Source organism: Acidimicrobiia bacterium, from assembly GCA_040880805.1.
Taxonomy (GTDB): Bacteria; Actinomycetota; Acidimicrobiia; order IMCC26256; family DASPTH01; genus DASPTH01.
This window is the reverse complement of sequence record JBBDHW010000022.1, coordinates 54,280-110,748: the sequence shown is the minus strand read 5'-3', so window position 1 is coordinate 110,748 and position 56,469 is coordinate 54,280. Positions and strand designations below refer to the sequence as shown.

At 68.4% G+C, this 56,469-nt stretch carries 57 protein-coding genes and 1 tRNA gene (1 of these 58 only partly in view); 26 read left to right on the top strand and 32 right to left on the bottom strand.

The genetic code is table 11. The annotated features are described in order from the left end of the window. A protein-coding gene (locus WD271_05050) for an alpha/beta hydrolase domain-containing protein (GenBank protein MEX1007194.1) crosses the window boundary here: on the bottom strand, positions 1–104 show its start. Its footprint begins 1,261 nt before the window's first position; only the first 104 of its 1,365 coding nucleotides appear in the window; its start codon is at positions 102–104; its stop codon lies off the left edge, out of view. 24 nt (positions 105–128) lie between these two features. On the opposite strand from WD271_05050, the gene WD271_05045 reads away from it, so the two are divergent. The 3 genes from WD271_05045 to WD271_05035 are packed head-to-tail and all read left to right on the top strand — an operon-like array spanning position 129 to position 4,132. Next, the gene (locus tag WD271_05045; GenBank protein MEX1007193.1) at positions 129–2,483 is read left to right on the top strand and encodes a xanthine dehydrogenase family protein molybdopterin-binding subunit; all 2,355 of its coding nucleotides are present in this window, start codon (positions 129–131) and stop codon (positions 2,481–2,483) included. A gap of 10 nt (positions 2,484–2,493) precedes the next feature. Continuing rightward, on the top strand, positions 2,494–3,723 hold the full coding sequence (locus WD271_05040; protein ID MEX1007192.1) for a cytochrome P450: 1,230 nt from the start codon (positions 2,494–2,496) through the stop codon (positions 3,721–3,723). Positions 3,724–3,730: 7 nt separating this feature from the next. Beyond that, on the top strand, positions 3,731–4,132 hold the full coding sequence (locus tag WD271_05035; GenBank protein MEX1007191.1) for a nitroreductase/quinone reductase family protein: 402 nt from the start codon (positions 3,731–3,733) through the stop codon (positions 4,130–4,132). 2 nt (positions 4,133–4,134) lie between these two features. Here WD271_05035 and WD271_05030 read toward each other — a convergent pair whose 3' ends face one another. Beyond that, the gene (locus WD271_05030; protein ID MEX1007190.1) at positions 4,135–4,293 is read right to left on the bottom strand and encodes a hypothetical protein; all 159 of its coding nucleotides are present in this window, start codon (positions 4,291–4,293) and stop codon (positions 4,135–4,137) included. Positions 4,294–4,387: 94 nt separating this feature from the next. Here WD271_05030 and WD271_05025 point away from each other — a divergent pair, with 94 nt between their 5' ends. Both WD271_05025 and WD271_05020 read left to right on the top strand, forming a co-directional pair. Beyond that, positions 4,388–5,647: a CoA transferase gene (locus WD271_05025; protein MEX1007189.1), complete on the top strand. Its 1,260-nt coding sequence runs from the start codon at positions 4,388–4,390 to the stop codon at positions 5,645–5,647. Continuing rightward, positions 5,644–6,870: a CoA transferase gene (locus tag WD271_05020; GenBank protein MEX1007188.1), complete on the top strand. Its 1,227-nt coding sequence runs from the start codon at positions 5,644–5,646 to the stop codon at positions 6,868–6,870. The genes WD271_05025 and WD271_05020 overlap by 4 nt, the downstream gene beginning before the upstream one ends. Before the next feature lie 115 nt (positions 6,871–6,985). On the opposite strand, the gene WD271_05015 is transcribed toward WD271_05020, so the two are convergent. Together WD271_05015 and WD271_05010 are read right to left on the bottom strand one after the other, a co-directional pair. Then, the gene (locus tag WD271_05015; GenBank protein ID MEX1007187.1) at positions 6,986–8,149 is read right to left on the bottom strand and encodes a trypsin-like peptidase domain-containing protein; all 1,164 of its coding nucleotides are present in this window, start codon (positions 8,147–8,149) and stop codon (positions 6,986–6,988) included. Positions 8,150–8,376: 227 nt separating this feature from the next. After that, complete coding sequence (locus tag WD271_05010; protein ID MEX1007186.1) at positions 8,377–8,781, bottom strand: nuclear transport factor 2 family protein; 405 nt, start codon at positions 8,779–8,781, stop codon at positions 8,377–8,379. 235 nt (positions 8,782–9,016) lie between these two features. Here WD271_05010 and WD271_05005 point away from each other — a divergent pair, with 235 nt between their 5' ends. Further along, positions 9,017–9,394 (top strand): RNHCP domain-containing protein, encoded by a 378-nt coding sequence (locus tag WD271_05005; GenBank protein MEX1007185.1) that lies wholly within the window; start codon positions 9,017–9,019, stop codon positions 9,392–9,394. 16 nt (positions 9,395–9,410) lie between these two features. Here WD271_05005 and WD271_05000 read toward each other — a convergent pair whose 3' ends face one another. From WD271_05000 to WD271_04990, 3 genes are read right to left on the bottom strand one after another with little or no spacing between them, the layout of a single operon-like run. After that, a complete protein-coding gene (locus WD271_05000) occupies positions 9,411–10,235 on the bottom strand; it encodes an ABC transporter permease (protein MEX1007184.1) in 825 nt (274 codons plus the stop codon). Continuing rightward, positions 10,232–11,239, bottom strand: a complete 1,008-nt coding sequence (locus WD271_04995; protein MEX1007183.1) for an ATP-binding cassette domain-containing protein — start codon at positions 11,237–11,239, stop codon at positions 10,232–10,234. The genes WD271_05000 and WD271_04995 overlap by 4 nt, the downstream gene beginning before the upstream one ends. Next, positions 11,236–12,036 carry an SDR family NAD(P)-dependent oxidoreductase gene (locus WD271_04990; protein ID MEX1007182.1) on the bottom strand — a complete coding sequence of 267 codons (801 nt, stop codon included), beginning with the start codon at positions 12,034–12,036 and terminating at the stop codon, positions 11,236–11,238. Before WD271_04990 ends, WD271_04995 begins: the two co-directional genes overlap by 4 nt. A 97-nt stretch (positions 12,037–12,133) precedes the next feature. Here WD271_04990 and WD271_04985 point away from each other — a divergent pair, with 97 nt between their 5' ends. After that, positions 12,134–12,628, top strand: coding sequence for a MarR family transcriptional regulator (locus WD271_04985; protein ID MEX1007181.1), 495 nt, complete (start codon positions 12,134–12,136; stop codon positions 12,626–12,628). Here WD271_04985 and WD271_04980 read toward each other — a convergent pair. The 3 genes from WD271_04980 to WD271_04970 form a co-directional block, all read right to left on the bottom strand. Continuing rightward, entirely contained in the window at positions 12,618–13,235 is a 618-nt protein-coding gene (locus WD271_04980) for an EthD domain-containing protein (GenBank protein MEX1007180.1), read from the bottom strand. The two genes, WD271_04985 and WD271_04980, sit on opposite strands and share 11 nt — an antisense overlap. A 59-nt stretch (positions 13,236–13,294) precedes the next feature. Further along, positions 13,295–14,551, bottom strand: coding sequence for an amidohydrolase family protein (locus WD271_04975; GenBank protein MEX1007179.1), 1,257 nt, complete (start codon positions 14,549–14,551; stop codon positions 13,295–13,297). A gap of 100 nt (positions 14,552–14,651) precedes the next feature. After that, entirely contained in the window at positions 14,652–15,200 is a 549-nt protein-coding gene (locus WD271_04970; protein MEX1007178.1) for a TIGR03086 family metal-binding protein, read from the bottom strand. Between the two features lie 27 nt (positions 15,201–15,227). Between WD271_04970 and WD271_04965 the strand changes: the two genes are divergently transcribed. Continuing rightward, a complete protein-coding gene (locus WD271_04965; protein MEX1007177.1) occupies positions 15,228–15,995 on the top strand; it encodes an SDR family NAD(P)-dependent oxidoreductase in 768 nt (255 codons plus the stop codon). A gap of 22 nt (positions 15,996–16,017) precedes the next feature. Beyond that, on the top strand, positions 16,018–16,218 hold the full coding sequence (locus tag WD271_04960; protein ID MEX1007176.1) for a hypothetical protein: 201 nt from the start codon (positions 16,018–16,020) through the stop codon (positions 16,216–16,218). Between the two features lie 63 nt (positions 16,219–16,281). Here the strand turns inward: WD271_04960 and WD271_04955 are convergent, their stop codons facing one another. Together WD271_04955 and WD271_04950 are read right to left on the bottom strand one after the other, a co-directional pair. Continuing rightward, entirely contained in the window at positions 16,282–17,202 is a 921-nt protein-coding gene (locus WD271_04955) for an aldo/keto reductase (protein ID MEX1007175.1), read from the bottom strand. After that, positions 17,199–17,795 (bottom strand): hypothetical protein, encoded by a 597-nt coding sequence (locus WD271_04950; GenBank protein ID MEX1007174.1) that lies wholly within the window; start codon positions 17,793–17,795, stop codon positions 17,199–17,201. Before WD271_04950 ends, WD271_04955 begins: the two co-directional genes overlap by 4 nt. A 183-nt stretch (positions 17,796–17,978) precedes the next feature. Between WD271_04950 and WD271_04945 the strand changes: the two genes are divergently transcribed. Continuing rightward, a complete protein-coding gene (locus WD271_04945; GenBank protein MEX1007173.1) occupies positions 17,979–19,667 on the top strand; it encodes an ABC transporter substrate-binding protein in 1,689 nt (562 codons plus the stop codon). A gap of 64 nt (positions 19,668–19,731) precedes the next feature. Here the strand turns inward: WD271_04945 and WD271_04940 are convergent, their stop codons facing one another. Next, entirely contained in the window at positions 19,732–20,142 is a 411-nt protein-coding gene (locus tag WD271_04940; protein MEX1007172.1) for a cobalamin-dependent protein, read from the bottom strand. Between the two features lie 39 nt (positions 20,143–20,181). Here WD271_04940 and WD271_04935 point away from each other — a divergent pair, with 39 nt between their 5' ends. Next, positions 20,182–21,309, top strand: coding sequence for an LLM class flavin-dependent oxidoreductase (locus WD271_04935; protein MEX1007171.1), 1,128 nt, complete (start codon positions 20,182–20,184; stop codon positions 21,307–21,309). Positions 21,310–21,326: 17 nt separating this feature from the next. Here WD271_04935 and WD271_04930 read toward each other — a convergent pair whose 3' ends face one another. Genes WD271_04930 through WD271_04905 form a run of 6 tightly spaced genes read right to left on the bottom strand, consistent with a single transcriptional unit; the run spans position 21,327 to position 29,101 of the window. Next, on the bottom strand, positions 21,327–22,223 hold the full coding sequence (locus WD271_04930) for a phosphotransferase (protein ID MEX1007170.1): 897 nt from the start codon (positions 22,221–22,223) through the stop codon (positions 21,327–21,329). A gap of 40 nt (positions 22,224–22,263) precedes the next feature. Then, positions 22,264–23,985 (bottom strand): acyclic terpene utilization AtuA family protein, encoded by a 1,722-nt coding sequence (locus WD271_04925; protein ID MEX1007169.1) that lies wholly within the window; start codon positions 23,983–23,985, stop codon positions 22,264–22,266. Beyond that, positions 23,982–24,785, bottom strand: coding sequence for a TIGR03084 family metal-binding protein (locus WD271_04920; protein ID MEX1007168.1), 804 nt, complete (start codon positions 24,783–24,785; stop codon positions 23,982–23,984). The genes WD271_04925 and WD271_04920 overlap by 4 nt, the downstream gene beginning before the upstream one ends. Positions 24,786–24,790: 5 nt before the next feature. Then, positions 24,791–25,552, bottom strand: coding sequence for an enoyl-CoA hydratase-related protein (locus WD271_04915; GenBank protein MEX1007167.1), 762 nt, complete (start codon positions 25,550–25,552; stop codon positions 24,791–24,793). Continuing rightward, entirely contained in the window at positions 25,549–27,489 is a 1,941-nt protein-coding gene (locus tag WD271_04910) for a biotin carboxylase N-terminal domain-containing protein (GenBank protein ID MEX1007166.1), read from the bottom strand. The genes WD271_04915 and WD271_04910 overlap by 4 nt, the downstream gene beginning before the upstream one ends. A 13-nt stretch (positions 27,490–27,502) precedes the next feature. Next, positions 27,503–29,101, bottom strand: coding sequence for a carboxyl transferase domain-containing protein (locus WD271_04905; protein ID MEX1007165.1), 1,599 nt, complete (start codon positions 29,099–29,101; stop codon positions 27,503–27,505). 75 nt (positions 29,102–29,176) lie between these two features. Between WD271_04905 and WD271_04900 the strand changes: the two genes are divergently transcribed. After that, entirely contained in the window at positions 29,177–30,337 is a 1,161-nt protein-coding gene (locus tag WD271_04900) for an acyl-CoA dehydrogenase family protein (GenBank protein ID MEX1007164.1), read from the top strand. Next, the gene (locus WD271_04895; GenBank protein MEX1007163.1) at positions 30,337–30,987 is read left to right on the top strand and encodes a TetR/AcrR family transcriptional regulator; all 651 of its coding nucleotides are present in this window, start codon (positions 30,337–30,339) and stop codon (positions 30,985–30,987) included. The genes WD271_04900 and WD271_04895 overlap by 1 nt, the downstream gene beginning before the upstream one ends. A 169-nt stretch (positions 30,988–31,156) precedes the next feature. Here the strand turns inward: WD271_04895 and WD271_04890 are convergent, their stop codons facing one another. Genes WD271_04890 through WD271_04875 form a run of 4 tightly spaced genes read right to left on the bottom strand, consistent with a single transcriptional unit; the run spans position 31,157 to position 36,225 of the window. Further along, positions 31,157–33,604: a CoA transferase gene (locus WD271_04890; protein ID MEX1007162.1), complete on the bottom strand. Its 2,448-nt coding sequence runs from the start codon at positions 33,602–33,604 to the stop codon at positions 31,157–31,159. Positions 33,605–33,618: 14 nt separating this feature from the next. Then, positions 33,619–34,755 carry a lipid-transfer protein gene (locus tag WD271_04885; GenBank protein MEX1007161.1) on the bottom strand — a complete coding sequence of 379 codons (1,137 nt, stop codon included), beginning with the start codon at positions 34,753–34,755 and terminating at the stop codon, positions 33,619–33,621. Continuing rightward, a complete protein-coding gene (locus tag WD271_04880; protein ID MEX1007160.1) occupies positions 34,752–35,150 on the bottom strand; it encodes an OB-fold domain-containing protein in 399 nt (132 codons plus the stop codon). Before WD271_04880 ends, WD271_04885 begins: the two co-directional genes overlap by 4 nt. A gap of 4 nt (positions 35,151–35,154) precedes the next feature. Then, positions 35,155–36,225, bottom strand: a complete 1,071-nt coding sequence (locus tag WD271_04875) for an amidohydrolase family protein (GenBank protein ID MEX1007159.1) — start codon at positions 36,223–36,225, stop codon at positions 35,155–35,157. 79 nt (positions 36,226–36,304) lie between these two features. On the opposite strand from WD271_04875, the gene WD271_04870 reads away from it, so the two are divergent. Then, positions 36,305–37,639: a trehalase family glycosidase gene (locus WD271_04870; GenBank protein MEX1007158.1), complete on the top strand. Its 1,335-nt coding sequence runs from the start codon at positions 36,305–36,307 to the stop codon at positions 37,637–37,639. A gap of 5 nt (positions 37,640–37,644) precedes the next feature. Continuing rightward, positions 37,645–38,904: an amidohydrolase family protein gene (locus tag WD271_04865; protein ID MEX1007157.1), complete on the top strand. Its 1,260-nt coding sequence runs from the start codon at positions 37,645–37,647 to the stop codon at positions 38,902–38,904. Here the strand turns inward: WD271_04865 and WD271_04860 are convergent. Continuing rightward, positions 38,890–40,215: an amidohydrolase family protein gene (locus WD271_04860; protein ID MEX1007156.1), complete on the bottom strand. Its 1,326-nt coding sequence runs from the start codon at positions 40,213–40,215 to the stop codon at positions 38,890–38,892. The genes WD271_04865 and WD271_04860 overlap by 15 nt on opposite strands. 166 nt (positions 40,216–40,381) lie before the next feature. On the opposite strand from WD271_04860, the gene WD271_04855 reads away from it, so the two are divergent. Then, entirely contained in the window at positions 40,382–41,443 is a 1,062-nt protein-coding gene (locus WD271_04855) for a potassium channel protein (protein ID MEX1007155.1), read from the top strand. Between the two features lie 29 nt (positions 41,444–41,472). On the opposite strand, the gene WD271_04850 is transcribed toward WD271_04855, so the two are convergent. Next, a tRNA-Cys gene (locus WD271_04850) sits at positions 41,473–41,544 on the bottom strand. Between the two features lie 77 nt (positions 41,545–41,621). Between WD271_04850 and WD271_04845 the strand changes: the two genes are divergently transcribed. The 4 genes from WD271_04845 to WD271_04830 are packed head-to-tail and all read left to right on the top strand — an operon-like array spanning position 41,622 to position 46,026. Continuing rightward, on the top strand, positions 41,622–42,587 hold the full coding sequence (locus WD271_04845; protein MEX1007154.1) for an ABC transporter ATP-binding protein: 966 nt from the start codon (positions 41,622–41,624) through the stop codon (positions 42,585–42,587). Then, positions 42,584–43,414, top strand: coding sequence for an ABC transporter permease subunit (locus WD271_04840; protein MEX1007153.1), 831 nt, complete (start codon positions 42,584–42,586; stop codon positions 43,412–43,414). The genes WD271_04845 and WD271_04840 overlap by 4 nt, the downstream gene beginning before the upstream one ends. 36 nt (positions 43,415–43,450) lie before the next feature. Continuing rightward, entirely contained in the window at positions 43,451–44,368 is a 918-nt protein-coding gene (locus tag WD271_04835; protein MEX1007152.1) for an alpha/beta hydrolase, read from the top strand. 17 nt (positions 44,369–44,385) lie between these two features. Next, complete coding sequence (locus WD271_04830; GenBank protein ID MEX1007151.1) at positions 44,386–46,026, top strand: AMP-binding protein; 1,641 nt, start codon at positions 44,386–44,388, stop codon at positions 46,024–46,026. A 223-nt stretch (positions 46,027–46,249) separates the two neighbouring features. Here the strand turns inward: WD271_04830 and WD271_04825 are convergent, their stop codons facing one another. After that, entirely contained in the window at positions 46,250–47,119 is an 870-nt protein-coding gene (locus tag WD271_04825; GenBank protein ID MEX1007150.1) for an alpha/beta hydrolase, read from the bottom strand. Between the two features lie 53 nt (positions 47,120–47,172). Here WD271_04825 and WD271_04820 point away from each other — a divergent pair, with 53 nt between their 5' ends. The 4 genes from WD271_04820 to WD271_04805 all read left to right on the top strand — a co-directional run bounded on the left by WD271_04820 (position 47,173) and on the right by WD271_04805 (position 49,936). Beyond that, positions 47,173–48,123: a polymer-forming cytoskeletal protein gene (locus WD271_04820; protein ID MEX1007149.1), complete on the top strand. Its 951-nt coding sequence runs from the start codon at positions 47,173–47,175 to the stop codon at positions 48,121–48,123. Positions 48,124–48,185: 62 nt separating this feature from the next. Next, positions 48,186–48,308: a hypothetical protein gene (locus WD271_04815; protein ID MEX1007148.1), complete on the top strand. Its 123-nt coding sequence runs from the start codon at positions 48,186–48,188 to the stop codon at positions 48,306–48,308. 13 nt (positions 48,309–48,321) lie between these two features. Continuing rightward, the gene (locus tag WD271_04810; protein MEX1007147.1) at positions 48,322–48,465 is read left to right on the top strand and encodes a hypothetical protein; all 144 of its coding nucleotides are present in this window, start codon (positions 48,322–48,324) and stop codon (positions 48,463–48,465) included. A 28-nt stretch (positions 48,466–48,493) separates the two neighbouring features. After that, positions 48,494–49,936, top strand: a complete 1,443-nt coding sequence (locus WD271_04805) for a class I adenylate-forming enzyme family protein (protein MEX1007146.1) — start codon at positions 48,494–48,496, stop codon at positions 49,934–49,936. A gap of 20 nt (positions 49,937–49,956) precedes the next feature. On the opposite strand, the gene WD271_04800 is transcribed toward WD271_04805, so the two are convergent. The 4 genes from WD271_04800 to WD271_04785 all read right to left on the bottom strand — a co-directional run bounded on the left by WD271_04800 (position 49,957) and on the right by WD271_04785 (position 53,378). Further along, positions 49,957–51,075, bottom strand: a complete 1,119-nt coding sequence (locus tag WD271_04800; protein MEX1007145.1) for a hypothetical protein — start codon at positions 51,073–51,075, stop codon at positions 49,957–49,959. An 83-nt stretch (positions 51,076–51,158) separates the two neighbouring features. Further along, entirely contained in the window at positions 51,159–51,359 is a 201-nt protein-coding gene (locus WD271_04795) for a ferredoxin (GenBank protein ID MEX1007144.1), read from the bottom strand. Positions 51,360–51,435: 76 nt separating this feature from the next. Then, positions 51,436–51,930: an LPXTG cell wall anchor domain-containing protein gene (locus tag WD271_04790; protein MEX1007143.1), complete on the bottom strand. Its 495-nt coding sequence runs from the start codon at positions 51,928–51,930 to the stop codon at positions 51,436–51,438. Positions 51,931–52,226: 296 nt separating this feature from the next. Continuing rightward, the gene (locus WD271_04785) at positions 52,227–53,378 is read right to left on the bottom strand and encodes an epoxide hydrolase (GenBank protein ID MEX1007142.1); all 1,152 of its coding nucleotides are present in this window, start codon (positions 53,376–53,378) and stop codon (positions 52,227–52,229) included. 50 nt (positions 53,379–53,428) lie between these two features. On the opposite strand from WD271_04785, the gene WD271_04780 reads away from it, so the two are divergent. Next, on the top strand, positions 53,429–53,692 hold the full coding sequence (locus WD271_04780) for a dodecin (protein MEX1007141.1): 264 nt from the start codon (positions 53,429–53,431) through the stop codon (positions 53,690–53,692). 525 nt (positions 53,693–54,217) lie between these two features. Here the strand turns inward: WD271_04780 and WD271_04775 are convergent. Both WD271_04775 and WD271_04770 read right to left on the bottom strand, forming a co-directional pair. Then, positions 54,218–55,444: an ABC transporter substrate-binding protein gene (locus WD271_04775; protein MEX1007140.1), complete on the bottom strand. Its 1,227-nt coding sequence runs from the start codon at positions 55,442–55,444 to the stop codon at positions 54,218–54,220. Beyond that, positions 55,441–55,950, bottom strand: a complete 510-nt coding sequence (locus tag WD271_04770) for a hypothetical protein (protein MEX1007139.1) — start codon at positions 55,948–55,950, stop codon at positions 55,441–55,443. Before WD271_04770 ends, WD271_04775 begins: the two co-directional genes overlap by 4 nt. A gap of 36 nt (positions 55,951–55,986) precedes the next feature. Between WD271_04770 and WD271_04765 the strand changes: the two genes are divergently transcribed. After that, positions 55,987–56,469 (top strand): pirin family protein (locus WD271_04765; GenBank protein ID MEX1007138.1); only part of this gene is annotated, 483 nt, incomplete at its 3' end.

Here is a 56,469-nt window from a genome sequence, read left to right as displayed (position 1 = left end):
ACCCCGCGCACCGTTCCCCACACGCGCTCGTAGCGGACGTCCGCAAACACGCCGATGCCGTCGACCCCGGCAACCTCGACCGCGGTGATCCCGGACCCGTCCACGATGGCTGATGTTACGTTTGGCCGATGGTGAACACGACTCCCATGACGGCCGGCTCCGTGCCCGAACGGACAGCCGGCCGTTTCGTGGGCCAGAAGGTGCTCCGGAAGGAAGACCCCCGGCTGCTCACCGGCCGCGGCCGGTACGTCGACGACGTGTCGCTCAAGGGGATGCTGCACGCGACGTTCGTGCGCAGCGACGTGGCCCGCGCCGGCATCACGCGCCTCGATGTCGACGCGGCGCGGAGCGCGGCCGGCGTCGTCGCGGTGTTCACCGCCGCCGACATCAACGACAAGGTCGCGGGATCGATGCTCCCGAGCCTCTTCCAGGGGGCCGAAGACTTCATGGCTCCGATCTTCCCTCTCGCGCAGGACGACGTCCGCTTCGTCGGCGACCCGATCGCGCTGGTCATCGCCGAGAACCGGTACCTCGCCGAGGACGCGGCCGAGCTCGTGGAGGTCGACTACGAGCAGCTTCCCGCCGTCATCGACTACGAGTCAGCCGCGGCCAACACCGAGACGGTCCACCCGAACCGGCCGGCCAACATCGCCATGATGACGGGCGGCCCGATCGCGCCCGAGCTCCAGGAGGTGTTCGACGGCGCCGCGCACACCGTCACCGAGACGTTGCGCCAGCACCGCTACAGCATGGTGCCGATGGAGTGTCGCGGCGTCGTAGCTCGCTTCGACCCGTTCGACCACCAACTCGACGTCTGGTTCTCGAGCCAGAACCCGCACGAAGCCCGGCTCGCGTTCAGCCGCGTCACCGGGCTCCCCGAGAACAACGTGCGCGTGCAGATCGGCGACGTCGGTGGGGGCTTCGGGCTCAAGTCGTTCGTGGGTCGCGAGGAGCAGACGGTGGTCCTCGCCGCGTACCTGCTCAAGAAGACCGTCAAATGGATCGAGGATCGCCACGAGCACCTCATCGCGTCCGCGCACGCGCGGATCGAGAAGATGACGGTCACGATGGCGGTCGACGACGACGGGCACTTCCTCGGTGCGTACGTCGATCACCTCGACGACTCCGGCGCGTACCCGATCGGCGGTGGGAGCGCGGGCATGCTGTCGTGCCCACTGCTCACGGGTCCGTACCGCGTTCCGCAGCTCGGCTTCAAGACCACGCAGGTGTGGACCAACACGTGCGGCAAGGCCGCGTACCGCGGGCCGTGGATGATGGAAACCGTCGCGCGCGAAGAGATGGTCGACGTCGTGGCGCGTGCAGTCGGGATGGACCCCGTCGAGCTGCGCCGTCGTAACGTGCTCCACCGATCCGAGCTTCCGTACACCTCGGCCGGTGGCCAGTTCATCGACAACGTGTCCCCCGAAGAGACGCTCGAGCAGTGCGTCACGGAGATCGGCTACGACGACTTCCGCGCGGAGCAAGCGAGGGCGAAGGCCGACGGACGCCTGCTGGGCATCGGGTTCGCGCTCTACGTCGAGCCGCAGACTCGGTTCGGCCCGTACGGCAACGAGCCCGCGCATCTGCGCATCGCGCCCGACGGCCACGTCGACGTGTACATCGCGTCGGGCGCGCACGGCCAGGGTCTCGAAACCACCACCGCACAGCTCACCGCGGAGTTCCTCGGCGTGCATCTCGACGACGTCACCGTCCATCAAGGCGACACCGAAGCCACGCCGTATGGGCCAGGTACGGGCGGGAGCCGCAGCGGCCCGATGATCGGCGCCGCGGTCCACGGCGCCGCGATCTTGCTTTCGGAGAAGGCCTTCGCGATCGCCGGGCACCTCCTCGAGGCCGCCCCGGAGGACCTCCAGATGGAGGAGAGCGTGATCACGGTGGTGGGCACACCGGCGAAGTCGGTCACGCTCACGCAGGTCGCACGATCTGCGCACATGAACCCGGGAGACCTCCCCGACGACATCGACCCGGTGCTCGAGGTGATGTACCGCTACAAGGCACCCGACGGCGTGTGGTCGAACGCCTGCCACGCGTGCACCTGCGAGGTGGATCCCGAGACCGGGACCGTCGCGCTCCTGCGCTACGTGGTGAGCGAGGACTGCGGCGTGATGATCAATCCGAACATCGTCGAGGGCCAGATCGCGGGCGGTGTCGCGCAGGGGATCGGCGGCGTGCTCTACGAGCACAACGTCTACGACGACGACGGGAATCCGCTGGCATCGACCTTCCTCGACTACCTCATCCCCACCGCAGCCGAGATTCCCGACGTCGAGTGCCACCACATCGAGACCGCGGCCACCACGCCGGGCGGCTTCAAGGGCGTTGGCGAGGGCGGCGCGATCGGCGCGCCACCGGCGGTGTTCAACGCGGTGGCCGACGCGCTCGCGCAGGCGGGCGCGACGGTCACCGACCAGCCCCTCGATCCGTCCCGTGTCCTGGCGGCGCTCCGGGCGGCCCGCCGGTAACGTCTAGTCCGTGACCAGCATCCTGGAACGAGCCGAGCCCTACTACGACCCGTACGACTACGAGGTCGACGCGAACGCCCACGCGGTGTGGAAGCGGCTGCGCGACGAGGCGCCGCTCTATTGGAACGACACGTACGGGTTCTTCGCGCTGAGCCGCTTCGACGACGTGCTGCCCGCGATGCTCGACACCAACACGTTCAGTTCGGCGCACATGACCGTCGTCGAGATGATGACGCCCGAGAAGACCTCCGGCGGCGGGATGATGATCTTCATGGACCCGCCGGAGCACACGCACCTGCGCAAGTTGGTGAGCCGCGCATTCACGCCGCGCGCGATCAACGGACTCGAGGGTCGCGTTCGGCGGCTCTGCTCGGGCTACCTCGACCAGTTTATGGGCGAGGAAAGCTTCGACTTCGTCGACGACTTTGCCGCGCTCGTCCCGCCGGCCGTGATCCTCGCCCTCCTCGGGTTCCCCGAAGCAGCCGCCGACGAATGGCGCCGGGGGGTCGACAGCGCGTTCCACATGGAGCAGGGCGAGGACGGCCTCGTCGGCCGGCGGACGCCGGAGGAGATCCAGAACCTGACCACGCAGAGCCTCTTCGGGATGCTCCCCGCCATGCTCGAAGACCGTCGCAAGGAGCCCGAGGACGACCTCATCTCCGTGCTCGTGCACTCCGATCTCGAGGAGCTCGACGGCAGCTCGCGCAAGCTGACCGACGCGGAGATCGGCGCGTTCGTCACGCTCCTGTCGATCGCGGGCACCGAGACCGTCGCCAGGTTGCTCTCCTGGGCCGCGGTGCTGCTCGCGCGCAACCCCCACGAGCGCACGATCCTCGTCGACGACCCGAGCGTCATCCCGAACGGCATCGAGGAGATGCTGCGGTACGAGGCGCCGTCGCCGGTGAACGCGCGCTGGGTGAACCGCGACCTCGAATACCACGGCAAGACGCTTCCGAAAGACTCGAAGCTGATACTGCTGAACGGCAGCGCCGACCGCGACGAACGGCACTTCGAGAACGCCGACGTGTTCGACGTGCGCCGCAAGATCGACCGGCACACCGCATTCGGGTACGGAACGCACTTCTGCGTGGGTGCGGCGCTCGCGCGGCTCGAATCGCGCATCGCAATCGAAGAGACACTCCAGCGTTTCCCCACCTGGGACATCGACGACGCCGAGCTCGAGTGGGTGCACACCAGCACCGTGCGCGGCTACGCGAAGGTCCCCATCCACCTCCGCTGAGATTCCGATGGCGTACCTGAAGCCTCCCGCATTCACGAGCAAGGTGTTCAACAAGCTCGCGATGAAGACCGGGATGTCGGGCACCGAGACACTTGCGGTTCCGGGTCGCTCGACCGGAGACGAGCAGACGATCCCCGTGATCCCGATCGACGTCGACGGCACGCGCTACATCGTGTCGACGCGCGGGGAATCGGAGTGGGTGCGGAACGTACGCACCGCCGGAGCAGTCGAGATTCGCAACAAGCAGGGGCCACAGCGCTATCGGGCGACCGACGTGCCCGAAAACGAGCGACCGCCGATCATCGACGCGTACCGCGCCAAAGCCGGCAGGACCGTCGAGACCTACTGGAAGAAGTTGCCCGACCCCGCCGACCACCCGGTGTTCCGGCTCGAACCCGCTCCGCGTTAGCTTCAGAGATATTCGGAGCGGACGTGCACGACCTCTGCGTCGCTCGGGCGGCGTCGCTCGGGATACGCAGCGGCCTCTTCGAGCTGTCGGTACAGATCCACGACCTCTTCGGACGACAGCACCACCAGCGATTCGCCGGTCCACACGTACTCCGCGGCCACCCGGCGAGTGTATTGCGACCGCACAGGAGCGAAACGTCCGCGAGCCGGGTACCCCGGCTCGCAGTTGAGCGACCCATCGTTAGGATTCCCCGCCGTGGCACCAACGCTGCCGACCTCGGGGTCGTCCGCCCTCTCACATCTCCGAATCTGCGATCTCACCGGCCAGCTCGCGGGCGCGGGCGCGACGAAGTTTCTCGCCGCGTTCGGCGCTCAGGTGATCCGCGTCGAGGATCCGGTCCGTCAGGGCAGCTGGGACATCTTGCGCGGGGTTCCTCCGTACGTCGACGAGCGGCGCGGCGTGAACCTCGGCGGCGCGTTCAACAACCACAACGTCGAGAAGCTCGGGATCACCATCGATCTCCGCCAGGAGCGCGGCAAGGAACTCCTTCGCAAGCTCGTCGCGGTGTCCGACGCGGTCACCGAGAACTTCGCGGCGGGCGTGTTCGCGCGTATGGGATTCCCGTACGACGAGCTGCAACGCCTCAAGGAAGACATCGTGTACGTGTCGAACTCCGGTTTCGGCGCGAGCGGCCCGTACTCGAGCTTCCGCACCTGGGGGCCGATCGTGCAGGCGATCTGCGGGCTCACCTTCAGCAGCGGGCTCCCCGACCTCCCACCCGCGGGCTGGGGCTTCTCCTACATGGACCACATGGGCGCCAACTACATGGCCGTCGCGATCCTCGCCGGATTGATCCACCGCAACCGCACCGGCGAGGGCCAGTGGATCGACATGGGATGCACGGAGGCCGGCTTGTCGCTGTGCGGTCCCGACCTCCTCGACTACACGGTGAACGGGCGCCCGCTCCGGCGTGCGGGGCAGCCGAACTCCAACCGGAGCCACGCGCCCGCGATGGCGCCGCACAACATCTACGCCGCGGCGGGCGACGACGAATGGATCGCGATCGCGTGTCGTGACGACGACGACTGGGCGCGCCTCGCGGCGGTGATCGACGAGCCGTGGGCGAAGGACGCGCGGTACGCGACGATCGACGGCCGTCTCGGTAGCCAGGACGCGCTCGACGCGCAGATGGAAGCGTGGACGAAGACGCGCGACCGCCACAGCACCGCGGAGCGAATCCGCGCTGCAGGTGTCCCCGCGTCAGTGGTCGCATCGCCCGAGGACCGCATCGACCGCGACCCGGGCACGAGTGAGTTCGGGCTGTGGCCAATCGCGCACCACACCGAGATCGGCGACGTCCGCGTCGACGGCATCCCGGTGCACATGTCGGAGACCGACTGGTCGATCGAGCACGGCAGCCCGTGCCTCGGCGAACACACCGACGGCGTGCTGCGCGACGTACTCGGCCTCGGCGACGACGAGATTGCGTCACTTCACGAGGACAAGGTCGTATGACCGGCCCCCTCGATGGCATGCGCGTCGTCGAGCTCGCGAGCGAGCAGGCGGCGTGGGCGGGCAAGCTCCTCGCCGACCTCGGCGCCGACGTCATCGTGGTCGAACCGCCCGGCGGCCATCCGAGCCGCGCCTACGGACCGTTCCTCGACGACGAACCCGGGCCCGAGCGCAGCCTCTATTGGTGGAACTACAACACGTCGAAGCGAAGCGTCGTGCTCGACCTCGACGATACCGAGGACGCGACTCGATTCCGCGGTCTCGCCGGCGATGCCGACATCGTGCTCGAAGGCGAACCCACCGGCAGGCTCGCGGCGCTCGGCCTCGACCACGAGCAGCAGCGTGCCGACCATCCGGAACTCATCTGGGTGTCGGTAACGCCGTTCGGGCGCAACACATCACGCACGGACGATCCTGCCACCGACCTCACGCTGCTCGCGGGTGGAGGGCCCGTGTGGAACTGCGGCTACGACGACCACACGATCCCGCCGGTGCGCGGCGGTGGCAACCAGGCGTTCCACATCGCGAGCGCGTTCGCGGCGATGAGCGTGCTCACCGCGATCCTCCAGCGCGACGTGTCGGGGCGCGGGCAGTTCATCGACGTGAGCATGCACGCGGCGGCGAACGTCACGACGGAGAGCGGCAGCTTCGACTGGCTGGTCGCGAAGAGCACCGTCATCCGTCAGACCGGGCGGCACGCGCTGTCGTTCGTGTCCCAGGAGTCGCAGGTCAGATGCGTCGACGGCCGGTACGTGAACACCGGATTCCCACCCCGGCACGCCAAAGACTTCGAAAACCTGCGCAACTGGGTCGACGGGCTCGGACTGCGCGACCAATGCGACGAGATCGTGCTCCTCGATCTCGCCGTGGAGCGCGGCGGCGTGTCCCTCGCTGCCCTGCGCGAGGACCCGCTCGTCACGGAGATCTACGGCGCCGGGCGCAGCACGCTCGTGTTCCTCGCCGAGCACCTCACACCCGAGGAGTTCTTCGTGGGCGCGCAGCAGCGCGGCATCGCAGTGGGCGCGGTGTGGTCGCCCGAGGAAGCGTTCGCAAACGAGCACTTCGTCGCACGCGGCTTTCCGGTCGAAGTGGAGCACGAAGACATCGGCCGCACGATCACGTACCCCGGCGCGCCGTTCCAGGCGCCGAAGTCGCCGTGGCGGATCTCCCGTCGCCCACCGCACGTCGCAGAGCACCAAGCCGAGGTCTTCGGCACCGGCGTCTAGGAACGAAGCGGAGTCGTGCTCGGAGAGCGGGACGACGGAGCGGAGTGACCCGGCGTCTAGGAACGAAGCGGCGTCGTGCTCGGAAAGCGGGACGACGGAGCGGAGTGACCCGGCATCAGGCCGGCGCACCCTCGATGAACTTCACGGTCGCGTGCTGTTCGCTCCCGGACGAGTCGGTCCAGGCCACTTCGACCTTGTCGCCGGGATGGTACGTGCTCATCACGTCCTGAAGATCGCCGACCGAAACGATGGCCTGGTCGCCGATCGAGACGATGACGTCGCCCGCTTCGATGCCGGCGCCGGCGGCGGGCGTGTCCGATGCGACGCCGCTCACGAGCGCGCCGTTGGAGGAAGACGAGCTTCCACCCCGCCCGCCACTCGTGCCCTGGAGTGTGACGCCGAGGAGCGCACGTCCGCCGACGTGGACGCCGTCGACCTCTTCACCGTTGCGGATCTGCTTCCCAATCGACAGGGCCTTGTCGATGCGGATCGCGAACCCAACGCCGGATGTCTGCTGCTGGAAGCGGAAACCACTGGTGGACGCTGCGGTGGTCATGCCGATTACAAAGCCGGCGGAATCGACGAGCGCGCCACCGGAGTCGCCCGGCTGCACGTCGGCCTCCACCTGGATCATGTTGCTGAGCGTCTCGGCGTTCGAACCGTTGGCGTCGGTCGCGGTGATCTCGCGGTTGAGGGCGGTGACGGTACCGGACGTTGCGGTGGGCTCGCCGCCGCGGCCCAGCGCGTTGCCGAGCACCACGACGGGGTCGTTCACCACGACGTCGTCCGGGTTACCGATCGGAACGGTTTCGAGGCCAGAGACATCGTCGATCTTGATGAGCGCGACGTCGTCGGCGACGTCGTAGCCGATCACCTTCGCGGTGTGGCTCGAGCCGTTGCCGCCGATCTCGATGTTGATCGTCTCGGCGTTCTCGATCACGTGGTTGTTCGTGAGCACCTCACCGTTGCTCGAGATCACCATGCCGGTGCCCGCTCCCAATCCGGCTCCGCCCGAGAGTGTGGTCGTGATGTTGACGAGAGCCGACGACACCTGGCCGGCCACGCCTGATGTGTTGGCGCCGCCGCTCGGCGGGTTGACGGATCCCGCGGCCGAGGGGCCGTTCTGCGTGGGAGGGTTGTTGCTCGGCGCGACGCCGGCGCTGTTCGAGAACAACGAACCGCCGCGTGAGGCGCTGCCCAGCAACGCGCCGCCCACGAGCACCATGGCGACGATCGCGACGCCGGCGAGCACGCGCCGCCAGTTCGAGTGACTGGGCACCGGGGTGGGAGCGGGCGAGGGTGCAGGCGCGGCCGGCAGGACCGGGGGCGGCGGTGCGGCCGCAGCCTGCAAGAGAGGAGTGTTCAGTTCGCCTGACTCCGACATTCGTGACCTTCCGCACTGTGGGGTGGCGTCAGGAGCCAGTTTCGGCGTCCGAGGCTGTGAATCGGCTGTGCGGGGCGACGACTCCCAGCGGGCCATCATCCGGTAAGCAAGTCACGCCGCGATCACGCGTTCATCTCCTCATCTTCGGCGCCGACCCAGTTGAAGACGCGGCGCTCCTTCATGCGCCAGCCGCGATCGGTGCGCGCCCACGTGTCGCGGTACATGCCGCCGCTCACCTTGCCCTCCTCGTCGGGCATGAACCACTTTCCCCGGCTCTGCACCGTGCCGTCGGCCTCGAAGACGTAGTGGTTCGTGCTGATGTGAGCAAGCGGCATCGGCATGCTCGTGAGGAAGCCCTTGATCGCGTCGATGCCCTCGAACCGCACCTCGGAGCCCATGAGCCCGCTGAGGTCGAAGACACCGTCGTCGGTGTAGAGCTCGTGGAGACGGTCCCACTGCTTCGCGTCGATCACGTGCACGTAGAGGCCCATGACCTGATTGATCTCGATGACGTCGTCGGTGTTCATGGCGCGGAGGTTACCTCCCGCGGCGATATTCGGTTGCGAGTGACATCGCGGAGTGCCAGACTGCCGGGCTTCACGAGCGATGGAGGGGTGCGTGATCACGACGGTGCCTGCCGCAAGGAACTGCGCCGCGTTCCAACCCCGGTGCATCGTGCGCTGATCTTCACCCGAGTGGAGTAGCGCACGTCGCCGGCACGCGCGGCGCCGTACCTGTACGGCGCTCATCGGAGGTACCCCCGTGTCGCGCGACCAGCGCAATCGCTCGCGCGCCCGCACCCGAACTGCGGGCTCGTTCACCTGCGGCCATTGCCGCGCCACCGTTCTGCTCGAAGCGCAGGGCACCCGACATCGCAACCATTGCCCGTCGTGTCTGTGGAGCCGTCACGTCGACAGCACGCCGGGCGACCGCGCTGCCGACTGCGGTTCGATGATGGAGCCGCTGTGCATCGCGGTCCGCGGCGACGGCGAATGGTTGCTCGTGCATCGCTGCACCGGCTGCGACGAGCTCGACCTCAACCGCACCGCGGGCGACGACAACCCGCTGCTGCTCGTCCGCCTCGCGGTCCGGGCGATCGCCCAACCGCCGTTCCCCCTCGACCGCCTCGGCGACATCTGATGGCGTTCGTTCTGGGTCAGGCGATCTTGCGGTATTTCCGCACGGCGAGGGGGGCGAACACCGCGACGATGCCGATGATCCAGGCGAGCGCCTTGAGCGTTTCGGTGCCGGCGGGAAATCCGAGCGTCAGGGCGCGCGCGGCGCTGCACACCACCGACACCGGCTGGTGCTCCGCCCACGGCTGGAGCCAGCCGGGCATCGTCTGAACGGGGATGAACGCCGACGACGCGAAGACCAGCGGCGCGAGGATCGGGAACGATGCCGCTTGCGCGGTTTCCGCGTCTTTCACGCTGAGCCCGACAAAGGCGAAGATCCACGACAGCGAGTAGGAGAAGGCGAGGATCAGCCCGACCGCGGCGAGTAGCCCCCACACGTCCGAGATGATCCGCCAGCCCACCGCGAAGCCGACGATGCACATCATGATCATCACGAAGAAGTTGCGCGCGAGGTCGGCCGCGGTGCGCCCGTTCAGTACTGCTGAGCGAGCGATCGGTAGCGACTTGAACCGCTCGATGATGCCGAGGTGCAAGTCGCCGGCGAGACCGACCGCGGTGGTGAGCGCACCGAACACGACCGTCTGCACGAAAATGCCCGGCATCAAGTAGTTGACGTACGCGATACCGCCGAGGCTCTGGGCGTTGATCGCACCGCCGAAGACGTAGCGGAAGTTCAAGATGAAGATGACCGGCTGGATCGTCGCGAACACGAGGAGCTGCGGGTTGCGCCGGATATTGACGAGGTTGCGCCACGCGATCGTGAGCGCGTCGCCCACGACTCGGGGACGGCTCACTTGCGGCGCGAGCGACGCGATCGCGTCAGGATGCGTCGCGATCGTGGTCATGAGGCCTTCCTTCGCCGCCGGCGACCAGTTGCCATCGGTTCGTCACCGTTCTCCGACGGCTGTTCGGCGACGTGACCGGTGAGCTCGAGGAACACGTCGTCGAGCGTCGGTTCGCGCAAGGCCAGCGTCGCGGGCTGAAGCTCTGCGTTGTCGAGCGCGCGCACCGTCTCGAGCATCGCAGTGGCTCCGTCGCCGTCGAGCAACGTGACGTGCACGACCTTGCCGTCCACCGCGACCGGGCCGATCGACTCGAGCTTCTTGGCCGCGACCAGCGCGTCCTCGACATCGCGCAGCCCGACCTCGATCACCGTGGCACCGAGCCGGGTTTTCAGCTGGGCCACCGTGCCCTCGGCGAGCACGAGACCATGGTCGACGACGACGATGTAGTCGGCGAGGTAGTCGGCTTCCTCCAGATATTGCGTGGTGAGCAAGACCGTCACGCCCGTGGCGGTCAGGTCGTCGATGACGCCCCACAGCTCGATTCGCCCCTGCGGATCGAGACCCGTGGTGGGCTCGTCGAGGAAGAGCACCGGCGGACGGTGCATGAGCGCGGCGGCGAGGTCGAGCCGCCGGCGCATACCGCCGGAGAAGGTGCGCACGACGCGGTCGGCCGAGTCGGCGAGCGCGAAGTGTTCGAGGAGCTCGCTGCCGCGCGGCCCGATATCAGCGGGCGCCATGTGCGTGAGCCTCCCCACCATCCGGAGGTTCTCGCGGCCGGTGAGGTTCTCGTCGACGGTGGCGGACTGACCGGCCAAGCCGATCGAGCCGCGCACGCGATGCGGGTTCTTGGTGACGTCGATCCCCAGCACCTGCGCAGCGCCGGCGTCGGGGCGGAGCAGAGTCGTGAGGATCCGCACCGCCGTGGTCTTGCCCGCGCCGTTCGGGCCGAGGAGGCCGAGCACCTTGCCGACGGGCACCTCGAACGACACGCCGCCCAGCGCGGTGACGTCGCCGAAGCGCTTGACCAGACCGTCGGCGACGATCGCGGCTGGGGCGGTGCTCACGGCTCCCCCACGATCTCGGACATTCCCGCGCTCATGAGCTGCACCGCGTCGCGTCGCGGCATCGCGCCCACGAGTGAGGCGTCGCCGCCGCCGAGCGCGGCTGCGGTCCACGTGGGGCCGTCGGCGAGATGTTCGAGCCCGTCGCGCGCGACCTCGTCGGCATCGGCGATGTCCCCGACCGTCGTGCCGTGCTTGGCCGCGAGCGCGCGGAACGCCGGTGTGTCCGTGGCACCGAGCACGAACGAGAGGACGTCGACACCCTTCGGTGACAGTTCGGCCCACAGCGCTTCGCCGAACACGAGGTCGAAGGCCTTGGTCGCGCAGTAGGTCGCGAGCCGGTCTCCACCCGCCCACGCGGCGGCGGAGGTGACGAGCAGGATCCCACCTCGTCCGCGGTCGACCATCGCGCGCGCGAAATGATGCGACAAGCGCAACGGGAAGACGCAGTTGCGCTGCACCATCGCGACCCAGTCGTCGACCTCGACGTCGAGGAACTTCATGCCGTACTCGTCGGCACCGGCGTTGTAGATCAGGAGACCGACCTCGAGACCTTCGGTTGCGGCCACCAGTGCACGATCCGCGTCCGGCCGGCTGAGGTCGATGGAGACCGTGCGCGTCTGGACGCCCGATGCCTCACGGATCTGGTCGGCGAGCGCGGCAAGCGGCTCGGGACGGCGCGCCACGAGCACGACGTTCACGCCGTGCGCGGCGATCTGGCGCGAGAACGAAGCGCCGGTCCCCTCGGAGGCCCCGGCGATGATCGCCCACCGTCCGTAACGGTCGAGGAATTCGGTCACGGCTCCAACCCTGCCATAGATACTTGACGATAGTCAAACTTTTGCTTGAGGTCGAACAACAGTCGACCACGGTCAACGATCAGGCTACCCTCGGGACATGGCGACGAGAGCGGGGCGGGAAGCCTGGCTGACGATGGTGGGCCTCTGGTTCCTCGACGGGCACGCCCACGACCGCATCCTCGACGTCGCCTTCGAGCTCGGCCTCCCACCGGGAATGCTGAAGGCGCTCACCTTCCTCGGCGACGAAGGCGGCATCCGCATGGGCGACCTCGCCGAACAGTGGGGCTGCGACGCGTCCTACGTGACCACACTCACCGACGGGCTCGAGGAGCGCGGCCTTGCCGAACGGCGCCCCCTCGCGCGCGACCGCCGAGTCAAGACGGTTGCGCTCACCGAGAGCGGCCTCGCGCTCCTGGCGCGCGCCATGGAGAAGCTCTCGGAGCCGCCCGCGTTCCTCGACACGCTCAGCGCGTCCGAGCAGCGGAGCCTGCGCGACCTCCTGCGCAAGATCGCAAGCGTCGATCGCTCAGCACCCCGAAGCAACGCAGAGGCGCGCGGGAGCGCGTCACGGTTCGCTCGCGTTACTTCTTGACGTACTCGCTCACGCGGTACACCGCGCCACCGCGGCCCACGAGCTCTTCGATCTCGGGGGCAAGCGCGCCGTCGGTCGCGAGATGCACTTCGACGAATGCATGCACGGGCTCGAAGGCTCCGGTCATGAGCGCCGCGGCGACGCGGTTCTCGACGTAGCGCGTGACCTCGTCGTGGTCGAGCAACCCGCCGAGCAACTCGAGCGCGGCGCCGCCGGTGGCCGCGACCACCGCCTTGCCACCGGGAGAGACCCCGTTGCCGGGCGACAGTCGTTCAGGGCCCTTGCGCACCTGCTCGTCGACCGCGTACGCGTCGTACGGCGCACCGATGAAGGAGTCGTGGTCGGCGAACAAGCGCTGCGCGTCCTCCGGGGTCGCGAACGACGTGTTCGGGTTCATGAAATCGGCGACGGATTCGGTCCACGTCTCGGTGATCGCGTCGACACCTTCCGCAGCACCATCGCCGCGGTCGCGCAGGTTCACCGTGTAGTGCGTCATCGTGCGCGTGAGCTCGAGACCGAGCGGGGCGTGCACGTCGAGATAGTGCGCGAAGAACTCCTCACGGGTCAGGCCGTCTTTGCGTGGGAACAGGAAGATCAACTTTTCCATCGTTCAGGCCACCGCGCCGTCGACTTTGAGCTGCACGATTCACCGCTTGGGGCGCGTGATCAGCTGATGCCGTAGAGGGCGATCGCACTCTCGCTGGTGATCGCCTGCTTCTGCGCGAACGTCAGGCCTTCGAGTGCCTCGGCCAGCTCCTCGGTGACGCCGGGGAACTTGGCGTCGGGATGCGGATAGTCGGACGCCCAGATGATCCGCTCGGCCCCCACGAGCGGTGACCGGGCGGTCATCGCGAGCATGGCCTCGTCGGGGTCGAAGCTGATCCAGCACTGGCGCTTCATGTAGTCCGAGGGAAGCATCGACAGGTCGGTGACCTCCCACTGGAACTTCTTGCAATGATGGTCGAGACGCTCGAGCCACGGCACGATCCAGCCGCCGTTCGCCTCCAGGAAGATGAACTTCGCCTCGGGGAATCGCTCGCACACGCCGCCGGCGAGCAGGTAGGCGATACAACTCATCACGTCGACCGGGTTCGCGATCGCCTGCGTGAACAGCACGCTCGTGCGCTGCATGGGATCAGCGTTGCCATTCTCGTCACCGAGTTGGACGAAGCGGTTCGGGTCGAAGTTGTCGGCGTAGCTCCCGTCGGCGTTGCGCGGTCGACCCAGCCGCAGGCCGACACATGCGCCCGGCAGGTCGGGGGCGAGGAAGGGATGGAGCGCGATCGGGAGCCCGGTTTCTTGCGCGGCCTGCCAGATCGGGTCGTAGACCGGGTCGTTGAACGGCCGCCAGTCGACGGACGGGTTCGGCCGCATGAACACCGACACCATTCCCGGCAGCTCTGCGACCCGACGGATCTCGGCGGCGACGCGCGCGACGTCGTCGGGCTCGTGCATCGCTGGTACCGCGCCCGCGCCGAAGAGCCGGCCTTCACCTTCCTGGGTGTGATCAGAGCACCAGTCGTTGTAGGCCCGCGCCTGTGCCTCCGCGAAGTCGACGTCGCGGAAGCTCTGGAGACCGAGCAGCATCGTGGGATAGAGCACCGCGAGGTCGATGCCGTCCTGATCCATGTCGAGGAGTCGCGCCTTGGCGTTGTACGCGGCCGGGCGCACTTCGGTGTAGCGGAGCTCACCGCGGAACGACTTGGCGCGATCCTCGTCGCTCAGGCCCGCGGTTCCAGCCGCCGCCATGAAATTGGCGGGTGTGACGGCGCCGTTGTAGTGGAGCCACTCCTCGCCGGCCTCGTCGGTCTCGATGTGCCAGATGCGATCGCGATACTCCGCCGGCGCGTAGTCGGGCATGCCGGTGGGGTGCTCCAGGATGTGCCCGTCGGAATCGATGTAACGCAGCTCGGTCGCAGTCATGGTGATTCCCCCGATCGTCGGATGCTCCGACGATACCCCCCAGGCCTGACCATGGGTCACTCACGGCGAGCCGGGGTACCCGGCTCGCTTCCGTTCGCTCCTAGACCGTGCGCCCCATGAACGCGAGTAGACGGGTCTGCTCGTCGGCTCCGGGAAGCGGCTCCACCTTCGGACCGAAGGCCCCGGAACCGCGCATCATTCGGTCCATCGGCTCCATCGCCACCAGGATCTCGTGGACGTCGTCGGGATCGAGGTGCTCGTCGAGCCCGGTCGCACGCGCGAGGTCCCAGGTGTGGATCACGACGTCGGGGCTGCCGAAACGGTCGACGGCCTGCTCGAGGGTCTGCTTCCCCATCTGCCCCTCGAACTCGAGCGTGGCGACCGCGGGGTCGTCGAGCCCGGCCTGGATCGCGTCGCGCGCGTTCGCCCACGCGCCGACCGGATCGGCGTCGGCTGACGGGCCGGGCGGGAGCTCGCGATCGACGAACCCGAGGAACCGCTGCGCGTTGTCCACCATGTGTCGGACGACGTCGCGGGCAACCCACTCGTCGCACGGCGTCGGGTTGTCCCACCGGTTCGGCGGCACGGCTTCAACTCGTTCGGTGAGTGCGCCCGCGCGACGACGGAACCGATCCGCGACCTCGCTCATGCCGCGACTGTATGCCACGATCCCGGTATGGATCTCGAAGGTGCGAGTGCCATCGTCACCGGCGGCGCGTCGGGACTGGGTGAAGCGAGCGTGCGCCGTCTCGTTACGCGCGGCGCGAACATCACGATCGCCGACATCAACGACGAGCGCGCCAAGGGCATCGTCGACGAGCTCGGTCGTCAAGTGGAGTTCGTGCACGCCGACGTGACCCTGGAACCCGACGTGCAGGAGCTTGTAGGTGTCGCCGACGCACGCGGGCCGTTGCGGGTCGTCGTCAACTGCGCGGGCGCCGGGGTGAGCAAGCGCATCGTCGGTCGCGACGGCACGCCCCACGATCTCGAGAGCTTCGTGTGGACCGTAAACCTGTGCCTGTTCGGCACTTTCAATGTGATGCGCCTCGCGGCGGCGGCCATGGCAGGGACCGAACCCGACGAGGACGGGCAGCGGGGCGTGATCGTGAACACCGCGTCGATCGCGGCGTTCGAGGGCCAGATCGGGCAAGCCGCGTACTCGGCCGCCAAGAGCGGCGTCATCGGTATGACGCTGCCGGCTGCGCGCGACCTCGCGGTGATCGGCGTACGGGTGGTGACGATCGCGCCGGGGACGTTTCTCACCCCGGCGATGGCGAACGCGCGCCAAGAGATGATCGACGGCTTCGTCGCGATGCAACCGTTCCCGAAGCGCCTCGGACACCCCCACGAGTTCGCGATGCTCGTCGAGCAGATCGTCGACAACCCGATGCTCAACGGTGAAGTGATCCGGCTCGACGGAGCCGTGCGCTTCCCACCGCGATAGCCGAAAGGAGTGATCGGGACTGATGGAAGATCCCCTGCAGTACGAGGGAAAGAACGTCGTCGTCACCGGCGCCGCGCAGGGAATGGGCGGCGCCGCCGCGCAGATCCTGTGTGACCTGGGCGCCAACGTGATCGGGCTCCACATCAAACCGGTGTCGGCGCCGGTTGCCCAGTACGTCGAGTGCGACCTCGACAACGAGTCCAGGGCTACAACTTCCTGCTGAACCCGATGCCCTCGGGCTAATCACCTGCGTTATGGCACGGAATCCGTGCCATAACGCGTAAGTTCAGGGCGCGGCGGCGAGGCGCTGCTTCGCGGTCTCGTACGCGTCGGGCGAGAGCGGACCCTTCCGTGCGACAGCGACGTTGTCGGCGAGGTGCTGCAGGTTCGCGGTACCGACGATCGTGGTGTGCATCTCCGGATGGCTGAGCGTGAAGCGCAGCATGAATTCCATTCGCGTCATCCCGTCGAGCAGGTCGTCGAGGTCGGCCTGCTCCCACCGATCGCGTCGCGCCTCGACCATCGGCCGCCAGAAGTCGGGATAGCTCGCGAGCGTCGAATCGTCGACGGAAGGGGCGCCGCGCGCGACACCGCCGCGGATGATCGTGCCGGACCCGGCAACGGCCGCGTCGCGGATCGCGCCCTCGTGTTCGCGCTCGAGCGCCGAGTAGGGGATCTGGAACGCGTCGAACACGCCCATCGCGATGTGGTCGGTGAGGTTCGGCAGCGTGCCCGACATCCCGATGAAGCGGGTCTTGCCCTCGTCGCGCAGCTCCGTGAGCGCCTCCACCGCGCCGTTCTCTTCCAGCATGTCGCGCGACGGGCTGATGTGGAACTGGACGAGGTCGAGATGGTCGGTGCGCATGCGCCGGAGGCTCTGCTCGACGGCGGCACGGATGTTCTCGGGCGTGAAGACGTGCGGTGGTCGCTGGCCCTCGGCGGGCGGCGGCTGGTTCACGGGGCACCCGCACTTGCTCGCGAGGAAGAACCCGTCGCGCCGGTTCGAGATGTGCTCGCCGATCAACTCCTCGGACACGCCGTAGTCGGGCGACGTGTCGATGAAGTTGATGCCGGCGTCGAGCACCGCGTTGAGGATCTGACCGGCGCTGTCCGCACGGTCGCCGCCCCGCAACTCCATGGCGCCGTACCCGAGCTTGGTGACCTCGAGGCCCGTGCGGCCCAGTGTCGCGGTGGGGAGCTCACTCATGACGGCGCGGGCATGGTCTGCGCGCAGACGATCTGACGCAGCTCCTCTACCCCTCGGCACACCGCGTCAACCTTGGCTTCGAGGCCGGCGAGCCGATCGGTGCTCGGGTCGGAGCCCGGGATCCCGCTCTGCGCGCGCTCACACAGGATCCCGTAGCACGAACGGAGCAGACGCCCGGTGTCGCGTTCCTCGGCGATGTAGCGGCCGAGGAGCTCGCCGGTCTGGATGTCGATCGTCGTGTCGCGGAACATGTTGACGAAGACGTCGCCTTCGTCCGAGGGCTTGGCCGGATCGCTGAAGTTGTAGCCGAGCGTGTCCATCTTCTCGAGGTCGGAATCGTCCGACGTGACGATCGCGAGCTTGCGCTGGAACTCTGCACTGGGGCCGTCGTCGCGCGCCTCGAATCCGAGCTCGTTGATGCGCTTCGCGAACGCCAACGCGTGCTCACCCTCGCGGAGCGCAACCTTGCGCAGCACCGCTCGCACGTCAGGGTCGGGTGTGACGTCGGCCCACGCCGACAGGTACTCGTAGCCGCGCTGCTCTCCCATGTAGATCGCGTTGAGCATTCCGAGATAGCTGGGCTTGTCGGCCATTGGTGGTATCCCCTTCGCCGGCCCACGAGCCGGGCCGCAACCCCTTGATCCTCCCAGCAGCGGGACTCGGGGGCAAGGATGGTGCAGGTCACAGGGGGTGACTTGGCAAACCGGGATGTGATGTGCAGTATTAACCGGACGACGCCCGGCCGACGACGGTCGGGCTCGGATATGGGGGGCTCCATGAGTGATCTGGCCACACCTCGACGTACCCACCGCAAGGGTTTCGTCGCCGTCGTTCTGTTGATCGTCTTGGCGCTTGTGGCTGCGATGGCCTCCGTCGCGGGCGCCGCACCGGCCCCGACGGTGCCGGCGGCCGGAGTGGGGACGGCAGCAGCGAAGAACTCGCCGCAGTGCGGTCCCGACGGCAGGCTCGCCTATCCCTACCAGCAGCGTGCTCCGTGCACGCGCCCGTTGAAGAAGGGCGAGAGCAACGGCGGGGCAACCACCATGGGCGTCACCGGCAAGACGATCAAGGTCGTGCTCCTACTGGGGAATCACGACCAGCAGAACACGGCGCGGAACCAGCCCGGCGGCTCGGCGCCGGTGAACCACGCGACCGGACAGCCCGCGTTCATCGAGGAGTCGTACCCGGACTGGCAGACGGTCCTGAGCCACAACTTCAACTTGTGGGGACGGCAGTTCGAGTTCGTGACCGTCAATCCGACGGGACCCGACGAGGCTGCGCAGCGCGCCGACGCACTCAACGTGGCCGAGAAGAAGCCCTTCATCGTGGTGAGCAGCGCGGGTACCGCCGGCGGCGGGCAGGTGTTCGCGGCCGACCTCGTCGCCAAGAAGATCATCGTGTTCGGGGGTGGCATCACCAACGCGGAAGCGGACAAGCAGGCGCCGTACCGGTACCTCGGCGGCTTCGACAACAACGCGACAGCGATCAACGCCGCGCAGTTCGCCGCCCGCCAGCTCAAGGGCGAGACCGCGAAGTGGTCGGGCGATTTCACCACCAAGAAGCGCGTGTTCGGCTTGATCCGCCCCGAGAGCGGCATCGACTGGCAGTACTTCACGAGCACGGCGAAGAAGGAAGGCCTCACGATGGCGAATGGCGGCGAGGTCGTCTACAGCGTGCCGCTCGACACGAGCCAGATCGCGGCGAAGAACCAGGAGGAGGCGCCGGTCCTCGTCGCCAAGCTCAAGGACGCAGGCGTCACCACGGTGTTGATGTTCACGTCGTTCGGCATGAACCAGCAGCTGCTCAAGGCGGCCGACAGCCTCGACTACCACCCCGAGTGGCTGTTCACGGGTTTGGGCGCCCAAGACATCGAGATCACGGCGCGGATCCTCCAGCTGCAGGCCCCCGAGCAGATGAAGCACGTGTTCGGTCTCGGCGACCTGCCGCTCTACGTCTCCGGCATCGACGACCCGCAGGTGAACTGGTTCAACTGGTACTGGGGCAAGAACCAGGGCGTCTACTCGGCCGGCACCGTGGGGACCCTCTACCTCCTGAACGCAGGGGTGAGTCTCGCAGGACCGAAGCTCACGCCGAAGAACTTCCAGCAGGGCCTGTTCAGCATGCCGCTCTTCGGCGGCGCCGCGAGCAACCAGGTGCAGAGCTTCATGTTCGCGCAGGGTCCGGCGGCCGACCTCCCGTACGACGAGTACTCCCAGGTCGGGCTCGACTACGCCATCATGTGGTGGAACCCCACGCTGACCGGCAAGGGCAAGATCCTGTTCGACGAGGGCACCGGCCGGTTCATGTACATCGACAACGCCAAGCGCTACAAGGCCGGCGAGTGGAAGAAGGGCGAGCCCAAGCTGTTCGACCCGAGCAACTCGATCTCCGAGTTCAACGGGCTCCCCGCATCCGACACGGTACCCGACTACCCGTGCAAGGGGTGCCCAAGCACCAAGAGCTAACGGGTCGGCACGATCAACGCCGCGTGCAGGAACGGAGGCCGCGCGAGCGGCCTCCGTTCCGCGTTCAGGCCGTTCTCGCGACCGCACCACGCACGACTGCGACGACCTCGTCGGCCGAGGCACCCGGGCCGAGCACCGCAGCGATGCCGGCCTCTTCGAGGACCGGCACGTCGGCGTCGGGCACGATCCCGCCGAGCACGATCGGAGTGTCGAGCCCGGCGTCGCGCGCGGCCGCGACGAGGCGCGGCGCGAGCGTGAGGTGGCCACCGTTGTGGATCGACACGCCGATGGCGTCGGCGTCCTCGTCGACCGCGGCGCGGGCGATCGTGTCGGCAGTCTGGCGGAGTCCGAGGTAGATGACCTCCATGCCCGCATCGCGGAGGATGCGCGCCACCACCTTCAGGCCGCGATCGTGGCCGTCGAGGCCGAGCTTCGCCAGCACGATCCGGATCGGTGGTTCACTGGTACCCGTCACCCCTCCATAGAACCACGACCGCGTGGTAGACCTCGGGCCATGGAATTCGGTCTGTTCATCCAGGGGTACAACCCGGCCTTCCGGAGGGGCGACGATCCCGTCGAGGCCGAGCACCGCGCGTTCATGGACGAGATCGCCGCGGTCGAGGCCGCCGATCGCGCCGGATTCAAGTACGTGTGGCTCACCGAGCACCACTTCCTCGACGAGTACTCCCACCTCTCGGCCAACGACGTGGTGTCCGGCTATCTCGCCAAGGCAACCGAGCGCATCCACATCGGGTCGGGCATCTTCAACCCGCTCCCCCAGGTGAACCATCCCGCGAAGGTGGCCGAGCGCGTCGCGATGCTCGACCACCTCACGGAGGGCCGCTTCGAGTTCGGCACCGGCCGCGGCGCGGGGAGTCACGAGATCCTGGGTTTCCTCCCCGACATGGAGGATCTGTCGAAGACGCGCGAGATCTGGGAAGACGTGATCCGCGAGTTCCCGAAGATGTGGATGCAGGACACCTACGAGGGTTACCAGGGCAAGTACTGGCAGCTTCCGCCGCGCAAGATCCTGCCGAAGCCGTACAAGTTACCGCACCCACCGATGTGGTACGCCGCAGGGAACACGTCGAGCTACCAGATGTGCGCGCAGATGGGCCTCGGCGTGCTCGGGTTCTCGGTGCAGTCCCTCGAGGAGATGGCCCCGGTCGTCGAGGCTTACAAGTTGGCCATCGTCACTGCAGAGCCGGTCGGCGCGTTCGTGAACGACAACGTGATGATCACCACGGCCGCGTACGTCCGCGAAGACGCCGACGCGGCGGTGCGGGACATGGTCGCGTCGAGACCCACGTACCTGCAGAGCAACGTCTACCGCTACCACGACACGTTCCCGCACCCCGACTGGGTGCCGCAGTGGCCGGAACTCCTCCCCGACATGACCGAGGACATGGCGCGCGGCGCGCTCGGCGGCGGCGGCTTGGTGATGGGAACGCCCGACCACGCGCTCGAGGCCTGCGCGCGCTGGGAGAGCGCGGGCGCCGACCAACTCGTGTTCGGCATCGGCCCCGACACGCTCGCCGGGACGCTCGAGACGATCCGGCTGATCGGCGAGCACGTGATCCCGAAGCTCGACAAGGATCCGGTGCACCGGACGACGCGGTTCCGGGAGGCGGCGGCGAGGTAACGGTCGCGCAGGGGGCGTTACACGCCGAGCTCGGCCAGCGCGCGTTGCAGGAAGGGTGTGACGCGGGCCGCGAACTGACGACGCGTCGCGACCAGTCCCTGCTCGCGGTACGCGCCGAGCCAGGCACCACACCACTGGCGGGCACGCAGGCCACAGATCAGGTCGAACAGCGGTAGATCGACCGGCGGTTGAGCGACGATGTCGGAGTAGCTGCGGGCAAAGCGATCGGCCACATCGCCGCCGAGAAGCAGTGCCGCGTCGGCTCGTAGATACGCAACCTCGTACCAGCGGGGTCCGAGCCGCGCTGCGTTCCAATCGACGACGCCGCTCAGCGCGCGCCAACTCCACAGAATGTTGCCCGGGTGGAAGTCGCCGTGTGTGAGGACCGACTGCCACGTCGCGCGCGGCAGGTACCGCTCGATGGCATCCACGGCACGGTCGCTCAAAGGAGTCGATCGAAGCTGTGTGTCGGGCTCCCAAGCTTCAACGTGTGGAAGCCATCGAATCGCACTTCCGGCGCCGCGAGTCGAAGTCTCGTGCACCCGCGCCATCGTGCCCGCCAGCTCCAGCAACCACGTATCGACGTCGACAGGAGCGAGGTCGGCACGCCCCGGCAGTCGTGTCATCACGATGGCCGCGGCGCCGAACCAGCGACCGTCCGCATCCACCGCGACCGGTTCCGGAACCGGCGCGTCGACCCGTTGCGCGAAGGAGAGCCGATCCCACTCGATCGGCGCCCTGTCGTCGCCAAGCTTGAAGCGCTTCACGACGAGCCGCCGAATGCCCGAGCCGTCGAGATCGACCGCGAAGGTGTCGGTGGCGAGGCCTCCACCGAGTCGACGGACGCGCCGGAGCGTTGCACCCGGAGCAATCTCGTCGACCATCGCGGCCCAACCTGCGTCTCGTGAGGACACCGGCGCACGCTACCGATTGCCTCGGCGGTGCGGAGTTCGATTACTCCAAGCCGATGGGCACGTCGACGAGGCGTGAGCGCACGTACTCCCCGAGCCCTTTCGCCTGCGGGTCGTAGCGAACCGAGGAGGCGACGCCCTCACCGAGCAAACCCTTCACCACGAAGTTGAGGGCGCGCAGGTTGGGAAGCTCGTAGCGCTCGATGGCGAGCGCGGCGGCTTCCGGGACGAGCGAACGGAACCGGTCGACGGTGAGGTACGCGTGCAGCCACTCGTACGCGCCGTCAGTGCGCGCCCAGAGCCCCACGTTCGCGTTACCGCCCTTGTCACCCGACCGCGCGCCGCACACCGCCCCCAGCGGAACGCGGTCGGTCGTTCCCACGAACCGTTTTGGCGTCACTGAGTCGCAGAGCGCGCGACCTGCTGACGCCAAAACGGGAGGAGGGGGTGGGTCGATCACGACGCGCGTGCCGTCGGGGAGCACGACCGTGTGCTCGACCGCGTGCACCGGCACCAATGTGGGCCAGTACACGCCGAACTCGGACTCGGGCCCGGGCGGCGTGGTGGTGAAGAACCCGGCGTAGCTCGCGAGCGCCAGCTCGGTGACCGCGTTCGAGAACCGGCGCCCGACCTTGCCCGGATCCCGGTCCTTCACCGTGACTCGCAGCCGATCCATGCCGATCAGTTGGACGTCGACCGCGTCGAACTGCTCGCGTCCACCGAGGATCTCGAACAGCAACGTCTCCGCGTGCGCGGCCTTCCGTTCGATGTCGAGCCCGGTGAGCACCATCGTCATGGTGTTGCGATAGCCGCCCGGGTAGTTGATCGCGACCTTCAGCGTGCGCGACGGTGGTTCTCCCCGCACATCGCTGATGCGCACGCGATCGCGATCGACCTGCTCGAGCCGGATCGTGTCGAAGCGCGCGACAACGTCGGGACTCGCGTAGCGCGGTGCGTCGATCTCGTAGAGCAGCTGTGCCGAGACGGTGCCGACGGTGACGGCCCCGCCGGTGCCGGGTTGCTTGGTGATCACGCACGACCCGTCGGCATCGACCTCCGCGATCGGGAAACCGGGGTAGCCGGGCGCGAGCTCGTCGAGGAACGGGTAGTTCCCGCCCGTGGTCTGCGGGCCGCACTCGATCACGTGCCCCGCCACCACCGCACCCGCGAGCGCGTCCCAGTCGTCGCGCGCCCACTCGTGCCACCACGCCGCGGGCCCGACCGTGAGCGCGGCATCGGTGACACGACCGCAGACCACGACGTCGGCACCGGCGGCAAGCGCGGTCGCGATCCCCCATCCTCCGAGGTACGCGTTGGCGGTCGCGGGCTTCACCCCCGCGTCCGCCAGCGCCACGCCGGAGTCGAGGTGCGAGAACGGCACACCCGCCTGCTGCAATTCCGGGATCCGGTCGAGGATGTCGTCACCCTCGACCACCGCCAGCTCCAGCCGCACGCCGAGTCGCTCGCCCAGTTCCCGCAACCGGTCGGCGAGCGCGCGCGGGTTGAGACCACCGGCGTTGGTGACGACCTTGATGCCGCGGTCGAGGCAGGTGCCGAGCACCTGTTCCATCTGCGTGAGGAAGGTGCGTGCGTAGCCTGCGTCCGGATCCCGCTGTTGCGCCTTCCAGAGGATGAGCATGGTGAGCTCGGCGAGGTAGTCGCCGGTGAGCACGTCGACCGGGAGCTCGCCGCTCAGCATCTCGCGGGGTGCGGTGAGCCGGTCGCCGTAGAAGCCTGAGCTGTTGGCGATGTTGACGGGCCTCATGAGTTGCCCGCGAACTGTCCGGGGCGACGCCCGATGCCGGGTGGCCCCGCGAACGCCTGCGCGATCGTCATCCACTCGATCGCGATGTCACCCGTACATCGGAGCGCAGTGTCGTCGACGTGGCGACGCTGCGTGACGACCAGGCAGAAGTCGAACGCGGGCCCCTCCACGCGGTTGCTCGCAGTGTCGGGTCCCCACGACCAGGTCTCGCCCGCAGGACCGTGGAGCACGACGCGCACCTCGGTGTCGGGCACCGGCAGGCCACGCGTCCGATAGCTGTTGGCGAACGCGCGCACCCCGAGGAACGCGACGTGCTGCAACGTGGGCGTGGGGGCGCGCGTGGTCGCGAGCGCGTCGGCAACGTCCTGACCGTGGGCCCACGTCTCCATGATCCGCGCGGTGAGCGACGACGCCGCGCTCATCTCCGATCCGTACCACGGGACCCGAAGCGAGGGATCGAGCGTCGCCATGACGTCGATCATGCGCGCCCGCACATCACGGAAGCATGCCAACTGCTCTTCGCCCGTTCGATCGCGATGCTCGGCCGCGACGCGCGCGGTGAACGCGTCGATGTCGGCGAGCTCCGCTTCGGCTGCGTGCCGGAACGCGTCGGGGTCAACTGCTGACAACGTGGCCGCTTCATCGAAGTATGCAAGGTGGCTCACCTGGTCGCGGATCGACCAGCCCTCGGCCGGGGTCGCGCTTTCCCACTCGGCTTCCGTGAGCGGATCGAGCAACCCCTCGAGCGCGCGCGTCTCGGACACGAGGTCGTCGGCGAGCGCGTGCATGTCGACCCCCATTCCGATTACTTCCCCTGCCAGCGCGGCGGACGCCGTTCGCGGAAGGCACGGGGCCCCTCCTGCGCGTCCTTGCTCCGATATACCGACTCCCAGAGGTGCTCGGCCCAATCGAACGCGTCAGTGCCACGGGCGTCCCACACGTCGCGACGGATCATCTGCTTCGCGGCCGCGACCGAGAGCGGCGCGTTCGCGGCAATCGTCTCGCCGAGGCGCTGCGCAGTGCCGCGCAGCTCGGCCGTCGGTACCACCTCGTTCACGAGACCGAGCTCATAGGCGCGGCGCGCGTCGATGGGGTCGCCGGTCAGCAAGAGTTGCATGGCGACGCGCGGCGGGAGCAGCCACGGCAATCGCACTCCCCACGGCACTCCGCGCCCAACCTTGGCCTCGGTGATCGCGAACCGAGCGTGTTCCGCGGCGACGCAGAGGTCGCACATCATCGCGAGCAAGAAACCGCCCGCGTAGGCAACACCGTTGACCGCGGAGATCGTTGGCTTCGTGACCTCGATGTTGCGTCCGAACTGAGGGACGAAGTCGGGCGGCGGAACCTGCAGGGTGGTCTCGGCCATCTCCTTCAGGTCACCACCGGCGCAGAACGCGCGATCGCCGGCGCCGGTGAGCACGAGCACGAGCGCGGTGTCGTCGGCGTTGAAGCGCTCGGCAGCATCGAACAGCCCGGAGCGCACGCTCTCGTTGAGCGCGTTCGACGCTTCCGCGCGGTCGATCGTTGCCCAGGCGACGCCGCGCACCACCTCGTAGATGACGCTCATGCATCCCCGCCTTCGCCAGGCTCGACGACGACGAGCACGTCGCCGCTGTCGACCTGCTCGCCCAGTTCGACGCGCACCTCGGTGACGGTGCCGTCGAATGGCGCCCGCACCGTGTGCTCCATCTTCATCGCCTCGAGCACGACGAGCACGTCGCCCGCGGTGACCCGCTGACCGACGACGACTGCGACCTGGACCGCACTCCCCGGAAGCGGCGCGAGCAGCGAGCCCGGCGCGGCATCTTCCTCCACCACCGGGAACCGGTCGACCACGTGCAGCGCCGACGCGCCGAGCGAGCTGTCGACGTACACCGTGTCGCCGACCCGCTGCACCGAATAGCGACGCCGTCCGTCGTCGATCTCGACGTCGACGGCATCCGGACGCGCGTCGAAGACCCTCACCTCACGCTCGACCCCGTCCACCCGAACTGACGCAAGCTCGAGGCGAACTTCCACGCGTACGTCGCCCTCTTCGAACACTTCGGGTTGCATCGCGGGGCCGACGTTGCGCCAACCGGCAGGGATGCCGCGTGCCAATGGCGAATACGCGCGACGTTCGGCGCGCGCTGCGAGCGCGGCCGCAATCGCGTGGTGCGCGACGACTCGGGCGCGCGGTCCATCGTCGACAGGAGCGAGGCGCTCGAGGAAGCCGGTGTCGATGCGTCCGGCGAGGAAGTCGTCGTCCTCCAACACGCGGACAAGCAGGTCGCGGTTGGTGACGGGGCCGTGGAGCTCCGCCGACGCGAGCGCGCTCGACAGTCGCTGCACCGCCGCCTCGCGCGTGGGCGCCCACGCGATCACCTTGGCGAGCAGCGCGTCGTAGAACGGGCTCACGACCGAGCCGGCGGCGTAGCCCGCGTCGACGCGCACACCAACGTGTTCGGGGATGCGGAACCGGTGCAGGGTGCCGCTCACCGGGAGGTAGCCGGCGGCGACGTCCTCGGCGTAGACGCGCGCCTCGATCGCGTGACCCGACATCGGCACTGCGTACACCTCGGGTGGCAGCGGCTCCCCCTGCGCGACCGCGAGCTGCAGCGCGACGAGGTCGAGCCCGGTGACGAGCTCGGTGACGGGGTGCTCGACCTGAAGCCGTGTGTTCACCTCGAGGAACCAGAACCGGTCCTCCTCATCGAGGAGGAACTCGACGGTTCCGGCATTCACGTAGCCGATCGCTTTCGCGGCGCTGACCGCGGCTTCGCACAGCTCCCCGCGCTGCGCGTCGTCGAGCGCGACGCACGGAGCCTCCTCGACGATCTTCTGATGACGACGCTGGATCGAACACTCCCGCTCGAACAGATGCACGACCGAGCCCTGCTGGTCGGCGAACACCTGCACCTCGACATGGCGCGGTCGCTCCACGAATCGTTCGAGGAACACGGTGCCGTCACCGAACGCGGATGCAGCTTCACGCTGCGCGGAGTCGACCGCATCCGCGAGCTCGTGGGGTGACGTGACCACGCGCATGCCGCGCCCACCGCCGCCGAACGCGGCTTTCACGAGCAGCGGGTACCCCACCTCGTCGGCCGCGTCGACGGTCGCCCCTGGAAGGACGGGCACACCCGCGGCGGCCATCAGGCGCTTCGCCTCGAGCTTCGAGCCCATCGCCTCGACGACCGAAGCGGGCGGCCCCACGAACACGATGCCGGCGTCTTCGCACGCGCGGGAGAACGCAGCATCCTCGGACAGGAACCCATATCCGGGATGCACCGCCTCGGCTCCGGTTCGCCGCGCTGCGTCGACGATGAGGTCGCCGCGAAGGTAGGTGTCGGTCGCAGCGTTCCCGGGCAGGCGCACCGCCTCGTCGGCCATGGCAACGAACCGCGCGCGCTCGTCGGGGTCGGAGAACACCGCGACGGTTCGGATGCCGAGATCGCGCGCGGTCCGCATCACGCGGCAGGCGATCTCGCCGCGGTTGGCCACGAGCAGCTTCGTGATGCGCACGCTCAAGTCACCGTCACATCCGGAAGACGCCCCAGCCGCGGCGGCCCTCGACGACGTTGGAGTGCACGGCCGACAGTGCGATGCCGAGCGCGGTGCGCGTGTCACGCGGATCGATCACGCCGTCGTCGTAAATCTTCCCGCTGGTGAAGAACGCGTGCGACTCGCGCTCGATCTGCTCCTCGATCGACTGCCGTTGCGCGCGGTCGGCGTCCTCGTCGAAGTCGCGCGCGCCCGCCTCCGCCGACTCGCGCGCCACGATCGACAGCACCCCCGCGAGCTGTTGCGGGCCCATCACCGCCATCTTCGCGCTCGGCCACGCGAACAGGAACCGCGGTCCGTACGCGCGACCACACATTCCGTAGTTCCCGGCACCGTACGATGCGCCCATCATCACCGTGAGGTGCGGCACGGTGCTGTTCGTGACCGCGTTGATCATCTTGGCGCCGTCCTTGATCATCCCGGCCTGCTCGTACTCGCGCCCCACCATGTAGCCGGTGGTGTTCTGGAGGAACACGAGCGGCGTGTCGATCTGGTTGGCGAGCATGATGAACTCGGTTGCCTTCTTGCTCTCCGCCATGAACAGCACGCCCTGCGCGTTGGCGAGCACGCCGACCGGGTAGCCGTGGATCGACGCCCACCCCGCGACCAGGCTGGTGCCGTAGCCGGCTTTGTACTCATCGAAGCGTGAGCCGTCGACGACCCGCGCGAGCACCTCCCGCGGGTCGAAGGGCACCCGGAGGTCGACTGACGCGATGCCGAGGAGCTCGTCGGGATCATGGATCGGCTCGTCCGCGGCGCGGGTGGGTGCGGGACCGAGCTTGCGCCAGTTGAGGTCGGCGACGATCTCCCGCCCGATGCGGATGCAGTCGAGCTCGTCACGCGCGAAGTAGTCGGCGAGCCCGGAGATGCGCGCATGCATCGCCGCCCCGCCGAGCTCCTCGTCGTCGGACTCCTCGCCGGTGGCCATCTTCACGAGCGGTGGTCCGCCGAGAAACACCTTTGCCCGCTGGTCGACGAGCACCGAGTAGTCGCACATGCCGGGTACGTACGCGCCACCCGCCGTCGAATTGCCGAACACGAGCGCGATCGTCGGGATGCCGAGACCGGAGAGCAGCGTGAGGTCGCGGAAGATCTGCCCCGCCGGCACGAAGAGGTCGGCCTGCGTGGGCAGGTCGGCGCCACCCGACTCCACGAGGTTGACCAGCGGGAGCCGGTTCACGCGTGCGATCTCGAGCGCGCGCAGGTTCTTCTTCAGCGTGTAGGGGTTCATGGATCCGCCGCGGACGGTTGGGTCGTGGGCGATGATCACGCACTCCAAGCCCGACACCACGCCCACTCCGGTGACGATGCTCGCGCCGACGTGGAACGGCGAGCCCCACGCCGCGAGCGGCGAGAGCTCGAGGAACGGCGAGCCCTGGTCGAGCAACAGCTCGATCCGTTCTCGCGCGGTCAGTTTCCCGCGGGCGCGGTGGCGTTCGACATAGCGCGCTCCCCCACCGCCGCGTGCCAGTTCGAGCTGTTCCTCGTGCGCGGCGAGCAGCTGGACGAGGCCGGCACGGTTGGCGAGGTACGTGTCGCCACTCGCGTCGATCTTGGAAGCGATGACGGGCACGCAGTATGTTATTCACGAATCACATTTGCGGCGCAAGAAGCGGCCAGAAGCGAGCTGAGCCAGAAGCAGCGACACGTGGACTTCGCCGAGAGCACCGAGCACGAGATGATCCGGGCGGCGGTGCGCGACCTCGCGGCGCCGTTCGGCCACCCGTACTTCGCCGAGCAGGTTCGCACCGGCGGCAAGACCGACGAGCTGTGGCAGGCCGTCGCCGACCACGGCTTCCTCTCCGTGCACCTCCCGCCCGAGTACGGAGGCGGCGGAGGCGGGATCAGCGAGCTCACGATCGTGTGCGAGGAACTCGCCGCGCAAGGGTGCCCGCTGCTCCTGCTCCTCGTCACGGCCGCGATCTGTGCCGAGCTGATCTCACGCTTCGGCTCCGATGCGCAGAAGCGCCAGTGGCTCCCCGCGCTCGGCTCGGGCGAGAAGATGGCGTTCGCGATCACCGAGCCCGACGCGGGATCCAACACGCACCGGCTCTCCACCACGGCGGTGCGCGACGGCGACACCTATCGGCTGCGCGGCACGAAAACGTACATCTCCGGTGTCGACGAGGCGGCCGCGGTGCTGGTGGTCGCGCGCACCGGCACCGACGAGACCACGGGCGACGCGCGACTCTCGATGTTCATCGTCGACCGCGATGCCCCGGGCCTCGAACGTACGTTCATCCCGGTCGAGATCAAGGCTCCCGAGAAGCAGTTCCAGCTCTTCTTCGACGACGTGCAGGTGCCATGCGACCGACTGCTCGGTGAGGAGCACGAAGGTCTGCGCCAGGTGTTCTCCGGGCTGAACCCGGAACGCATCACCGGCGCCGCAATCTGCACCGGGCTGGGGAGGTACGCGCTCGAGCGCGCGTCGGAGTACGCCTGCGAACGCGCAGTGTGGGGCGTGCCGATCGGGCAGCACCAGGGTGTCGCGCACCCCCTCGCGACCGCCAAGATCGAGCTCGAGCTCGCGCGACTCATGATCACGAAAGCCGCGTGGCTCCACGACCAAGAAGCCGAGCCCGCGTCGGCGGGCGAGGCCGCGAACATGGCGAAGTACGCGGCCGCAGAGGCCGGGCTGCACTGCCTCGACGCCGCCATCCAGACCCACGGCGGCAACGGGATGGCCTCGGAGTACGGCCTCGCCGATCTCTGGGGGTTGCTCCGGCTGCTTCGCATCGCGCCCGTGAGTCGGGAGATGGTCCTCAACTTCGTGGCGCAGCAGTCGCTCGGCCTGCCGAAGTCGTATTGATGCCAAATTCGTTGAAGCGGGCGCCGAGCACGGCTCCGACCGCGCGCGGGCGCCGGCGCCACGACCAGCTACTCGACGTCACCGCGGAGCTCGTCGCCGCGCGAGGATTCCATGCAGTCGGCATCGTCGACATCGGCGCGGCCGCGGGCGTGAGCGGCTCCGCGATCTACCGGCACTTCCGCAACAAGCAAGAGCTGCTCGTCGCGCTGATCGACCGTGTCGTCGACGAACTTCTCGCGGGAGCACGCGCCGCGGTGAACGGCGCTGCCGATCCCGCCGCTGCGCTCGACGCGCTCGTGCGCGCGCACGTTGCCTTCGCGCTCCGCGATCGAGCGATCATCAAGGTCTATTCCCAGGAGAGCGACCACCTCCCGGACGAGGACCGGCGACGGCTACGGCGAAAGCAGCACCACTACGCGGAGATCTGGACCGACGTGGTGACGGCGCTACGCACCGACTACTCGAACGAGGAAGCTGCCGCCGCGGTGCACGCGGTGTTCGGGCTCTTGAACTCGGTCGCCGACTTCACCAGCCGCATCGACGACGACGAGCTCGCCGAGCTGCTCACGAACATGGCGCTGACATCGCTGCGTGACGCTCGTAGTCCCGAGCAATCGGGTCCCAGAGCGGTGGCTCGTCGCTTGACATAGGGCAGGTCATGGCGGACGCGTCGACTGACGTCACGCATATGACTGCCGCTCGGGGCGGCTGATGTTCTCTCGCGACGAACCGTGCCGACCTGCTCGTCCGCAAAAAAGTGGTCGTCGGGGTGCGGAAACCGCTCCCGTACGCGCGCGTTTGGGTGCAAAGCCGACGTGTCTACGCGCGGGTGTCGAGTACCACGCCTTCAGTGACGAGCGCGTCGATGTCGAGCTCGTCGTAACCGATCTCGCGCAGGATCTCGCGCGACGAGTCGCCCACGACGAGCGGCGGACCGGCGATGCGGCCCGGGGTCTCGGAAAAGTCGAACAGCAAGCCGGCTTGATCGAGGCGGCCGACCAAGCCCTGCTCATAGCTGGTGACCCACCCTCGCTCGATCAGCTCGGGATCGTCGAACACCCCGAGCGCGAACGTGTCGGACGAGATCTCGCACGGCACACCCGCGGCGTCGAGGAGCTCGAACCAGTCAGCGGCGGTGCGTGTCGCGAACGTGTCTTCGAGCGTCGACCAGAGCTCGGCATCGTGCGCGAGACGGCCCGCCGCGGTCGCGAGTCGCTCGTCACCACGGAGATCGTCGCGACCGAGCGCCTTGCCGAGGTGCTCCCAGTGCGCGTCGGTGACCGCCGCGAGGCAGAGCCACCCCTCCTGCGTTTGGTAGAGGCGGTAGAGCGCGGTGATGCCGAGCTGTTGCGCGTCGAGGTGTGGGCGTTCAGCGGCGCGCCCGTCTGCGGTCAGCCACGCGTACGACGAGTTGAGCAGGCATGCGTTGAGGATCGACGTGTCGACGAACTGCCCCTCGCCGGTGCGATCGCGGTGATAGAGGGCCTGGAGCATGCCGATTGCGGAGAGGAAGCCGTTGCCGAGGTCACCCAACGAGGTGAGGCTCCACATCGGCCGGCCACCGGCACCCATTCCGCCGTCCTCCCACATCACCCCCGCGAGCGCGGCGCCAGTTTGGTCGTTGCCGGGCAGGCTCTCGCGGTGGCCGTGCTCGAAGCCGCGCGTGTGGCAGTAGATCAACGACGGATTGATCTTCTGGAGTGACGCGTAGTCGACGCCGAGACGCGTGGCCGCGTCGTACCGCATGTTGTGCTGCACGACGTCGGCGCTCGCCACCAGTCGGCCCAGCGCATCCATACCGCGGGCGTCTTTGAGATTGACGGCGAGACTGCGTTTGCCACGGTTGCATGCCATCGCGATGTGGGTGGAATGCCAGTACCCGTCGTGCAGCGCGTTGATCTTGATCACGTCGGCGCCGAGGTCGGACAGAAGCTGCGTGCCGAACGGACCGGCGACGGCGAGACCGAGGTCGAGCACACGGATGCCGTCGAGCGGCGCGGCGAGAGAGCGCCTCGCGGGTGCCGTGGGCGCGATGCGCGGGTGCGACGCGCCGGCTGCAGCTTCGGCGCGTATCTCATCGTCGTGCTCGCCGACACTCGGAGCGGGGCCGCGTACGGCCGTCGGTGCCGCCGACAACCGGTAGGTGATTCCAACCTGGCGCGTCGGGCCGAGCTCGGGGTCGTCCACCACGGTGACGCACCCGTCTGCGAGCAATGCAGGGTCGGCGAGCGCCGCTTCGGGAGAGCGGATCGGCTGCATGGCGATGCCGACCTGTTCGCCGAGACGCACCCAATCGTCGGCCGGGAACTTCCGGTACGCCTCGGCCATGAGCGGGTAGTAATGGTGCAGGACGACGATCTCCTCGGGACTCGGGCTGATGCGAGTCGGATCGTCGCGCGGAGCTCGCGCGTCGTCGGTCATGCGAAGCTCGTTGCCCTGCGACGCGCTGAGCGCGAACGCGGGGTTCGGCACCCACTGGCACACCCATTGGCCGTCACCGCACTCGAAGAGACCGCGCGTCGTGCGAGAGTCGAAGATCCAGGTGTCGTAGCCCGGCGCGTCGGGGTGCTCGGCCCGCTGCCACCCACCCCACGTCGCGACCAGCACGCCCTGCAGAAGTGACGTCTCGACCCACTGCCCGCGACCGGTGACTTCGCGCGCGTGCAGCGCGGCGCTGATCCCGGCGGTCGCGAGGAACGCGGCGGCCAGGCTCGGCCACGTGGAGTACGGAAAGAGGGGTCCGGGCCGGTCGGTGCCGTCCCAGCAGCCCTCGGGCGGCTCCAGATCGGGAAGGTTCGGCTCGCCGCCCGTCATCCGCGCGATCGCGCCGCCACGCCACCCGCGCTGCTCCCACTGCATACCCGTGCGCGCGGCGACGAGCGCGTCGTAGCCCGGGCGTTGCGCATGGCGCGTGTCGCGGCCGTACGCGGTGATCGAGCAGTACACGAGCGCTGGATTATGGGCGTGGAGCGTGGCGTAGCTGATGCCGAGACGATCGGTGGTGCCGGGCGCAAAGCTCTCGAGCAGCACGTCGGCATCCTCGGCGAGCGCGAGCAACACGTCACGCTCGGCCGGGAGGTCGAGCACCGCGCTGCGCTTCCCACGGTTCCAGACGCGCGCGCCCGTAAGAGTGCGGAACGGGTCACCGCCGGGCGGCTCGATCTTGGTGACCTGCGCGCCGTGGTCGGAGAGGAGCATGCCGGCCAGCGGCCCCGCGATGCCCCACGACATATCGAGCACCTTCAGGTCGGCGAGCACGCCGGTCATCTCATCTCCCTGCGTCACGCATGGCCGAGCACGAGACCGCTCTGACCCGCCGCGACCAGCACGTGGTCGACGCGGGCGATCTGGTTCGCCGCGGTGCCGCGCACCTGGCGCACACCTTCGAGGATGTTGTTCAAGCCGTGGATGTACGCCTCACCGAGGAGGCCACCATTGGTGTTGACGGGCAGCGCGCCGTCGAGATCGATGTTGCCGTCGGCGATGAAGTCCTTCGCCTCGCCACGTTTGCAGAAGCCGAACGCCTCGAGTTGGTAGAAGACGATCGGGCTGAAGTTCTCGTAGAGCATCGCCACGTCGATGTCGTCGGGCCCGAGCCCCGATCGCTCCCAGAGCTGACGGCCGAGGAACTCCGCTTCCGGGAACGTCGCGAGGTCGGGGTGGTAGTAGTTGTACATCACTCCCCCGTGGCCGAGATGTGCGTCGGCCGCGGCCTCGATGCTCACCGCCGGTTGCGGCAGGTCGCGCGCGCGATCGGCACGCGTGACGACGAGCGCAACTCCGCCGTCGCTCTCCTGACAGCAGTCGAGCAGCCGCAGCACCGGCTCCACGATCCAGCGCGACTGCTGATGGTCGTCGAGCGTGATCGGACGCTCGTAGAACCACGCGTTCGGGTTCGTGGCCGCATGGCGACGGGCGACGACCGTGTAGCGGCCGAAGTCTTCGTTGGTCACGCCGTAGTCGTCCATGTAGCGACGGAACCACAGGGAGTACATCTGGGCCGGGGTTCTGATCCCGAAGGTGGAGTACCAGTCGAGGGTGCGGGCCGGTGGACGAGGCGGTGGTTGGCCGAAGCGACGGCCCGACCGCTCGTTGAACGCGCGGTACACGAGCACCGCGTTCGCGGCACCCGAGGCGACCGCGATCGCCGCGTGCTGCACGGTGGTGCACGCACCCGCGCCGCCATACGGCGTGCGGGACCAGTAGCGCACCTCCTGCATGCCGAGCGCGCGCATGAGATCGAGCTCGCCGCTCGAGTCGAGCGTGAAGGTCACCAGCCCGTCGATGTCGGCGGGAGAGAGGCCGGCATCGACGATCGCGGCACGCCCCGCCTCGGCCGCGAGCTGCAGCTCGCTTCGACCCGAGTCCTTGGAGAACTCGGTCTGGCCGATGCCGGCGACGATCGTGTCGCCGTTCACAACTTCCCCACCGGGTGGAACACCGGTAGCAGCACGCCGTCGCGCTCGCGGTAGTCGACCGCGACGGCCATGTCGTCGTACTCGGCGTAGGGATCGTCGTTGGGCACGTCGACGAGGTTCGACACCACGCGCACACCCTCGTCGAGCTCGACCAGCACCACGACGCGCGCATTCTCGTCAGGCGCGTTCGGATGCCGCGACAGGATCCACGTGAGCACCCGGCCACGCCCGCTCGACTCCTGCGCGTCCCACTCGAGCGAACCGCACACGCCGCACATCGGGGCGGGCGGGTGGCGAAGCGTGTGGCACGCGACGCAGCGCTGAATCAACAGCCGGTGAACGGCTATGCCGTCCCAGAAGTAGCGGTCGTCGTGCTGAATGATCGGGTCGACCACCGGTTCAGAGGTTCCAGACACGCGCCGCGTTGCCCGCCACGATCAGCTCGCGCTCGGCGTCGGGTACCCCCTCGAATTGCGCCTCGACGAGCGCGCGCGAGTTCGGCCAGCTGGAGACGGGGTGCGGATAGTCGGTGGACCACAGGATGTTCTCCACACCGATGCGGTGCCGGAGGAACTGGATCGCGTCGGGTTCTTCGATGTAGGTGAGAAACAGGTTCCGGTGGAAGTACGCGCTCGGCACCTCGGTGAGCCCCGGGAAGTCGTACCCCTGGCGGGTGTTCATGTCGTCGACGATGTAGAGGTACCAGGCGACCCAGCCGAGACCCGGCTCCACGAACACGATCTTGAGGTCGCGGAAGCGCTCGAGCACTCCGGTGAGCAACCACATGCCCAGCGCCTCGCCGGCGGAGAGCGCGGCCATAGGGACCATCACGCCCATCATCGGCGTGGGATCGCGCGCGACGAGGTCGTCGAGGTTGGTGTTGAGACCGATGTGACAGCACATCGGCAGCCCCGTCTCGGAGATGAGCTCCCAGAGCGGGTCGTACCGATCGTGGAAGTAGTCGGGCAGCCCGAGCTCGTTCGGGAACACCGGGAGCTGGAGCGACTTCACGCCGAGCCCCACGACCCGCTCGACCTCTTCGCACGCGGCGCCGATGTCGTGGATCGGGATCTGCGCGTTGACAATGAGACGCTTCGAGTCGACGGCCCCGAACTCGAGCATGGCGTCGTTGAACGCGCGCGTCGCCTCACGCCAACCGTTCTTGCACAGGTAGAGGTAGCGGAAGGCGCTGACCTCGCAGTACAGCACCTCGGCCTCGACGCCGTCGGCGTCCATGTCGAGCAGGCGTTCGTGCGGGTTGCCGTAGCCCGGGCGCCCGGCCGACGGGTGGGGACGCAGCTCGAGCGCGGCCGCGCTCATCCGCGCCGCGCCCGACTCGGACATGCGCCGCCCGAACTCGAGGATCGCGCCGTCGTACTCGTCGTGGAACTTCGGCGCAAGGTGCTGCTTCACCTGGGCCTGGCTGATCGCTACGTGTGAGTCCGCCGAGATCAGTCGCTCGTCGTTCATCGCATACCCCCGTTCGTCGCGCTCGGGTGCATCGTAGGAGAACTCCGCGCGCGGTGATAGCTTCCGCGCGGTGCGCGCCATGGAGCCTCTGGCCCGCCGCGCGCAGGACGTTCTCGACCGCAACTCCCGCGGGAGCTGGACGTGCCCGTCTGCGTCGCTGTACCCGCACCAGTGGCTCTGGGACTCGTGCTTCGTCGCGATCGGCCTCGCGCGCTCCGATCCACCGCGGGCGGCGAGTGAGCTCCTCGCACTCTTCCGCGGACAATGGGCCAACGGCATGCTGCCCCACATGATCTTCTCCGAAGACGTGGACGACGTCGGCAGCACGAGGATCTGGCAGTCCCGGCAGAACCCACTGGCGCCACGCGACGTCGACACGTCGTGCATCACACAACCGCCGGTGACAGCAATCGCGGTGTGGCGGGTCGCGCTGGCGCTATCGCCCGACGAGCGCGTCGCATTCCTCACCGAGCTGTTCGGGAAGCTCGTCGCCTACCACGAGTGGTTGTACCGCGAGCGCGACCCGAACCACCGCGGGCTCGTCACGCTGATCCATCCGTGGGAATGCGGACTCGACACGACGCCGCCCTGGATGCAGACGCTCGCGCGCATGCCGCTGCCGTGGTGGGCCCGTGCCGCCACGCGACTGCACGTTGCACACTTCTCGCGGTTCCTCCGCCGTGACACGAAGTACGCGCCGTCGGTCCAACGACCCACCGACGCCGAGGGGCTCGCCATGCTCGTGCTCGCGCAGCGCGCGAAGCGATGTGGGTTCGACGTGCGCCGGATGCCTCCCGACCGGTCGGTACTGATCGAGGATCTCGCGTTCAACTCGATCCTGGCCGCCGCGAACCGTTCGCTCACGCTGATCGCGGACGAAGTCGGCCAACCGGTGCCACCGGAGTTGCAGGAGCACTTCGCGCGCACCGACACCGCCATCGAACAGCTGTGGGACGAGCCATCGGCTGAGTACTTCTCGCGTAACGCAGTGACCGGTGAACCGATCCGGCTCTCGACGGTCTCCACGTTCCTCCCGCTGTTCGCGGGCGTGCCGTCGCCCGCGCGCGCGGCGCGGTTGATCGCGCAGCTGCGCGAACCGAGCGGGTTCTGGCCGCGCTACCCGGTGCCTTCGGTGCCGACCGACGCGCCCGAGTTCCGAGAGGAGGCGTACTGGAAGGGCCCCACCTGGATCAACATCAACTGGATGATCGTCGACGCGCTCGACCGCTTCAACGAGCACGCCCTGGCCGAGGAGCTCCGGCAACGCACGCTCGACCTCGTCGATCGCGCCGGTTGCCACGAGTACTTCTCGCCGCTCACCGGGCGTGGCTGTGGCGCGTCCGAGTTCTCGTGGACCGCCGCACTGGTCCTCGATCTGCTCGCAACGGGCGGAGAGGATGGCCTGTTACCGTGAACCTCGTGCCCGTCATCGACGTCGACAGCCATTTCCAGGGCCCGTTCACGTGGTTCGAGCAGGACTTCCCGGAGCTGGCGGCGCAGCTCCCGACGATCCCGGCCGAGATGATGATCGGGGCGCTCGTCGGCGCGCTCAGCGGCGAAGCGCTCTCCACCTTGCCGCCCGAACTTCGGCCCGACGACATGATGGAGCTCGTCCCCGACCTCTGGAAGCCACTCGCCGAGCAGTTCGCGTCGAAGTCGAGCCTCGCCGAGATCGACGAGATGATCTACGGCACCGACACGCCCCTCGGTGCCGGGCCCCTCGCACCCCGGCTCGACCGTCTCTTCCGAGCGAAGGGCGGCTGGAACATGGACGACCGCGTCGGCTTCCTCCACGAGGCCGGCATCGACGTGCAGCTCGTGTCGGGAAACGGCGCGCCGATCTACCCGGGCATCGACCCCGACCTCGCCCGCCAGTGCATCGCGGCCGCGAACCAGCTGATGATCGACCGCATCGGCGCGCACATCGACCGTCTCGTCCCCATCACGTTCGTGATGATGGAAGACCTCGAGTGGTCGATCGGCGAGATGACGCGCATGCGGGGCCTCGGGAGCCGCGCCGTGCACATCCGCGCGACTCCGGTCGACGGCAGGTCGCTCGCGCATCCGCACTTCGACCCCTTCTGGGCCGCGGTCACCGACCTCGGGATGGTCGCATACCTCCACGCGGGAAGCGGCCGCGCGCACGTCGATCCGGCGTGGTCGAACAACGGCGGTACGTTCCGCGCGGTCACGATGATGGGCGCCGCGCAGTACCAGCAGGTGCCCACGATGCTCTGCGGTGCGCTGGTCACCGGTGGCGTCTTCGAGCGCTTCCCCACTCTCACCGTCGTCAACGCCGAGCTCGGCGGCCACATCTGGATCCCGAACTTCCTCGGGTGGCTCGACGCGTTCGTCGACGACCCGAAGATCTCGAGCCTGCAGGGCGCGTTCGACTACCCGCTGAAGCCGAGCGAGTACGCGCGCCGCAATGTGCGCGTGTCGCCGTTGCCTGTGGTGACCATGCCCGTCCGCGACTACCTCGAGGAGCTCGACGGGATGCTCGTGTTCTCGAGCGACTACCCGCATCCCGAGGGGCTCGACAACGACGCCGTCACCTGGTACCGCGAGCACTTCGGCGACATCGACGCCGCGGTACAGGAGCGCTTCTTCCACGGCTCGATGGCCGACGTGTTCGACCGGATGGGCGACCCGCTGCCTCTTTCGTCACCCGTTCGCTGAGACCTGCGCCCGGCGCCGCTCCGCACGCTCGACACGCGCGGGCTCGACCGGGCGCGGACCAGACTGGCCGATGAAGCCGTTCCCGTCGTTGGGCGGAAGCGACTCGGGGTCGGGCGCGACCAGGAGCTGCGCCGGTGTGGACGCGCCGATGCGGGCCGCGACCTTCCGCAGGTGCTCCTCGTCGAGATCGAACACCTTGATCGCGTTCCGACCGAGGATCTCGAGCGCGTCGCCGGTGGGGATCCGCGAGAACACGTGACGCAGCGCGAGCTTCGTCATCGGTTCCTCGTCGGGCTCCCTCGTTGCCTGGAACACGCCTTCGATGTGCGGGTAGTCGCGACCCCAGAGCACGTTGTCGACGTAGTTGTGCTCGACCGCGTCCTCCGCTTGCCACGGTGAGATGAAACTCGCGCCGAGGAACACGTTCTGACGGATGTACTCGCTCGGCAGCTTCGTGAGGCCTCCGCTCAAACCGAAGGTGAGGTAGAAGGAGTCGAGCTCGTGCATCGTGGGCACGTACCAGCCCTCGACCTGCTCCGTGATCACGAGCTTGAGCTCGGGATGACGCTGGAAGACTTCGCCGTACGTGAGGATCCACACACCGCGGCGTGCGAGCCAGCTTCCACCTTCGTACGCGATGATCTGCATCCCGCCGGGCCCGCGCGTGAAGTCGAAGAACGGGCCGCCGCTCGAGTGCGTGGAGAGCGCGAAGCCGAGATCGGTGCACGCGGACCAGAACGGGTCCCACTCGGGGTCGTTGTACTCCTTCACGCCCGGACGGCTCGGTGCGGGGAAGTTGAGGCAGCGCAAGCCGTTCTCGCGCGCCCATTCGAGCGTCTTGATCGACGCGTCGATGTCCCAGCTCGGGATGTAGACGAGGCCGAGGAGCCGTTCGGGATCCTCCGAGCAGAAGTCGGCGAGCCAGCGGTTGTAGATGTCGTACGCGACCGCGCCGAGCTCGAACTGGTGCTTGAACACGGTGCCGAGCCCCTGCCCGATCCACGGCAGGTTCTCGCCGTTCTGGCTGAAGTGCCAGATCAGCTCCGCGGCCACTCCGTCGCTGTCCATGTCGCGGAGACGTGCCTGCGGATCCCAGTGGCCGTCGAGGTCGATGTTGGGGTGCTGGATGCGCGCGCTCATCGCCGACATCGCGTCGGCCTGCTTCTGCTGCGCAACGACGTCCTCGTCGAACGCCTCGAGATACTGCTGCGGGCAGTATGCCCGGAGCTGCTCCACGAGCTTCGGCCCGGCGTGCGAGTCGCACGACACGACGATCGCCGGCTGCTCCATCTCGACCGTGGTCTCGCTCATGAGGCTCCCCCTCGGTGCTGTCTGCTCCAGATACTGGCCCGCGGGTCGCCCGCGTACAACTGGGACTGCGAGCGCCACTTCGGCGTAGGGTGACGCGGCTTCGTCGTACAGAACTTGGGGGTCGACCCTGGACGCCGCACACGACAGCCCGCGGGGTCTGTTCGGTTTGCTGACGAAACCGCCCCACGACGACGCACCCGTCGTCGCGTTGGTGCTCTACCGGCTCCGTTGGGCACTCCTTGCGACCGTGGCGATCGCGGCGCTGGCGACGGTCGGCTACGTGGTCACCGAGGGTTACGGCTGGCTCGATGCCCTGTACATGACCGCCATCACGCTCGGCACGGTCGGCTACGGGGAAGTTCATCCCCTCGGTACTGCGGGCCGCCTGGTCACGATCGCGCTCATCGTCGTCGGGTTCGCCACCTTCGTGTATGTCGTATCGATCCTGACCAGCCTGTTCCTCTCGGGCGACGCCCTCGCCCAGATCCGCCATCGGAGGTCGAAGCGCATGCGCGACCAGCTCCACGACCACGTCATCGTCGTCGGCTACGGCCGCGTCGGCCAAGCGGTCGTGCGCGGCATCCAAGAACTCGGGAAGCAATGCGTGGTAATCGACCGCGATCCGGCATGTGAACCGGCGATTCGCGCCGTCGGCTGTGTCGAGGTCATCGGCGACGGGACCAATCAAGAAGACCTCGGCAAGGCCGGGATCAGCCGCGCAGACGCGCTCATCGCGGCGTGTGACGCCGACTCGGAGAACCTCGTCGTCGTCCTCACCGCACGATCTATGAGAGACGACCTGCGGATCATCTCGAGAGTCAACGAGGCGACCTGGATCGAGCGCATCACACACGCGGGTGCCGATGTCGTGCAGTCTCCCTATCGGTCCTACGGGATGTCGCTCGCGGCCGCAGCAGCATCACCGGCGGTGCTCGAAACCCACGATCTCCCGGCGCTCGGACTCGGAACCGAAGAGATCCTGGTACCCACCGGTTCGCCGCTCACCGGTTCCACCCCGAGCGAGATCTCACAACAGCACCAATACGTCTACGTGGTCGGACTCAGACGCGACGACCGCCTCCGCCCCTGGCACACGATCGAGGGAGCCATACGCGCGGGCGACGTCCTCGTGGCGCTCGGCACGCCCGAACACCTCAGGGCGCTCGCCAACGATGCCGCGTCAACCCCGACGCGGGAAGCCGCCGACCCGACTCGAGCCGCCCAATAGAGGCGAGTGTCTGACCTGGACTCTCTGGGAGGCGGCGACGGGAATCGAACCCGTGTCCAGGGTTTTGCAAACCCTTGCCTGAACCACTCGGCTACGCCGCCGTGACCGTGAACGTGACACACGGCGAGGGTCGAGGTTAGCCCTTCACCCTGCGGCCTCCTGCGCCGAAACCTTCGGAATGCCGCCCAATTCCTCGGCACCCGTTGATCGTTCCGGCACGGAGCCGGCCGTCTCGCTCGTCGGGGTGCGCCGCTGCTTCGGTGACGTGGTCGCGGTCGACGGCCTCAACTTCGAGGTTCCGAGCGGAACCGTGACCGTGCTGCTCGGCCCGAACGGCGCGGGCAAGACTACCGTCGTGCGCCTCGTCACGGGAGCGTTGCGCCCGAATGCCGGCACGGTCCGCACACTCGGACTCGATCCCGACCGCGACGACGAGGGCACCGAGGTTCGTCGCCGGTGCGGCGTAGTGCCCGCCCGTCCGGCGCTGTACGACCGGCTGAGCGGCCGCGACAACCTCGCGTACGCTGCGGCGCTGTTCGAGGTGGACCCGCGCGACGCCGAACGCCGCATTCAGGAGGCGGCCGAGCGCTTCGGGATCGCCGACGCGCTCGGACAACGCGTGGGTGGCTATTCCACCGGCATGCGCGCGCGGCTCGCGCTCGCGCGTGCCGTCCTCCACGATCCGGACCTGCTCCTGCTCGACGAGCCGACCGCCGGGCTCGACCCCGAGTCCGCACGCGCGGTGCTCGGGCTCATCGACGAGATGGCCGAAGGCGGCAAGACCGTGCTGATGTGCACCCACCTGCTCCTCGAAGCCGAGGGGCTCGCCGACCAGGTGGTCGTGATGGACCACGGACGAGCGATCGTCGCCGGATCGCCCGCCGAGCTCAGCCGAAGGTACTGGCCCGCCGCGCGCGTCCTGCTCGACGCCGACGACCCCTCGGTGCTCGACCTCGCGCGCGACCTGCCATTCGTGCAGGCGTTCGAACGCAACGGGGTCGTGATGGTCGACCTCGAGCACGACACCGACGTACCCGACCTCGTCGACGCGCTCGTGCGCGCCGGCGCGCGACTGAAGCGCGTGGAACCGTGCGCGCCGAGCCTCGAAGAGCTGTATTTCAGGATCCGCAAGCAGGAGCGATGAGACGCACGCGCCAGCCGTCACGCGCGTGGGTCATCGCGCGCACCGACCTCCGCCAGTTCGTGCAGGCGCGCGACTTCTGGCTGCCGCTCGCGATCGTCGCGCTCCTGTTCTTCGTGATCATCCCGGCATTCCTGCTGCTGATCATCTCGACGATCAAGGACGTAAAGCTGGTCAACCAGCTCAGCGACGTGGTGGGGAGCCTCCCGGCCGACCTGAAGCACAGCGTGAAGGGCCAGAAGGGGCCGGTGCAGGCGTCGTATGCCCTCGCGGTCTACCTCTTCGCCCCGCTCGCGATCATCGTGCCGCTCACCGTGTCGTCGGCAGTGGGTGCGCACACGATCATCGGCGAGCGCGAGCGCGGGAGCGGCGAGTTCCTCGCGCACTCCCCCGCCACCGAACGCCAGATCTACCTCGGGAAGCTGATGGCGAGTCTCATCCCCGGCTACTTCACCGCGGCTGTGGGCTTCGCGATGTACTCGCTCGTCGTGAACCTGATCGTGGGCCCGAAGGTGGGTGGCTGGTTCTTCCCAACCGGGAACTGGTGGATCCTCATGCTCTGGGTGTTGCCACCGTTCATCGCGATCGCGCTGGCCGTGATCCTCGTGATCTCGGCGCGGGTGTCGAGTGCCGCGGCCGCGCAGCAGTCGTCGGCGCTGGCCACGCTGCCCCTGATCGTCATCGCCTATGGCGTCTCGAGCAACACGATCTTCAAGGGACAAGCACTCGCGTTCGGGATTGGCGCCCTGGCGTGGATCGTGGCGTTGCTCGCGTTGTGGCGCGCCTCGCGCGCCGTCTCGCGAGAACGACTCCTCGGCATGGGTGGCTGAAGCAGCGCGAGTGAACAGCGGTAACGTGCGCGAGTGATGAAGCGCTTCGCCGTGCTCGGCCTCGTATGCCTCGCCGTGCTCACCGTTGGCATGAGTCCGTCTGCGGCGAAGCAGACCGCGAAGCGACCTCTGCTGTTCGCGGTCGGCACCACCACGTTGCACTTCGACAACGAGGGGCGCACGCTCGACGCCACCGTCTACTACCCCGCCAAGGGCCGGGCCACCACGCTCGACATCGAGAACGCCCCTCGCGCCACAAAGTGGGGCCCGTACCCGCTGATCCTGTTCAGCGACGACTTCGGTGCGACCGCGCAGTCGTACCAACCATTGCTCCACTCGTGGGCCGAGCACGGTTACGTCGTTGCGGCACCCACGTACGCGGCACCCACAGCAGACGCAACCGACGAGAACGGCCAGGTTGTGATCGATCTGGGCGAACGGGTGACCGATGCGAGCTTCATCATCGACCGGATGGCCGACCGCGTGCAGGGCGGCTTCACCACCATCGTCGACGGCGACCATGTTGCGGTGGCCGGTCACGCGCTCGGTGCCGCCGTGACCTACGTGCTCGCGTTCAGCGTCGACGGGCGCGATGAGCGCATCAACGCCGCGGTCGCGCTCTCCGGTGGGATCGCCGGTGATGCGAGCAACTACTTCACCGGCGTCGATACGCCGCTGCTGGCGATCCACGGCGACGCCGACGAGACCGACCTGATCGACGGAACCACGGCGATCTACGCGCTCGCGCGCCCACCCAAGTTCTTCGTCACGCTGCTCGGTGGCGACCACGACACGGCCTTCGAGAAGTCGGGAAGCGCGGCGTTCCGGGTGGTCGACGAGACCACGCTCGACTTCTTCTCCGCGTACTTGGATGGCCGGCCCAGCGGGCTGCAGCAACTCGTTCGCGACGGCAAGGTCGCCGAGGTCGCGAAGATCAAGAGCGCGACACGCTAACACGGAGAAAGCAGGTCATGTACGAGAGCTTCGCCACTGTGTGGGAGGCCGTCGCCGAGGCCATCCCCGATGCAACCGCCGTCGTGCAGGGCGAGCGGCGCGTGCACTGGCGAGAGCTGGAGGAACACGCCGCCCGGCTCGCGGCGGGTCTCGCGGCCGACGGTGTCGCGCAGGGTGCACACATCGCGCTCTACTTGTTCAACTGCCCCGAGTACATGGAGTGCCTGTTCGCGTGCTCGAAGTTGCGCGCGCTCCCCGCGAACGCCAACTTCCGGTACGAGGCGGCCGAGCTGGCTGCGCTCCTCGAGAACGCGGACGCCGAGGTACTCGTCTACCACCGGTCACTCGGCGAGCGGGTCGCGGCGGTGCGCGATCGCCTGCCGAGACTGCGGTTGCTGATCGAGATCGACGACGGTGGCACAGCGCCACCGGTGCCCGGTGCGATCGGTTACGCGGAGCTGCTCGCGGCCAGCTCTCCACTCGCGCCGATCGAGCGCTCGGGAGACGACCTGCTCCTCTGGTACACGGGCGGCACCACCGGCTTCCCGAAAGGTGTCCTCTGGCACCAGGGAACCCTGCTCGACTACGGCGCTGCGTACGCGGCGGGAGTGATCGACCGGCCGGTTCCCCAATCGGTCGCCGACGCTGCCGCGTGCGCGAGCGATCTTCGCGCTCGCGACGCCGGGCCCGTCGCGCTCCTCACCACGCCACTGGTGCACGCGACCGCAGTGCATCAGTCGAACACGTGGATGTCGGTCGGTGGCACCGTCGCGCTGCTGCCGCGCGGCCCTGTCGACGGCCACGAAGTCTGCGCCACCATCGAGCGCGAGCGGGTCACGCTGCTCTCGCTCGTCGGCGACGTGATCCTGCGGCGCATCCTGCACGCGCTCGAGGACGCCGAAGCACGGGGTAGGCCCTACGACCTGTCGTCGCTCCAGCGCGTGCACAACTCGGGTGCGATGGTGAACTCGGCGCTCAAGGACGCGCTGCTGCAGCGCGGCACGATGGGCTTCTACGACTCGCTCGGATCGAGCGAGGGCGTGGGCTTCGGGCTCGCGCTCACCTCTGTGCCGGGTGAGAACACGACGGCACGGTTCGCGCTCGGGCCGCGAGCGCGGGTGCTCACCGAGGACGGCCGCGACGTCGTGCCGGGTTCGGGAGAAGCCGGCGTGCTCGCCGTCGCGCATTCGACCGCGATCGGCTACTACAACGACCCGGAACGCTCGGCCGCGACGTTCCGCGAGATCGACGGCGCTCACTACGCGGTGCCCGGCGACTGGGCCATCGTCCACGAGGACCGCACGATCACGCTGCTCGGACGCGGCTCCGGCTGCATCAACACCGGCGGCGAGAAGGTGTGGCCCGAAGAGGTCGAAGAGGTGCTGAAAGAGCACCCCGCCGTCGTCGACGCGATCGTCGTGGGTCTGCCCGACGAGGAGTGGGGCGAGTCAGTCGCCGCGGTGGTGTCGGTCAGGAGTGGCGACAACGGCGCCGCGCCCACGCCCGACGAGCTGTCGGCATGGGTGGGTGGGTGCCTGGCGTCGTACAAGCGCCCGCGACGCGTGGTGGTGGTCGATCAGGTGCAACGAACCGCGGTGGGCAAGGCCGACTACACCTGGGCGCGCACCGTGCTCGGGCTCGCAGCGGGCGATCCGTAGTCAGGATGAGTCCGGCACACGCGGCGAGCGAAGCGACGACAGAGCGAACGACCGCGAGCCGGGTATCCCGGCTCGCCGTGAGCGACCCATAGTGGAGGAGCGAACGACCGCGAGCCGGGTATCCCGGCTCGCCGTGAGCGACCCATAGTGGAGGAGCGCAGCTCGCTCGCCAGCGAGCGAGCGCCCGCGGCGCAGGTACGCTGCGACGCAGCGAACGAGCGAGTCAGGCCAGGTGCTCGCGGACGAGGGCAGCGGTGCGAGCCGTGTTCTCCTGCGGGAAGAAGTGCCCGCCGTCGAGTTGGAGGTAGGGCGCGCCCACGGCCTCGGCCTGGGCCGCGAACACCTCGGTGGGCAGATTCGAGTGGTCACCCGACGCGACGACGACCGAGCCCCGGAACTTCGGGAGGTGAGCGAACGCGTGCGGTGCGCCGTGGGGCTCGGCAGCGGCCTCGAAGCAACGCGCCTCGACCTCGGGCGCGCACGCAAGCTCCACTTCGCCGTCGTCGCGGTCGTGGAAGCCGTAGCGCAGGTACGCCGCGAGTGCGGCCGGCTCGAGCACGTCCATCGGGGGACGACTCGCGTACGACGCCCGCGCGGTCTCGCGGTCGGGCCACACCGCACGCCGTCCGCGTGCCTTCTCGGCCATCGGGTTCAGACCTCCGCCTTCGCTCGGCGGCAGAGCGCTCAGCGGCAGACCGCCCGACGGGAACGCGATGGCCTCGCACAGCAGCGCCTTGCGCACGATCCCCGGACGGATCTCGTCGAGAAGGATCGCGACCGCGCCTCCCATGGAGTGACCGAGCACCACGATCTCCTCGAAGCCGAGCGCGTCGAGCACCGCGAACACGTCACCGGCAACGTTCGGGAACGTACACGCCCTCAGGTCGGCCGGACGTTCGCTCGCGCCGTGGCCACGAACGTCGACGCCGATCGGGTGGTACTCGCCACGCAGCTCCCGTGCGAGCGGGTCGAAGAACCCCGCGCAGAAACCATTCGGGTGCTGCAGCAACAGCGGCGGTCCGTCGCCACCCCAGTCGAGGGCAGCGATGCGGAGGCCATCGTGCTCGATCGTGATCGTGCGAGGATCGGCCACGGCGGCGCACGCTACCTGAAGGCCATACTGATCGGACCCATGGGGAGGTCGCGATGAAGCAGTACGCGCGAGTGACGGGATTCCTGCTGGCATTCGGTGCCGTGATGTTCGGCGCGGTGATGCTCGTCGCCGCGCCGGCATTCGCCGCGACGCACCACGACGATCCGAACAACCAGATCGTCATCACCGGCAGCGTCGACGTTCGCAGTGGTGATGTGGTCAACCGAGTGCTGATCTTCGACGGCGATGTCCGCGTCGACGGCCGCGTGCGCGACTGGGTCTTCGCGTTCAACGGCAACGTCACCATCGACGGTCACGTCGGCGGCGACGTCACCGCGCTGAACGGTCGAGTCGTGGTCACCGCGTCCGGCTCGGTCGCCGGCGACGTCGTCTCGAGCGACCGGCCGGCGATCGCGAAGCGGTCATCGGTGCAGGGTGACGTCGACCGCGCCCGCCGCCGCTTCGCGCTCGGCCGGCTCGGCGCCATCGGGCGGATCGTGCTCTGGATCGCGGCGACGGTCTCCAGCTTCCTGCTCGGGGGGGCGCTGTTGCTCGTCGCGCCGCGTGCCGCCGAGGCGACTGCACGCGCCGGGCGCACCGCGATCGGACCGGCGATCGGGCTCGGCTTCGCCGTTGCGATCGGCGTCCCCGTCGTGGGCGTGCTCCTGTCGGTGACGATCATCGGCCTGCCGCTCGGCCTGGCCACGCTGTTCGCGCTCGCGCTCCTCTACGGCGTCGGGTACGTCGTCGGCTGCTACTTCCTGGGGCGCTTGATCGGAAAGGAACCGCGGAACCGCCTGCTCGCGTTCCTCATCGGGTGGGGGATCCTGCGCGTTGCGGCCATCGTGCCGGTCCTGGGCGGCCTCAGCCTCGCGGCGGCAACGATCTACGGGCTGGGCTGTCTGACCGTCGCGGTGTTCCGTGCTCGAGGAGCCGGGAGTGGAGGAGCCGGCGCGAGCGAGGAGCCGGTCGTCGAGCCGTCGTCGGAGGTCGCGCCGGCCTGAGGAAGACGACGGCCGACCGCCGACTGGCAAGAAGTCCGATCGATTTCGGTATCCTGCTTCGTATGCCGACTGCACCGGGGACTCGCTTGCGCTGCGCGGAGTGCGAAACGGAGATCATCGTCGTCAAGGGCACCGACGGCGAGGTGTCGTGCTGCGGGGCACCGATGGCCCCGCGCGAAGGGTAACGGGGGAAGCGGGATGCCGAATCTGATGGGCAAGCGATACACGTGCACGGCCTGTGAGGCGACCGTGCTCGTCACCAAGGCCGGCGAGGGCGAGCTGAGCTGCCATTCGCAGCCCATGGAGATCGCCCAGGCCAAGCCCCTCCCCTCCTCCGACTGACCCACGCCGCCGAGCCGCAGGACTCGCCATGAACCTCGCGATGATCCTCGAGATGGCCGCCGACGCCCTCGGCGACCGGATCGCGATCGGGAGCCTCGACGACGGCCTCTCCTACGAGCAACTGCGACGGGCCGCCCGCGCCATCGCCGATCGCGTCGAAGACTCGGGGGCAACGCACCTCGCCCTCATCGAGCCGAACGGCCCCATCGTCCCCGCTGCGCTCTTCGGCGCTGCGTGGGCCGGCGTGAGCTACGCGCCGCTGAACTACCGCCTCCCCGACGCGTCGCTCGACGAGCTCATCGCGCGCATCCAGCCGTCGATCACCGCGGGCACGCATTGGGTCGATCCCGAGAGTGGGTCCCACCGCGCGTTCCCCGACGCGCCTGATCTCCCGGCGGTCCTGCTCTTCACGAGCGGCACGGCGGCGGCACCGAAGGCGGCGGTGCTCGAGCACGACCAGCTCCTCGCCTACGTGTTCAACACCGTGGAGTTCGGGTCGGCAGGCGTTGACGAGGCCTCGCTCATGTCCTCTCCGCCGTTCCACATCGCAGGGGTCACCGCGATGCTGAGCTCCACGTACAGCGGGCGTCGGGTGGTGCCACTGCCCGGCGTGCGCTTCTCACCCGAGGAGTGGGTCGAGACCGCGCGTCGCGAGTCGATCACGCACGCGTTCGTGGTGCCCACGATGCTCGCTCGGATCGTGCACGTGATGGAGGGCGACCCCGACGCGCGCATCCCGAGCCTGCGGAACCTCGTGTACGGAGGGGCGCGGACGCCCACGCCGATCCTCGAACGCGCGCTCGAGCTCTTCCCGGAGACCGATTTCGTCAACGCGTACGGGCTCACCGAGACGAGCAGTACCGTTTGTCTGCTCGGACCCGACGAGCACCGGCTCGCAATGTACAGCGACGACCCGGTGTGGACGGCACGGCTGTCGTCGGTCGGACTGCCGGTGCCCGGGATCGAGGTGCGGATCGTCGACGAGAGCGGCACCTACGTGGGCATCGACTCGCCGGGCGAGATCCAGATCCGCGGCGCGCAGGTGAGCGGCGCGTATGCCGACACCGAATCCCGGACCGATGCCGACGGCTGGTTGCACACCGGCGACCGCGGCTGGCTCGACGTCGACGGCTACTTGTTCTGCGAGGGGCGCGCCGACGACACGATCATTCGCGGGGGCGAGAACATCGGTCCCGCCGAGATCGAGGACGCGTTGCTCACGCACGACGCGGTGTCGGCGGCAGCGGTCGTCGGTCTGCCCGACGAGGAATGGGGCGAGCGGATCGTTGCCGCAGTCACGCTGCGTCCGGGCGTCGACGAGATCGACACCGAGCACCTGCGCGAGTGGGTCCGTGAGCGTGTCGGTTCGCTCAAGACCCCCGAGCAGGTCGAGATCCGCGACGAGCTCCCCCAGACTGCCACCGGCAAGATCCTCCGCCGCCAGCTCCGCACCGAGCTCGCCGGCCACTAGTTCAGCCGTCAAGGGGGAGGTCAGCGCTCCAGGGTTGCGAGGTCGGGGTGAGCGGCGACGTCGGTGGCGAGGCGGTCGAGGCGGTCGGCGCGACCCTTCAACGTGCCGTCGAGGAAGTCGACGGTGGCCGTGCTCACGAGCTCGAAGTGCGCGTTGCCGGGGCGGTTGTAGGGCGGCACGTGGCTGGCGTTGAGCAGCGTGAGCATCCATCGCGGCGCGGTGAGGTTCTCCCGATCCCAGTCGATCGAGTGCTGGTATGGGTCGTACTCGTCGTTCGTCTCGATCACGTGAAGGATCGGCATTCCCGTGTCGCGCATGGGGTCGACGGCCGCGTTGGAGAGGTCGCCCGCCATCGCGATCACGGCGCGGATCCGCCCCTCGCGGCAGCAGATGGCAAAGCCGAGGGTGAAACTCACCATCTCGCCGTCGGAGTGACCGGCGGCGGCGATGCGCGTGCCGTCGACCAGCCCGCCGATCGGTGTCTCCGCGCTGCTCGCGAGCGTCTGGGAGATCACGAACGAGGCGTCGCCGAACAGCTTGCTGTAGTCGACGTGGCTCGCGCCGCCGGGTATGCCGCTCAGGATCGGGAACGTCGGCCCGGCGACGACGTAACCCGCGCTCGCCCACCGCTCGAGCATCGGCGCGTAGAAGTTTGCGGTCTGGTCGTAGCCGTGCACGAAGAGCACGAGCGGGTACGGGCCGTGCGCGCGATCAGGAGCTCCCCCGTCACTGACCGCGGGATACCAGAACGTAGTGGCGAGCGTGCGGTTCGAGGCACCGCCGAAGATCCCGTTCGGAGACGTGGAGCGCGTCGAGTCGACGTACGTCGCGTCGTAGGTGGTCACCGCGTACCGGCGGTCGACGTCGATCGGCGCGGTTCCGGCCGCGGTTGTGGTCGTGGACGGCTCACCCGAAGTCGAAGTGGCGTCGGGCACCGCGCTCGTGATCGACGGCGGCGGTGCCGCGGGGCGTGCTGCGTCGCCATCCCCGTCACCGCCCGAGAGCACCGATCTGAGCACCGCCACGCCCACACCGGCCGCCAGCACGACGATCCCGGCCACCGCAGCGCCGATCAGGCGCTGACGCCTCCGGTGGCGCGCGTGCCGGAGCTCAGATCGGTTCGTCGGGGGGCTCGACACCGCCAGAACGGTAGCGAGGGCGAACGGATGATCCGTGGCGCGCCGACGTGCGAATCGTCCCCGGCACGGGCGCGCTCACCGAGCTAGAGATCGTTGATCTTGATGGCCTGCTTCGGGCACTGCCGTACGGCCTGCTCACACTTCTCGCGGAGATCGTCGGGCGGATTCTCCTGCAGGACGTAGAGGAAGTTGTCGTCGCGGACTTCAAAGACTTCCGGGACGATGCCCATACAGATGGCGTTGCTCTCGCAGAGGTCGAAGTCGACCACGACCTTCCAGGCCATTGTGCCTCCCTGTGGCTGAGAGGCCGATGCTAACCCGAAGCGGTATCGGGCGAGAGCAGCAGAGCGCAGATTGCAGCTAGGCCGTGATCTTGTTGCGCCGGCGCGCGCCCATGGTGAGCACGAGGCCCACGACGAGCGCGGCGATGCCGATCAGCACGAACGAGTGCGTGTTGTTCGAACCGGTGAACGCCAGCGCCCGCGAAGCTTCGGCGGCCTTGACGCGTACGACCAACGAGCCCCCAGGGTCGGCACAGCCGGTGGCGTACGCGTTCTCGTCGCCGTAGAAGTAATTCACCGTGATGTCGGCGGCCGCGGTGAGATGCACCGGGATCGAGAACTGCAGGCTCGCGTCGACGACGACGGCGCCCGGCTGCTCCACACCGTTGACGTACGCCTTGACGGTGACACCCGCTATCGGCACGGATCCGGCCACGACGACATCGGCGGGGAACGTGGTGACCGGGTTTGGAGTAACCGTGAACGTGCACGGACCCGGCGAAGGCGGTGCCTCATCGGCTGCGGCCGATGTCGCGAGCACCGCCACGGAGGCGAGCGCCGCGATCGCGCTCACCACAGCGATCCGGGTGAGCCTACGCACCGAGGTGTGCACGTTCCTGCCTCCTGAGAGGGCCCTGGTCAACGGTGCGGCCAATAGGCCACCTTCCGCAGTTGGACCATACTCACATACCGGCCAAGGCATGTCGAGTCTATCGGTGCGCGGACCGCAAGCCCTTGAGGCGACCGGGCCGGGGGCTGTGCCGCCGGTCACCTGACCAGGGGTCGCTCACTACGAGCCGGGGGTCGCTCACTACGAGCCGGCGAGGGCGAGGGCGCCGCCGGCGGCCAGCAAGCCCCACGCGAGCCCGTTCAGCGCACCATCCGGAAAAAGCTGCGCACGTCGTCGACGAGCAGTTCGGGCTGTTCCAGCGCGGCGAAGTGACCGCCGCGGGGCATGTCGGTCCAGTGGACGATGTTGTACCGCTGTTCGGCCCACGAACGCGGGAACCGGAGCACCTCTCTCGGGAACGCAGCCACGCCGACCGGGGGCTCGACGCGCGCGTCCGGCGCGAACGCACCGCCGTGCTCGACCTCGTAGTAGAGACGCCCGGCGGAGTGGGCGGTGCCGGTGAGCCAGTACAGCATGATGTTGTCGAGCATCTTGTCCTTCGTGAGGCATCGCTCGACGTCGCCGTCGCAGTCGGTCCATGCACGGAACTTCTCGACGATCCACGCCGCGAGACCCGCAGGCGAATCGTCGAGCGCGTAGCCGATGGTCTGTGGACGCGTGCCCTGGATCCGCGCGTAGCCGTTCTCGTCGCGGTTGTAGTGCTCGAGCGACGCCAGCGAATCGCGCGCGTCGTCGCCGAGTGCACTCAGGTCGAGATCCGGCGGCGGGAACGCGATGACCATGTTGAGATGAATTCCTGCGACGTGCTCCGGGTCGGCGAGCCCGATCTGCGTGGAGATCATCGACCCCCAGTCGCCGCCCTGTGCGCCGTAGCGCGAATAGCCGAGTGCGGCCATGAGCTCCGCGAACACCTGCGCGACCCGTCCCGAGTTCCACCCGCGTTCGCGCGTGGGGCCCGAGAACGCGTAGCCGGGTATCGACGGGCAGACCACGTGGAACGCGTCCTGCGGATCGCCACCGTGCGCGCGCGGGTTGGAGAGTGGCCCGATGATCTCGAGGAACTCGACAATCGATCCCGGCCAGCCGTGCGTGATGATGAGTGGGAGCGCGTCGGCCTCGGGTGAGCGCGCGTGCAGGAAGTGCACGCGGGCGCCGTCGATCTCGGTGAGAAAGTGTTCGAACGCGTTCAGCTGAGCTTCGGCGCGTCGCCAGTCGTACTCGTCGCGCCAGTACGCGAGCAGCTCCGACAGATAGCCGAGCTCCGTGCCGTAGTCCCAGCCTGCATCACGAATCCGTTCGGGCAGACGAGTGCGCAGCAACCGCTCGTGGAGATCGTCGAGCGCGAGCTCGGGAATCTCGATGCGGAACGGCTCAATTGCAAGGTCAGCCATCGCGCGCAACCTATCCCCAACCGGAGCGGGCGCGCGGCGCCGGGCGTATCCTGCGATCCCCAGTTTGCCGCGCAGAACGGAGCACCCTCGTGGAGCACACCTACAAGATCACGGAGATCGTCGGATCTTCGCCCGGCAGTATCGACGAAGCGATCCGAAACGGCATCGGCCGCGCCGCGAAGACGCTCCGCAACCTCGACTGGTTCGAGGTCACCGACATCCGAGGCGCGCTCAGCGACGGCGAAGTGGGTTGGTACCAGGTGACGATGAAGGTGGGTTTCCGTCTCGAAGACGGTGATGAGCGCACCTCTTGATTCGTTGGCAGCTTCACTGGCGGGTCGCAGCGGTAGGGCTCGGCGAGGAAGCGATTCGCGGTGAGCTTCCGACCGACCTTCCCCAGCACGTCCAGCAAGAAGTCGGCGGAGAAGTAGCCCTCGGCAACGGCCGGCGTGATCAGGGCCGCCGAGTCGACCACGCGCACGTCGGCGACCATGCGGCGGATCGCGGGCGTGTCGGCTTCGACCGGCGCGATCGGGACCAGCATTGTGAGCCCGGCGCCGATCGCCGGCACGGCCGGGGCGTAGAAGGCGTCGCCGACCACCACCGTCCCCGTGTAGCCGAGAGCCGCGAGTTGCTGCGCGAACGAGCCCGCCCACCGTGACCGTCGTGCGCGTGACGCCGCGCTCGGCGGGAGCAGACGTCGCCGTGGGAACGGCCGCGAGCGCAGCCACAATCGTTCCGACTCCCGCGACCACCATCGCGTGCAGCATCGGAGGACCCTACGATGTCGCCCCGTGCAGATCGGTCGCGGCCGAGCTCGACGAGCTCGGCTACAGCGCTCACTGCTTGACCGGCACGACCTTCCCGCACATGTAGGGCACCAGCACCGAGAAGGCAGCTCCGTCGCTACGCACGAGCGAGCCGCACGGAGTGGATGCATTGTGCGCGGCGGGGAACTTCGTGGGCCCAACCGTGTTCGCGACCTGGTAGGTGAAGCCCTTGTTCGCCTTCTTCAACAGCCGGGTGACGGTGAGGTTCTTTCCCGCTCGCTTCAACGCCGCGATGAACAGATCGGCCGACCAGTATCCAGCGGCGACGGCCTGATCAATAGGCAGGTCGGGAGCGATCGCGTGCACGTCGGTCACGAGCTGCTGCATCGCGGGGTTCGTGGCGGCGGTTTCGACTGCGGCGGTCTGCAACATCACCGCAGATCCGGCTGCCGTCGCGACGAGATCCGGGTCGTACTCGATGGCGTCGGTGAACAGCCCGGAGTACCCGTCGTCGCGAAGCGCTTTCTGCATTGCTGCGATGTTCGAGTACGAACCGACGACGAACACAGCGTCCGGTGGCCTTCCCGCATTTGCAGCGAGAACTCCGCCCGCGATCCCTCCGTAGTCTCCGACCGCAGGCACCGGCAGGCTGCTCGTGGCCGCCGCGACGGTGATGCCCGCGCTCTTCACCGCGGTCGTCAGCGAGCTGAGAACGAACTGGCCGGAGGGTGTGTTCTCGGTGAGCAACACCGCGCTGGGGTTCGCGACCTGCGGACCGAGTGCGGTCTTCACGAGCACACCCCAGGCGTTGCTCGCGGTGCGCCCGCCCGGCGGGAACAGGCAGCCGGTGAACCCGAAGCCGTACGCGTTGCCACAGAAGTTCGAGCTCAGTGCCCACCCGAAATACGGGACCTTCTGGTCGGTGAGGTCCTTCACCGCGCCCAGGTCGGGCGTGACCACCGGAACCACCGCGAACACCTGGTCCTGCTGCACGAGTTGTGCGCCCGCCTGCTGGTTCGTCACGCCGACACCCGTGTCGTCGCGGAGACCGACGTAGTCGATCGTGCGGCCGTTCACGCCACCCGCCGCGTTCTCGCGCTGGAACCGAGCCTTTGCGCCGACGGCGGCGCCGGAGTAGAGCAGCGAGTAGCCCAGCCCGCCGACCTTGATCGTCGTGGGGGTGACCCCGCGAACAACGGCAAGCTGCGAGCCGACGGCGACGGCGACGGCGCCATGCGCGCTGACCGTTCCGAGCAGCGCGAGCAGCGCGGTGCAGATCACCACACGTCGCCTCATGCCGACTCCCGGAGCGCGGGTGCGAGTTGGTCGAGCAACTCGCGGATCTGATTGGCACACTCGTGAAACACGGCTTCGTCGCCTCCGGCGGGATCGTCGACGTCTTCCCAATGCTCGAGGGCAACGGTGTCGAGGTTCAACGACGCGACGCGTTCGGCAAGCTGGCCCGAGGTCGCGGGAAGATCGCGCGCGAGCCGCTTGAGGGTCGCCGTACGCGCCGCGGCCTTCGGGTGCACCCGCCGGACGAACTGGACGTGCTCGCGCGCCATCGCCACCACGAGGTCAGCCTCACGCAGGTCGTCGGAGGAGAGCTGGCGGCTCCGGTGCGAGTGGTCGTTCACGCCGAGCGCGACGAGTGCGCCCCGCGTGCGGAGGCTCATGGGCAGCCCCTCGACCACGTGCGTGCCGCGGGTGGCGACCACGATCTCGGAGTGGTCGGCGAGCAGCGCGCCGGCCATGACCGACCGCGCGGCGTTACCGGTGCAGAGAGCGACGACGAGGGGCATCGCTGCCGCAGCCTAACTGCCCTCTACGCTGCGCCCATGGCTGTGGACGTACGCCGCGCTGCCGACCGGTTCCACACACAGATCGACTGGCTCGATTCCCGGCACAGCTTCAGCTTCGGCAGCCACTACGACCCGGCCAACACCCATCACGGGCTGCTGCTCGTGAACAACGACGACGTGATCCGCGGTGGCGGTGGCTTCAGCACGCACTCGCACGCGGATATGGAGATCGTCACCTGGGTCCTCGACGGCAAGCTCGAGCACCGCGACAGCACCGGCACCGTGGGCGTGATCTACGCGGGGCTCGCGCAAAGAATGAGCGCAGGATCGGGTATCTCCCACTCCGAGATGAACGCCAGCGCGACCGCCGACGTGCACCTCGTGCAGATGTGGGTGCGTCCGGACACGAAGGGAATCGAGCCCGGGTACGAGCAGCACGACGTGAGCGAGGCGCTTACGAGCGGCAACCTCGTCACGGTCGCCTCGGGCGACCCCACCAAGGCCGATGGTGGTGCCAAT

What these genes read in the sequence shown, in the direction of transcription:
- WD271_04785 (MEX1007142.1), bottom strand. Translation starts at nt 53,378, where the DNA reads ATGGCTGACCTTGCAATTGAGCCGTTCCGCATCGAGATTCCCGAGCTC.
- WD271_05045 (MEX1007193.1), top strand. Translation starts at nt 129, where the DNA reads ATGGTGAACACGACTCCCATGACGGCCGGCTCCGTGCCCGAACGGACA.
- WD271_04915 (MEX1007167.1), bottom strand. Translation starts at nt 25,552, where the DNA reads ATGAGCGTCATCTACGAGGTGGTGCGCGGCGTCGCCTGGGCAACGATC.
- WD271_04870 (MEX1007158.1), top strand. Translation starts at nt 36,305, where the DNA reads ATGGAGCCTCTGGCCCGCCGCGCGCAGGACGTTCTCGACCGCAACTCC.
- WD271_04770 (MEX1007139.1), bottom strand. Translation starts at nt 55,950, where the DNA reads ATGCCCCTCGTCGTCGCTCTCTGCACCGGTAACGCCGCGCGGTCGGTC.
- WD271_04795 (MEX1007144.1), bottom strand. Translation starts at nt 51,359, where the DNA reads ATGGCCTGGAAGGTCGTGGTCGACTTCGACCTCTGCGAGAGCAACGCC.
- WD271_04985 (MEX1007181.1), top strand. Translation starts at nt 12,134, where the DNA reads ATGGCGACGAGAGCGGGGCGGGAAGCCTGGCTGACGATGGTGGGCCTC.
- WD271_04955 (MEX1007175.1), bottom strand. Translation starts at nt 17,202, where the DNA reads ATGAGTGAGCTCCCCACCGCGACACTGGGCCGCACGGGCCTCGAGGTC.
- WD271_04775 (MEX1007140.1), bottom strand. Translation starts at nt 55,444, where the DNA reads ATGAGGCGACGTGTGGTGATCTGCACCGCGCTGCTCGCGCTGCTCGGA.
- WD271_04950 (MEX1007174.1), bottom strand. Translation starts at nt 17,795, where the DNA reads ATGGCCGACAAGCCCAGCTATCTCGGAATGCTCAACGCGATCTACATG.
- WD271_04875 (MEX1007159.1), bottom strand. Translation starts at nt 36,225, where the DNA reads ATGAACGACGAGCGACTGATCTCGGCGGACTCACACGTAGCGATCAGC.
- WD271_04960 (MEX1007176.1), top strand. Translation starts at nt 16,018, where the DNA reads ATGGAAGATCCCCTGCAGTACGAGGGAAAGAACGTCGTCGTCACCGGC.
- WD271_05010 (MEX1007186.1), bottom strand. Translation starts at nt 8,781, where the DNA reads ATGAACACCGACGACGTCATCGAGATCAATCAGGTCATGGGCCTCTAC.
- WD271_04925 (MEX1007169.1), bottom strand. Translation starts at nt 23,985, where the DNA reads ATGAGGCCCGTCAACATCGCCAACAGCTCAGGCTTCTACGGCGACCGG.
- WD271_04890 (MEX1007162.1), bottom strand. Translation starts at nt 33,604, where the DNA reads ATGACCGGCGTGCTCGCCGACCTGAAGGTGCTCGATATGTCGTGGGGC.
- WD271_04975 (MEX1007179.1), bottom strand. Translation starts at nt 14,551, where the DNA reads ATGACTGCGACCGAGCTGCGTTACATCGATTCCGACGGGCACATCCTG.
- WD271_04980 (MEX1007180.1), bottom strand. Translation starts at nt 13,235, where the DNA reads ATGGAAAAGTTGATCTTCCTGTTCCCACGCAAAGACGGCCTGACCCGT.
- WD271_04965 (MEX1007177.1), top strand. Translation starts at nt 15,228, where the DNA reads ATGGATCTCGAAGGTGCGAGTGCCATCGTCACCGGCGGCGCGTCGGGA.
- WD271_04970 (MEX1007178.1), bottom strand. Translation starts at nt 15,200, where the DNA reads ATGAGCGAGGTCGCGGATCGGTTCCGTCGTCGCGCGGGCGCACTCACC.
- WD271_04845 (MEX1007154.1), top strand. Translation starts at nt 41,622, where the DNA reads ATGCCGCCCAATTCCTCGGCACCCGTTGATCGTTCCGGCACGGAGCCG.
- WD271_04895 (MEX1007163.1), top strand. Translation starts at nt 30,337, where the DNA reads ATGCCAAATTCGTTGAAGCGGGCGCCGAGCACGGCTCCGACCGCGCGC.
- WD271_05000 (MEX1007184.1), bottom strand. Translation starts at nt 10,235, where the DNA reads ATGACCACGATCGCGACGCATCCTGACGCGATCGCGTCGCTCGCGCCG.
- WD271_04935 (MEX1007171.1), top strand. Translation starts at nt 20,182, where the DNA reads ATGGAATTCGGTCTGTTCATCCAGGGGTACAACCCGGCCTTCCGGAGG.
- WD271_04820 (MEX1007149.1), top strand. Translation starts at nt 47,173, where the DNA reads ATGAAGCAGTACGCGCGAGTGACGGGATTCCTGCTGGCATTCGGTGCC.
- WD271_05035 (MEX1007191.1), top strand. Translation starts at nt 3,731, where the DNA reads ATGGCGTACCTGAAGCCTCCCGCATTCACGAGCAAGGTGTTCAACAAG.
- WD271_04805 (MEX1007146.1), top strand. Translation starts at nt 48,494, where the DNA reads ATGAACCTCGCGATGATCCTCGAGATGGCCGCCGACGCCCTCGGCGAC.
- WD271_04920 (MEX1007168.1), bottom strand. Translation starts at nt 24,785, where the DNA reads ATGGGGGTCGACATGCACGCGCTCGCCGACGACCTCGTGTCCGAGACG.
- WD271_04810 (MEX1007147.1), top strand. Translation starts at nt 48,322, where the DNA reads ATGCCGAATCTGATGGGCAAGCGATACACGTGCACGGCCTGTGAGGCG.
- WD271_04830 (MEX1007151.1), top strand. Translation starts at nt 44,386, where the DNA reads ATGTACGAGAGCTTCGCCACTGTGTGGGAGGCCGTCGCCGAGGCCATC.
- WD271_04835 (MEX1007152.1), top strand. Translation starts at nt 43,451, where the DNA reads ATGAAGCGCTTCGCCGTGCTCGGCCTCGTATGCCTCGCCGTGCTCACC.
- WD271_05020 (MEX1007188.1), top strand. Translation starts at nt 5,644, where the DNA reads ATGACCGGCCCCCTCGATGGCATGCGCGTCGTCGAGCTCGCGAGCGAG.
- WD271_04860 (MEX1007156.1), bottom strand. Translation starts at nt 40,215, where the DNA reads ATGAGCGAGACCACGGTCGAGATGGAGCAGCCGGCGATCGTCGTGTCG.
- WD271_04815 (MEX1007148.1), top strand. Translation starts at nt 48,186, where the DNA reads ATGCCGACTGCACCGGGGACTCGCTTGCGCTGCGCGGAGTGCGAAACG.
- WD271_04945 (MEX1007173.1), top strand. Translation starts at nt 17,979, where the DNA reads ATGAGTGATCTGGCCACACCTCGACGTACCCACCGCAAGGGTTTCGTC.
- WD271_04840 (MEX1007153.1), top strand. Translation starts at nt 42,584, where the DNA reads ATGAGACGCACGCGCCAGCCGTCACGCGCGTGGGTCATCGCGCGCACC.